General features: G+C 59.0%; 50 protein-coding genes and 2 pseudogenes (1 of these 52 only partly in view). 17 read left to right on the top strand and 35 right to left on the bottom strand.

Features of this window, described 5'->3' with window-relative positions:
• Nucleotides 1-139: 139 nt before the first annotated feature.
• From nhaB to AACY11_RS08340, 3 genes are all read right to left on the bottom strand, one after another.
• Nucleotides 140-1642 carry a sodium/proton antiporter NhaB gene (gene nhaB, locus AACY11_RS08350; protein ID WP_339465720.1) on the bottom strand — a complete coding sequence of 501 codons (1503 nt, stop codon included), beginning with the start codon at nucleotides 1640-1642 and terminating at the stop codon, nucleotides 140-142.
• 61 nt (nucleotides 1643-1703) lie between these two features.
• Nucleotides 1704-2993: a hypothetical protein gene (locus AACY11_RS08345; RefSeq protein WP_339494392.1), complete on the bottom strand. Its 1290-nt coding sequence runs from the start codon at nucleotides 2991-2993 to the stop codon at nucleotides 1704-1706.
• Between the two features lie 282 nt (nucleotides 2994-3275).
• A complete protein-coding gene (locus tag AACY11_RS08340) occupies nucleotides 3276-3542 on the bottom strand; it encodes a hypothetical protein (protein WP_221731656.1) in 267 nt (88 codons plus the stop codon).
• 345 nt (nucleotides 3543-3887) lie between these two features.
• Between AACY11_RS08340 and AACY11_RS08335 the strand changes: the two genes are divergently transcribed.
• The gene (locus tag AACY11_RS08335) at nucleotides 3888-5213 is read left to right on the top strand and encodes a sigma-54 dependent transcriptional regulator (protein WP_339465718.1); all 1326 of its coding nucleotides are present in this window, start codon (nucleotides 3888-3890) and stop codon (nucleotides 5211-5213) included.
• 65 nt (nucleotides 5214-5278) lie between these two features.
• Here AACY11_RS08335 and AACY11_RS08330 read toward each other — a convergent pair whose 3' ends face one another.
• The 10 genes and pseudogenes from AACY11_RS08330 to AACY11_RS28335 all read right to left on the bottom strand — a co-directional run.
• Entirely contained in the window at nucleotides 5279-6577 is a 1299-nt protein-coding gene (locus AACY11_RS08330) for a hypothetical protein (protein WP_339465717.1), read from the bottom strand.
• A 45-nt stretch (nucleotides 6578-6622) separates the two neighbouring features.
• Nucleotides 6623-7369, bottom strand: a complete 747-nt coding sequence (locus AACY11_RS08325) for a hypothetical protein (protein ID WP_339465716.1) — start codon at nucleotides 7367-7369, stop codon at nucleotides 6623-6625.
• 42 nt (nucleotides 7370-7411) lie between these two features.
• On the bottom strand, nucleotides 7412-8092 hold the full coding sequence (locus tag AACY11_RS08320) for a C39 family peptidase (RefSeq protein ID WP_339465715.1): 681 nt from the start codon (nucleotides 8090-8092) through the stop codon (nucleotides 7412-7414).
• Nucleotides 8093-8155: 63 nt separating this feature from the next.
• Nucleotides 8156-9145 carry a heme utilization protein gene (locus AACY11_RS08315; RefSeq protein ID WP_339465713.1) on the bottom strand — a complete coding sequence of 330 codons (990 nt, stop codon included), beginning with the start codon at nucleotides 9143-9145 and terminating at the stop codon, nucleotides 8156-8158.
• Between the two features lie 71 nt (nucleotides 9146-9216).
• Nucleotides 9217-9792, bottom strand: a complete 576-nt coding sequence (locus AACY11_RS08310; protein ID WP_221731662.1) for an adhesin — start codon at nucleotides 9790-9792, stop codon at nucleotides 9217-9219.
• A gap of 1 nt (nucleotide 9793) precedes the next feature.
• Nucleotides 9794-10243 carry a hypothetical protein gene (locus AACY11_RS08305; RefSeq protein ID WP_339465709.1) on the bottom strand — a complete coding sequence of 150 codons (450 nt, stop codon included), beginning with the start codon at nucleotides 10241-10243 and terminating at the stop codon, nucleotides 9794-9796.
• Nucleotides 10244-10586: 343 nt separating this feature from the next.
• On the bottom strand, nucleotides 10587-11123 hold the full coding sequence (locus AACY11_RS08300) for an AAA family ATPase (RefSeq protein WP_339494391.1): 537 nt from the start codon (nucleotides 11121-11123) through the stop codon (nucleotides 10587-10589).
• Nucleotides 11120-11683, bottom strand: coding sequence for a nicotinamide riboside transporter PnuC (gene pnuC / locus AACY11_RS08295; RefSeq protein ID WP_339465706.1), 564 nt, complete (start codon nucleotides 11681-11683; stop codon nucleotides 11120-11122). Before pnuC ends, AACY11_RS08300 begins: the two co-directional genes overlap by 4 nt.
• Before the next feature lie 118 nt (nucleotides 11684-11801).
• Entirely contained in the window at nucleotides 11802-12536 is a 735-nt protein-coding gene (locus AACY11_RS28340; protein ID WP_401138962.1) for a methyl-accepting chemotaxis protein, read from the bottom strand.
• 123 nt (nucleotides 12537-12659) lie between these two features.
• Nucleotides 12660-13346 (bottom strand): annotated as a pseudogene (locus tag AACY11_RS28335) (cache domain-containing protein); the annotation flags it as partial.
• Nucleotides 13347-13740: 394 nt separating this feature from the next.
• Here AACY11_RS28335 and AACY11_RS08285 point away from each other — a divergent pair.
• Both AACY11_RS08285 and AACY11_RS08280 read left to right on the top strand, forming a co-directional pair.
• A complete protein-coding gene (locus AACY11_RS08285; RefSeq protein WP_339494389.1) occupies nucleotides 13741-14571 on the top strand; it encodes an undecaprenyl-diphosphate phosphatase in 831 nt (276 codons plus the stop codon).
• Entirely contained in the window at nucleotides 14568-14996 is a 429-nt protein-coding gene (locus tag AACY11_RS08280; protein ID WP_339465703.1) for a DUF1294 domain-containing protein, read from the top strand. Before AACY11_RS08285 ends, AACY11_RS08280 begins: the two co-directional genes overlap by 4 nt.
• Before the next feature lie 75 nt (nucleotides 14997-15071).
• Here the strand turns inward: AACY11_RS08280 and AACY11_RS08275 are convergent, their stop codons facing one another.
• Nucleotides 15072-15431 (bottom strand): MmcQ/YjbR family DNA-binding protein, encoded by a 360-nt coding sequence (locus AACY11_RS08275; protein ID WP_339494388.1) that lies wholly within the window; start codon nucleotides 15429-15431, stop codon nucleotides 15072-15074.
• Nucleotides 15428-16336: a LysR substrate-binding domain-containing protein gene (locus AACY11_RS08270; RefSeq protein ID WP_339465699.1), complete on the bottom strand. Its 909-nt coding sequence runs from the start codon at nucleotides 16334-16336 to the stop codon at nucleotides 15428-15430. The genes AACY11_RS08275 and AACY11_RS08270 overlap by 4 nt, the downstream gene beginning before the upstream one ends.
• Nucleotides 16337-16464: 128 nt before the next feature.
• On the opposite strand from AACY11_RS08270, the gene AACY11_RS08265 reads away from it, so the two are divergent.
• Together AACY11_RS08265 and AACY11_RS08260 are read left to right on the top strand one after the other, a co-directional pair.
• Entirely contained in the window at nucleotides 16465-17076 is a 612-nt protein-coding gene (locus tag AACY11_RS08265; protein ID WP_339465698.1) for an FMN-dependent NADH-azoreductase, read from the top strand.
• Between the two features lie 236 nt (nucleotides 17077-17312).
• Entirely contained in the window at nucleotides 17313-18350 is a 1038-nt protein-coding gene (locus AACY11_RS08260) for an alpha/beta hydrolase family protein (protein WP_339494386.1), read from the top strand.
• Between the two features lie 30 nt (nucleotides 18351-18380).
• On the opposite strand, the gene AACY11_RS08255 is transcribed toward AACY11_RS08260, so the two are convergent.
• Together AACY11_RS08255 and AACY11_RS08250 are read right to left on the bottom strand one after the other, a co-directional pair.
• The gene (locus AACY11_RS08255; RefSeq protein ID WP_339465695.1) at nucleotides 18381-19562 is read right to left on the bottom strand and encodes an MFS transporter; all 1182 of its coding nucleotides are present in this window, start codon (nucleotides 19560-19562) and stop codon (nucleotides 18381-18383) included.
• 250 nt (nucleotides 19563-19812) lie between these two features.
• A complete protein-coding gene (locus AACY11_RS08250) occupies nucleotides 19813-21399 on the bottom strand; it encodes an ABC-F family ATPase (protein WP_339465107.1) in 1587 nt (528 codons plus the stop codon).
• Nucleotides 21400-21782: 383 nt separating this feature from the next.
• On the opposite strand from AACY11_RS08250, the gene lpxO reads away from it, so the two are divergent.
• The 5 genes from lpxO to nudC all read left to right on the top strand — a co-directional run bounded on the left by lpxO (nucleotide 21783) and on the right by nudC (nucleotide 26248).
• Nucleotides 21783-22682, top strand: a complete 900-nt coding sequence (gene lpxO / locus AACY11_RS08245; RefSeq protein WP_339465106.1) for a lipid A hydroxylase LpxO — start codon at nucleotides 21783-21785, stop codon at nucleotides 22680-22682.
• A gap of 253 nt (nucleotides 22683-22935) precedes the next feature.
• The gene (locus AACY11_RS08240) at nucleotides 22936-23256 is read left to right on the top strand and encodes a hypothetical protein (RefSeq protein WP_339465105.1); all 321 of its coding nucleotides are present in this window, start codon (nucleotides 22936-22938) and stop codon (nucleotides 23254-23256) included.
• Between the two features lie 52 nt (nucleotides 23257-23308).
• Nucleotides 23309-24451 carry a PQQ-dependent sugar dehydrogenase gene (locus tag AACY11_RS08235; protein ID WP_339494384.1) on the top strand — a complete coding sequence of 381 codons (1143 nt, stop codon included), beginning with the start codon at nucleotides 23309-23311 and terminating at the stop codon, nucleotides 24449-24451.
• A 147-nt stretch (nucleotides 24452-24598) separates the two neighbouring features.
• Nucleotides 24599-25411 carry a crotonase/enoyl-CoA hydratase family protein gene (locus AACY11_RS08230; RefSeq protein ID WP_221731677.1) on the top strand — a complete coding sequence of 271 codons (813 nt, stop codon included), beginning with the start codon at nucleotides 24599-24601 and terminating at the stop codon, nucleotides 25409-25411.
• A gap of 6 nt (nucleotides 25412-25417) precedes the next feature.
• On the top strand, nucleotides 25418-26248 hold the full coding sequence (nudC, locus tag AACY11_RS08225; RefSeq protein WP_339494383.1) for an NAD(+) diphosphatase: 831 nt from the start codon (nucleotides 25418-25420) through the stop codon (nucleotides 26246-26248).
• On the opposite strand, the gene AACY11_RS08220 is transcribed toward nudC, so the two are convergent.
• The 3 genes from AACY11_RS08220 to AACY11_RS08210 form a co-directional block, all read right to left on the bottom strand.
• The gene (locus AACY11_RS08220) at nucleotides 26216-26995 is read right to left on the bottom strand and encodes a TSUP family transporter (RefSeq protein ID WP_339465102.1); all 780 of its coding nucleotides are present in this window, start codon (nucleotides 26993-26995) and stop codon (nucleotides 26216-26218) included. The two genes, nudC and AACY11_RS08220, sit on opposite strands and share 33 nt — an antisense overlap.
• A gap of 182 nt (nucleotides 26996-27177) precedes the next feature.
• Complete coding sequence (locus tag AACY11_RS08215) at nucleotides 27178-27657, bottom strand: nuclear transport factor 2 family protein (protein ID WP_339465101.1); 480 nt, start codon at nucleotides 27655-27657, stop codon at nucleotides 27178-27180.
• 55 nt (nucleotides 27658-27712) lie between these two features.
• A complete protein-coding gene (locus tag AACY11_RS08210; RefSeq protein ID WP_339465100.1) occupies nucleotides 27713-28276 on the bottom strand; it encodes a TetR/AcrR family transcriptional regulator in 564 nt (187 codons plus the stop codon).
• A gap of 206 nt (nucleotides 28277-28482) precedes the next feature.
• Between AACY11_RS08210 and pssA the strand changes: the two genes are divergently transcribed.
• Nucleotides 28483-29826: a CDP-diacylglycerol--serine O-phosphatidyltransferase gene (pssA, locus tag AACY11_RS08205; protein WP_339465099.1), complete on the top strand. Its 1344-nt coding sequence runs from the start codon at nucleotides 28483-28485 to the stop codon at nucleotides 29824-29826.
• Between the two features lie 151 nt (nucleotides 29827-29977).
• Here the strand turns inward: pssA and efeO (AACY11_RS08200) are convergent, their stop codons facing one another.
• From efeO (AACY11_RS08200) to efeU, 4 genes are read right to left on the bottom strand one after another with little or no spacing between them, the layout of a single operon-like run.
• Nucleotides 29978-30802 (bottom strand): iron uptake system protein EfeO, encoded by an 825-nt coding sequence (efeO, locus tag AACY11_RS08200; protein ID WP_339494382.1) that lies wholly within the window; start codon nucleotides 30800-30802, stop codon nucleotides 29978-29980.
• Nucleotides 30803-30828: 26 nt separating this feature from the next.
• On the bottom strand, nucleotides 30829-32127 hold the full coding sequence (gene efeB / locus AACY11_RS08195) for an iron uptake transporter deferrochelatase/peroxidase subunit (RefSeq protein ID WP_339494380.1): 1299 nt from the start codon (nucleotides 32125-32127) through the stop codon (nucleotides 30829-30831).
• A gap of 17 nt (nucleotides 32128-32144) precedes the next feature.
• Entirely contained in the window at nucleotides 32145-33344 is a 1200-nt protein-coding gene (efeO, locus tag AACY11_RS08190; RefSeq protein ID WP_339494379.1) for an iron uptake system protein EfeO, read from the bottom strand.
• Nucleotides 33345-33352: 8 nt separating this feature from the next.
• Nucleotides 33353-34198 (bottom strand): iron uptake transporter permease EfeU, encoded by an 846-nt coding sequence (gene efeU, locus AACY11_RS08185; RefSeq protein ID WP_339465094.1) that lies wholly within the window; start codon nucleotides 34196-34198, stop codon nucleotides 33353-33355.
• 230 nt (nucleotides 34199-34428) lie between these two features.
• On the opposite strand from efeU, the gene AACY11_RS08180 reads away from it, so the two are divergent.
• The 6 genes from AACY11_RS08180 to AACY11_RS08155 all read left to right on the top strand — a co-directional run bounded on the left by AACY11_RS08180 (nucleotide 34429) and on the right by AACY11_RS08155 (nucleotide 41422).
• On the top strand, nucleotides 34429-35445 hold the full coding sequence (locus tag AACY11_RS08180; RefSeq protein ID WP_339465093.1) for an AraC family transcriptional regulator: 1017 nt from the start codon (nucleotides 34429-34431) through the stop codon (nucleotides 35443-35445).
• A gap of 267 nt (nucleotides 35446-35712) precedes the next feature.
• On the top strand, nucleotides 35713-37377 hold the full coding sequence (locus AACY11_RS08175; protein ID WP_339494378.1) for an AMP-binding protein: 1665 nt from the start codon (nucleotides 35713-35715) through the stop codon (nucleotides 37375-37377).
• A 16-nt stretch (nucleotides 37378-37393) separates the two neighbouring features.
• Nucleotides 37394-38155 carry an SDR family NAD(P)-dependent oxidoreductase gene (locus AACY11_RS08170; protein ID WP_095126290.1) on the top strand — a complete coding sequence of 254 codons (762 nt, stop codon included), beginning with the start codon at nucleotides 37394-37396 and terminating at the stop codon, nucleotides 38153-38155.
• A 12-nt stretch (nucleotides 38156-38167) separates the two neighbouring features.
• Nucleotides 38168-39361, top strand: coding sequence for an acetyl-CoA C-acyltransferase (locus AACY11_RS08165; RefSeq protein ID WP_339494374.1), 1194 nt, complete (start codon nucleotides 38168-38170; stop codon nucleotides 39359-39361).
• 143 nt (nucleotides 39362-39504) lie between these two features.
• Nucleotides 39505-40632, top strand: coding sequence for an acyl-CoA dehydrogenase (locus AACY11_RS08160; protein ID WP_339494372.1), 1128 nt, complete (start codon nucleotides 39505-39507; stop codon nucleotides 40630-40632).
• Nucleotides 40633-40648: 16 nt separating this feature from the next.
• Nucleotides 40649-41422, top strand: a complete 774-nt coding sequence (locus AACY11_RS08155) for an enoyl-CoA hydratase (RefSeq protein ID WP_339494371.1) — start codon at nucleotides 40649-40651, stop codon at nucleotides 41420-41422.
• Between the two features lie 130 nt (nucleotides 41423-41552).
• On the opposite strand, the gene AACY11_RS08150 is transcribed toward AACY11_RS08155, so the two are convergent.
• The 11 genes and pseudogenes from AACY11_RS08150 to arnA form a co-directional block, all read right to left on the bottom strand.
• A complete protein-coding gene (locus AACY11_RS08150; protein WP_339465086.1) occupies nucleotides 41553-42704 on the bottom strand; it encodes an acyl-CoA dehydrogenase family protein in 1152 nt (383 codons plus the stop codon).
• Between the two features lie 3 nt (nucleotides 42705-42707).
• The gene (locus AACY11_RS08145) at nucleotides 42708-43814 is read right to left on the bottom strand and encodes an enoyl-CoA hydratase/isomerase family protein (RefSeq protein ID WP_339465084.1); all 1107 of its coding nucleotides are present in this window, start codon (nucleotides 43812-43814) and stop codon (nucleotides 42708-42710) included.
• A 188-nt stretch (nucleotides 43815-44002) separates the two neighbouring features.
• Nucleotides 44003-44689, bottom strand: a complete 687-nt coding sequence (locus AACY11_RS08140) for an HPP family protein (RefSeq protein WP_339465083.1) — start codon at nucleotides 44687-44689, stop codon at nucleotides 44003-44005.
• Nucleotides 44690-44844: 155 nt separating this feature from the next.
• Nucleotides 44845-45427 (bottom strand): annotated as a pseudogene (locus tag AACY11_RS08135) (MFS transporter); the annotation flags it as partial.
• A gap of 105 nt (nucleotides 45428-45532) precedes the next feature.
• Nucleotides 45533-47131 carry an ArnT family glycosyltransferase gene (locus AACY11_RS08130; protein WP_339494369.1) on the bottom strand — a complete coding sequence of 533 codons (1599 nt, stop codon included), beginning with the start codon at nucleotides 47129-47131 and terminating at the stop codon, nucleotides 45533-45535.
• Entirely contained in the window at nucleotides 47128-48507 is a 1380-nt protein-coding gene (locus AACY11_RS08125; protein ID WP_339494367.1) for a UDP-glucose dehydrogenase family protein, read from the bottom strand. Before AACY11_RS08125 ends, AACY11_RS08130 begins: the two co-directional genes overlap by 4 nt.
• Entirely contained in the window at nucleotides 48504-48908 is a 405-nt protein-coding gene (arnF, locus tag AACY11_RS08120; protein WP_339494366.1) for a 4-amino-4-deoxy-L-arabinose-phosphoundecaprenol flippase subunit ArnF, read from the bottom strand. Before arnF ends, AACY11_RS08125 begins: the two co-directional genes overlap by 4 nt.
• Nucleotides 48905-49249: a 4-amino-4-deoxy-L-arabinose-phosphoundecaprenol flippase subunit ArnE gene (gene arnE / locus AACY11_RS08115; protein ID WP_221731700.1), complete on the bottom strand. Its 345-nt coding sequence runs from the start codon at nucleotides 49247-49249 to the stop codon at nucleotides 48905-48907. Before arnE ends, arnF begins: the two co-directional genes overlap by 4 nt.
• The gene (gene arnT, locus AACY11_RS08110) at nucleotides 49246-50898 is read right to left on the bottom strand and encodes a lipid IV(A) 4-amino-4-deoxy-L-arabinosyltransferase (RefSeq protein WP_339494365.1); all 1653 of its coding nucleotides are present in this window, start codon (nucleotides 50896-50898) and stop codon (nucleotides 49246-49248) included. The genes arnE and arnT overlap by 4 nt, the downstream gene beginning before the upstream one ends.
• Complete coding sequence (gene arnD / locus AACY11_RS08105) at nucleotides 50895-51779, bottom strand: 4-deoxy-4-formamido-L-arabinose-phosphoundecaprenol deformylase (RefSeq protein WP_339465077.1); 885 nt, start codon at nucleotides 51777-51779, stop codon at nucleotides 50895-50897. Before arnD ends, arnT begins: the two co-directional genes overlap by 4 nt.
• Nucleotides 51779-51938 carry the end of a bifunctional UDP-4-amino-4-deoxy-L-arabinose formyltransferase/UDP-glucuronic acid oxidase ArnA gene (gene arnA, locus AACY11_RS08100; RefSeq protein ID WP_339465076.1) on the bottom strand. Its footprint extends 1847 nt past the window's final position, so 160 of the gene's 2007 nt are visible here — the last part of the coding sequence; its start codon lies off the right edge, out of view; its stop codon occupies nucleotides 51779-51781. The genes arnD and arnA overlap by 1 nt, the downstream gene beginning before the upstream one ends.

Genomic DNA, 51938 nt, shown 5'->3' with positions numbered 1-51938 from the left:
ACTACCCAAGCACTGGTCGCACTAGCCCGCAAGCTTGCCCGGGTGGTATTTGCTCTGTTGAAAAACCAGAGCGAATACTCACCTAAAGCGGTTTAGGGGCTAGGCATGAACCATAGAATCTCCCACATCAGTTATGTGTTTACAGCCAGTAGCTGACGGCGTACCAGCCCAGGGAACCCATCACAACGGTGTAAGGCACTGCCATCCACACCATTCGGCCATAAGACAGACGCACCAGCGGTGCAATTGCCGAGGTCAGCAGGAACAGAAACGCCGCCTGACCATTCGGTGTCGCAACACTCGGCAAATTGGTGCCGGTGTTGATCGCAATCGCCAGCGTCTCGAAGTGCTCGCGGGTCATGTGCCCAGCCAGGAATGCCTGTTTCACTTCGGTGATGTAAATGGTTGCCACGAACACGTTGTCACTGATGGCCGAAAGCACGCCATTGGCAATGAACAACATGCCCGGTTGCTGGTCAGCCGGCAGCGCCAGCACCCACTCGATCAGCGGCGCAAACAAGTGTTGATCGTGAATCACCGCCACCACGGCAAAGAACACCACCAGCAAGGCAGTGAACGGCATGGCGTCCTTGAACGCGCTGCCCAGACGATGCTCGTCGGTGATCCCGGTAAACGCGGTGATCAACACGATCACCATCAGGCCGATCAGGCCGACTTCCGCGACATGGAAAGCCAGCCCGGCAATCAGGATCAGCGCGGCTGCGCCTTGCACCAGCAGGGCGGCGCGTTGACGATTCGTGCGCTTGGCGTTGTCCTCGGCGGCATAGTTGGCGAGGACGGCGCGCACGTTCTCCGGCAGCAGTGTGCCGTAACCGAACCAGCGCAGCTTCTCCAGCAAAACGCAGGTCACAAGACCTGCCACCAGCACTGGCACGGATACCGGGGCGACTTTCAAGAAGAACTCGGTGAAGTGCCAGCCCATTTCATGGCCGATCAGCAGGTTCTGTGGCTCGCCTACCAATGTGCAGACGCCACCCAGCGCCGTGCCCACCGCGCCGTGCATCAACAGACTGCGCAGGAACTCGCGGAACTGTTCCAGATCGTCATGTTGCAGGGCGGGCAGGTGTTGGTCATCACTGATTTCACTGTCCTGCCGTGGATCGTTCCCCGAGGCAACGCGGTGGTAGACCGCGTAGAAACCGACACCCGCGCTGATGATCACTGCTGTGACGGTCAATGCATCGAGAAACGCTGAAAGAAACGCCGACAGGAAGCAGAACATCAGGGACAGCAGCGCTTTTGAACGTACGCCCAATAACAGCCGCGAAAACAGAAACAGCAGCAGATCCTTCATGAAGTAAATGCCGGCCACCATGAACATCAGCAGCAGGATCACCGGAAAGTTGTGCACCAGCTCATCATAAAGTGCCTGCGGCGTGGTCATCTTCAGCAGCAGAGCTTCAATCAACAACAGACCGCCGGGCATCAACGGATAGCACTTGAGGGCCATGGCCAGGGTGAAGATAAACTCGATCACCAGCAGCCAGCCAGCCGCGACGGGGCCGGCAGTGAACAGCACGACAGCATTAAGGATCAGGAATCCAACGATGGTCGCTTTATACCAGCGTGGTGAATGCCCTAGAAAGTTATGCGCGAACGCCTGGGCCATTGAACCGGACATCGGTTGCTCCTTGTCTTGAGAAGCGCGCAAGTTGCCGGATGTGAGAACGAAGATCAAGCTCTTAGGCGTTCAGATACCGCGCGATCACGGCCCGGTAACGGCCATTCAGCGAATAACCACCGACGAGGATAGCGCCATCCGCTTGCACAGCCAGTGAGTTTGCCGTGTCGAGACTGTGTCCCAGACGGGTGCGCAGCCAGCCATTGCCATGGCCGAAGCTTGGGTCCAGGCGGCCATCGGCGTGGTAGCGGGCCACGATGAAATCTGCTTCGATCCCGCCAATGGTTGCACCTGCGGCGATGATTCGGCCATCTGCCATGCGCTGGGCGGCGCTCCATTGGCAGCCGCTGGGACCGATGTCCAGCAGTTGCGGCTGGCCGTTATTGCGATGCAGGTCGGGGCGACCATTGGGGTGAAGGCTGAAAGCCAGGCAGCGGAGCGGGTCGAAACTGCTGCCGAAACAGTGCAGGGCGTCTTCGGACTCAAGGACCCGACTGATCTGAGCGCTTCGCCCATCAGCCTTGATGGTCATGAAGCCGTCTACTGCAAAACGCTCGTCAAGACGACCATCGGGCAGATAGCGCGCCAACAGGCCTTGCTGAGGGAAATCGATTGAACCGCCCACCACGATCCGCCCGTCTTCCTGCAGCAGCAGACTACTGAGCCAGGTATTGAGCAACAGATGGCGGATCATCACGAAGCCGCGACCGTTGAAGGTTTCATCCAGGCTGGCGTCGGGTTTGAGTCGAATCAGCATGCCGGCATGGTCAGCAAGTTCGAAATGGTGGTTGGCGATCAGCAGAATATGCCCGTCGGCCTGTACCGCTAAATCGCAGGCCTCAGCACCCGGTACGCCCGGAGGCAGCCAGGGGTCACGGGAGCCCATGGACAAATCGCCCGGCAGGCATACAACTTTGCGGCCATTATCCCCAAACGTTTGATCCGGTCTGCCTTGAGCGTCGAACAGAGCGACGGCGGGCAGTGTGCGATGGGTGTTTTCATAGTGCAGGCCGGCCAGCAGGATGCGTCCATCGGGCAACGCCTGCACTTTGCCGCCCATGGCCTCGAAACCAGGTGCAAAGGTGCCGATCACGCAGCCTTGATCACCGAATGATAGATCGGTGGAACCATCGGCGAGCAACCGAGCAAGGCCGAAACGGCTGCCTTGTGCAAGGCCGACTTTGGCTGCCACAAGAATCCGCCCTTGCGCATCCAGGGCAACCTCTTGAGTCAGGCTGGACACACTGTCGGGAAAATAAACCTGGGCGACTCCGTTGGCGGCAAATGTCCTGTCGAGTTGACCGGCATTATTAAATGGCGTCGGGAGCAGATAAGTATTCAACGTTGACATGCACGCATCTCCTTGCGAGTTGACCAGAACCGGGTGCCGGTCGGGTAACTGCATGAGCGGAACATTCAATCCCTGAACAGAGGGAAGTACAACTGTAAGAACTAACAGGTAGAGGGTCACACTGTGCCAGAACAGTGTCTTTTTGAACCAATGGCAAGCCTGCCAAGCAGTTACGTTGCCGCGCGTGGCTGAAAGTTGTACAGAAGTATGGGGAGTAAAATAGAAACAGCAACTAAGAACAGGAGAGCGGATGACCTCAAAGTCATCCGCCTTACCCGGCTATCAATGTGGCATCGACCACGATTGTAACGCGTAACCTTCTTCGCTCAGTTCGGCGCGAGCCTGCTGCAGCAACTGTTCCAGCTGTGCCGGGTCGGAGTAGGCGGTGCTCGGAATCTGTTTACGGCCGATACGTGAATTGGTGCGGTCGATAACAGTCAGGCTCAATTCGCCATTGCCGTCTTGTGGGGCCCAGGCCACGCACTGGAAAGGTTGAAACGCGTGGTTGGCAATCAAAAGAGCTTCGTTGATACGGAGCGGGGCGGTCATGGGGTTTTCTCTCTTTAGTGCCCAGTCAAGTGATAGGCCGTCGGTTGGGCTCACCGATCGGCTGGTTACTTGTACTGATGCACGCAACCGGGGAGCAGGTCACACTTGAAACAAAGAAATTTCAAATTTCTTTTATGCACTCGGATTTTCTGGAGAACTTGAAAGTTTGCTGAAAGAGACCAAGTCGATAGCTAGCTAATAATTACATTTCTTATAACGTATTTGCCGGTAGATCTATAAGCAATCGATACAAGGCGCCGTCAAATTCTTGCTAGTGTTACAGCCAGGTCTGCCAAATGACTGTTTTTAAAATAAATTCCTTAAATTTGGCGCCAAGGAACAGTCATGAGTGAAGCGCCCGCATTACGACGTTTATTGGTGGTCGATCCCTGCGACGACTGTCACCGCTTACTACCCGGTTTGCGCGCGGCAGGCTGGGATGTCGACAGCTGCAGCCTGGAAAACGCCGCCGACCGTAGCTGTGATGTCGGCTTGCTGCGTTTGCAGCCTTTTCACCTGGAACGTCCCGAAGCCGTCAAGGAACTGATCAGTCGCAGCGGCACTGAATGGATCGCTGTGCTCAATCAGGAAGTCCTGCGCTTGCAGAACGTCGGTGACTTCGTCTGTGAATGGTTTTTCGATTTCCATACCTTGCCGTTTGACGTGTCGCGGGTGCAGGTCACCCTCGGCCGCGCGTTCGGCATGGCGCGCTTGCGCGGGCAGGGCACGGTCCACATCGATCAGCCGGAACACGAACTGCTCGGCGACAGCAAACCGATACGCGAACTACGCAAACTCCTCAGCAAACTGGCGCCCACCGAGTCGCCCGTATTGATCCGCGGCGAAAGCGGCACCGGTAAAGAGCTGGTTGCACGCACGCTGCATCGTCAATCCCAGCGTAACAACAAGCCGTTCGTGGCGATCAACTGCGGTGCAATTCCTGAACATTTGATCCAGTCCGAACTGTTCGGACACGAAAAAGGTGCGTTTACCGGCGCTCATCAGCGAAAGGTCGGGCGCATCGAAGCGGCCAATGGTGGCACGCTGTTTCTTGATGAAATCGGTGATCTGCCGCTGGAACTGCAAGCCAATCTGCTGCGCTTTCTTCAGGAAAAACACATTGAACGGGTTGGCGGCAGTCAACCGATCCCGGTTGATGTGCGCGTTCTGGCGGCGACTCACGTCGATCTCGAAGCCGCCATCGACAAGAAGCTCTTTCGCGAAGACCTGTATTACCGTCTCAACGTTCTGCAAGTCGCCACCGCGCCCCTGCGTGAGCGCCACGGCGATCTGTCGATGCTGGCCAACCACTTTTCCCACTTCTACAGTCACGAAACCGGACGCCGGCCGCGCAGCTTCAGTGAAGATGCGCTGATTGCCATGGGCAAACACGACTGGCCGGGCAACGTTCGCGAACTGGCCAACCGCGTGCGTCGAGGCCTGGTATTGGCTGAAGGTCGGCAGATCGAAGCGCGCGACCTGGGTTTGATCAGCCAGCACGCAATCGCCACTCCGATGGGGACGCTGGAAGACTACAAAACCCGTGCCGAACGCCAGGCGCTGTGCGATGTGTTGAACCGGCACAGCGACAACCTTAGTATCGCGGCCAAGGTGCTTGGAGTTTCGCGGCCGACTTTTTATCGCTTGTTGCACAAGCATCAGATCCGCTAGGGCGGGGGAAACGAACAAGGCCCGCTGCGACGTAATCGCAGCGGGCCTTGTTCGTGATCGAGCGGTCAGAAGTAGTACGGGAATTTCAGGCTGAAGGAAAAGTCCGGGGCATCATCGGTCAAGCCGATAGACAGGTTGGGAACGATGGTCAGGTTATCGGTGGCCGCAACGGTCATGCCGATGTTGAAGTAGCCGGCGTTGGCATCACTGGACACCACCGACTGCCAATCCCCGCCGTCTTGTTTGAGCTTGCTTTGACGTTGCACCAGATCAGATACCGAGAACGACATGCTCATCTTTTCGTTCAAGGCGAAGGCTACACCGGCGCCGATCTGGAAGCTGTCGCCGATTCGCACTTTGCCTGGGGTTTTCTGGTTGACGGTCGAGCTGATGTCGTCGAACGACTCCTCAAGGTTATGTGTGTAGGACAAGCTGCCGAACAACACCGCCGGGTCGAAGGTTTTGACCAGCGAGATGCCTGGCGTAATCGACCAGACGCCGTTGCCGGTCGGCAGGGTGTCAGGCACGAACAGGTTGGTGTTGGCGTCGGTCTGGCGCAACTTGATGCCGAACGGGTCCTTGCCGGTCGGCGCCTTCACGCGCAAGGTGACCACGGCGTCCGGGGTGTTGACGGACTCGTCCATGAATTTATAGGCGATACCGAAGTTGACGTCGCCAATGGTGGGATCTCGCGTAACGTCCTGCTCTGTTGTTACGCCGGCAGCCCCCTGATTGCCGCCACCGGACTGATAGGTCGATTCGCGGTACACCACTGGCACGTTCAGATCAAACTGCCAGCGATTGTTGAAGTTGTAGCGACCGGTGACGTCCAGCGTCCAGGTATCGGCCTTGATACGGTCAAGGTTGATGTTGCCCAGAAAAATCGAATCCAGTGCGAGAAAACCATTCAGGATCAACTGACGGGTGTCATAGCGCGAGTAGGTAATGCCGGTTTCGAGACTGAATTTACCGCCGCCAAAAAAGCCACTGGCTTCGTCATACAGGTTGGATACGCTTTGCGCCGGTTGTGAATCGTCGGCCAGCGACTGCCCGTAACCACTGCCACCTGCAGCGCCTCCGGATGCAGTGGCAGAGCCAGTGCGGTTTGCAACGGCATTGCGTTTCATGTCTGCAGGCGATTTGACCAGGCGCTTGGGAGGTGGGGCTACGGGTTGCTCCTCAACCTGGCGGACTCGTTGTTCGAGTACCGCCAGGGCCTTTTGTTGTACTTCGTATCGTTGTTTGAGTTCCAGAAGTTCTTGCTTGAGTGTCGCGACGTCCGCGTCGGGTGCTGCTTGCAGCATGGCGGCGGGAAGAAGCGTACTCAAACAAACCGCTGTACGCAGTGATACTGATCGATACATGAATAAGCCGTCCCTTTAAACCCAATGATCGAGACCAAGCGTAGTTCAATATCCGATATTGCGTAGGGCCCTGAGTTGACTCAGGTTACAGTCCAATGCGCCGGCGCTCATGCCGTTGTTGTTCAGAACTACGTTGAGTTGGGTCATGTTGTTGACCACGTTGGCACTGCCGAGCAAGCGGGTGTTTTGCAGCAAACCACCCTGGGCGACCTGTTGCAGGGATGTACCCTGATTTCCGGAGGCCTGAATAGCCATTTGAATGCCACTGCCGGTGGCCGAAACGGCCACATTCCCGGCAGCATTACCACCGGTGATGGTTTGTCCGGCCATCAACGCCTGCCCTTGAGCGGGTACCAGCGCTGGAGCCCTGGAAGCCTCTGAGACATTGATTGCGACGTTATTGTAGGCCGTGTTGCTGTCGCCAGCGGCGCGCACGCTTTGCGTCACGCCCTGGCTGCTGTTGAGGGCGGCGCCACCGGTAATCGTGCCGGTGCCGGCTGTCAGGGGGCTGCCGTTGCCGTGCTCCTTGATGGTCTGAACATAGAATTCGGGTTTAACGGTTGCTGCTTGAAGTTGCATTGAGGTCGATGCCCCGATCAGGTCACCACTGGCATTGCGCCAGGTACTGCTCATGACAATACCGAAGCTGATGATTCGCCCCGGCATGACATAACGACCGCGCAGCTCGGCGAGCTCCTGGTCCTTGACTTCGATGGGTTTGAATCCTGCATTGGCGTAGCCTGAAACGCTCGCTGCCAGGCAGGCAGCGGCCAGCCAGTATGAGGTTTTCATCTGCTGCTCCCGGGACGTCCAGTCCCATTCTTTTATCGGCGATTAAAAGAAGTCGCTCTGTATGAATCCGAAATCCATCAACTCGGCGTCTCGGACAGGGTTGAAACCATCGAGTTTGTTCTTGGCGGTCAGCGGTGTCGGAGGGCTTCGTAACGCATTGGTTTTGTCATATCCGGGACCGACGATGGCGAAGACAATGCCGTTCCAACCTTTGACAAAGTCATCGTGGCCGTAGCGTTTATGGCCTAAAACCGGGTCTGCGATGTAAACCCAATCCTTGTCCGCACGCTGCAACACCACGAAATGCTTGTAGCCGCGAATCTCCATCAGTACCACCACCGGAATGGTCACCGCTTCGAGTTTCTCGGGCGGAATCCGGTAACCCCTGGCACGCATGCCGATGCTTTCAACGTAGCGCTTCATGTCCAGCATGGAAAAACCTTGAGTGCGAACAAGGTCCGGGTCGGAATTGACCAGCATGCCTTTGATGATGTGCTCCTCATCGACGTCGAGCCAATAGGCCTGGCGTAACACCGTGGCCAGTGCGGCGGCGCCGCAACTGAAATCGGTTTTCTGTTCGACGATGTCGGAAAACTTGCGCTCACGAATGCTTTGCACGTTCTTGTAGACGAGTGTGCCGCCAGGAAGGGCAGCCACAGGCATCTGGGCAGCCTGGGACAGGCCGGACAGGCAAAGCAGAGCGATAAGGGCAGTCTTACGCATGATCGATACGCCTTTGCGGACTGAGGAATAGCCCCGTTGCCGGGGCTTTCGTTTCGATCGCGATTACATGCAGGCTTTGCAACCTGCAGCGATGGACAGCGAGTTGCTTTGTTGGTTGCCCACACCGGCCGAGACGTTGGCTCCACCGTTGCCGGAGAAGTTGTTCATCGAACCAGTCATGTTGGCAGTGTTGGTGACTGGGTTTTTCCAGCCATCTTTGGTCAACACTTGCTGAGTGGTTACGCCAGCGAGGCCAAAAGTACCCACGGCTTCGAACTTGGCTTTTTGATCGTCATTGCCACCACCATGACCACCTTTGTTGCCGTACCCACCGTGGTGGCTGTCATCGCCTTCGATGGTTGCAGTGCCTTTGGCTTTAAACACACCAGCGGCTGCAAAAGTGCCGGTAAGGGTGTCTTTTTTGTAGGTTTGCACACCTTTGTTTTCGACCACCAGGCCAGTGGAAGACTGGTTGGCCGCGGCTGCGGCCTGAGCGACACGACCGCCCGATACAGCGATAGCCAGGTTGTTTTTCTGTTGGTTGAAGTTGCCAGCCGTCACGTTGACGCCGATGTTGCCGGAGCCGTTGTTGCCTGCATTGTTAAGTGTGGCGTTGTTGACGGTCGACGAATTTTTTACGTAGTTGTTGTTGTTGACCTGAGTTGCACTCGAGGCAGCAACAGCAGTGCCGAAGATGAAGCTTTCGTCGGCGGTCGCCAGAGCGGCAGCGTTGTCTTGTTGGTTACCGTCGCCTGCTGCGGTGTTGGCACCCATGTTGCCGTTGGAACCGTTGAGCGAGTTGTCGGTGGTGGCGTTGTTTTTGGTGCCCTGGTTTTTCACCACGTTGCCGTCGCTGTTCTGTGTATCCAGTACAGCGGCGCCGGCACCGGCAGTGATTTGCAGGAGCTGCTCCAGGGTTGGGCCTTTTGGTGGAGGAGGCTGGTGACCATGACCGCCGTTGTTACCATGATCGTTACCGCCTGCCTGAGCTGCCATTGCCATTACTGCTGCAAGAGCGAAAACCAGTGGTTTAAGAGCCATTGTAGGTTTCATGGTGTTTCTCCGTGCTTATTAGTTGGTTAAGTGTTGGGACTTTTCTAATTGCACTGCTTTTTTTGTTTGGGTCAGTCTGCGACCCGGATGCTCAGGGTGTTAGCCATACGGTTCCCCACCCCGGCACTCTGGTTCACCTGGATGACCCCTCGGCTGCCGGTGAAGGCCTGATCACTTGTCGTGACCTGGCGACTGCCGGGTGAGGTACCAGTTGCTCCTGAGCTCGGTAACAACGCCACGTTCTGTTGAGAAAGGGCGCTATCGTCAACGCTCTGCGGGGCAGCACTGATGCTGACGCGCGTCACGTTGGCCATCTGGTTGTTGGCCCCGGCGCCCTGGTTTACTCCCAGGATTCCGTTGCCATTACTGAAAGAGGTGCCGCCAATGGTGGCGCTGGCATTCATCGACCGGTCGGCCGGCGTGTCGATTCGCTGCCTGACGATGGTGCTGGCGCTGGCGTCGGTGCCAATCGCGATGGCTTTGGTATTGGCTTGCTGCATCTGGTCACCGGCGGCCTGGTTGACGTTGAAGTTGCCGCGGTACTGCACACCAGAATCCTGGATGTTGGCGTTGTTTACCGAGCCAGGGTCGGCGGCCATAGCGCTGGTGCAGCCGATCAAGGCGAGCAGGAGCAGGGAGCGATTCATCTCATTGGCCTCCAGCCATGCGGGTCAAAGGAGCCAGTCCAGTGCTCATCGCACGGTTGACCGTGTTGGAGATCGAGCCGCCGGCACCGCCGCCATGGCCGGCACTCATGCCTGGCATACCGCTGGGGTTGGTCAGGGTGTTCATGCCGGGCAGATTCGAATTGGGTGCGGTGATGTTGCCGCGAATCGACGAGCCGCTGGCGACGCTGGCAAAGTCACCGTCGCTCAGTTCGGTATTGCTCAGAGTCTGGTTGATTCGCGCCGATGGGTTGGCGTTGACGGTGGTCGGGTAGGGGTCTTTGCCACCATTGCGCCCGATAGGAATCGGCTGGACATCGCGATTGAGGACGATCACGCCATTGCCTTCGGCCTGAACGTTGAAACTGAGAATGGTGCTGGCGGCTGATCCGATCAGCAGAAGGCAGGTCAAGCTTTTTTTGAAATTCCCCACGGCTGCAATTCCTTCTTCAGTGGGCTGGCCCTAGTCAGCGTTGTGAAGGAGATAGCGAATCCTGTGCCGCTTTATGATTGTTCTGGAATTTCAATGGGTTACTGGGAATGGATGCGACGCTGACACAGGAACTGTTTCAGCGTTGAAACAGGCTGGCTGGCAAGTATCCGACCAAAGTCGATACAAAGTTCTGGAAGAAGGGTTTGCGCCAATGTGTTTCAGCCGCTTAACAACTGGGATGACAACGCGGTGAAGGCCACTGAGACGGGCGCTTTGCACTCAGGCAAGTGTTTCAGAAACGGACACTTTGGCCCGCGAGACGGCGGCCATGAGGCCGGCGTCCCTATGAGTCGGCTGATTCGGCCAGCAATCGCTCGACCGCAGCAAAGGCTTGCGCCTGGCGCTCGGTCCAATGGCCTTGAATGATCTGAAACGGTTGCCGGTGCTGCTCAAGCCAGTCGTGGGTAGCCTGGTAAAACCCTAAACGCTCGCCAAGATCCGGCTGGCAGCGTTGCCCGTCATCGGTCCAGTCGATCTGCTCCGGGCACAACAGCAGGTGCAAGTCGTAATGCCGGGCCAGCAACTGCGGCTCCAGCCAGGGTGGGCAATCGCCGAACAGGGTCTGGCTCCACAGGATGTTGCTCAACAGGTGGGTGTCGAGAATCAGCAGTGGCGGTTGCTGCGCCCGCGCCTGATCCTCCCATTGCAGTTGGCCGCGGGCGATTTCGGGGATATCGGCCAGACACGTCTCCCGAGGGTTCTGTTCGATGAAAAAGCGTACGTATTCGTCGACGCGCAGGCCACCGAAATGCTGCTGAAGGCCCGCCGCCAGCCAGCTCTTGCCGGTGGACTCGGGGCCGGTCAGAACCACGACTTTCATGTGCGCAACGCCGGATCAGCCCGCCATTCACGCCAGCCTTGTACCGCCAGCAGGGTGAACAAGCCGTACAACGCGGCGGTGAGGTAAAGCCCTTTGTAGATAAACAATCCGACAAAGATCACATCAAGCACGAACCACAGAGCCCAGCATTGCAGGCGTTTTTGCGCCATCCACAGCTGTGCCACCAGGCTGAAACCGGTGAGTGCTGCGTCCAGCCACGGTTGTGCAGCGTCGGTCCAGTGGGCCATGGCCGCACCGAGCAACACACTGCCAACCGCGCCAGCGCACAGGCCAAGGAAAATCGAGCGGGTGTCGAGGCGGGTCACTTCGCGCCCGTCATGCATCGTCCCGGCACGCGTCCATTGCCACCAGCCGTAGATCTGAAGGGCGGCGTAGATCACTTGCAGCAACATGTCCGAATACAGCTTCACTTCAAAGAAGATCCAGCTATAGAGCAACACCATGACCAAACCGATGGGCCAGCACCACGGGTTCTGTTTGACCGTCAGCCAAACGGCGATCACACCGAGGGCGGCAGCAAACAGTTCAAGCCCGGACATGTAGGTTCCTTTGGGGGAGTTGAAGGGGGGCGGATTGTACCCAAAAACACGACCGAGGCATTAAGCGCTGCGCCGCCTGACCTGAGGGAGCGAGCTCACTCCCTCAGGGGCATGGTTGTCAGACGCGGAACTGGCGCAGCAGGCTGTTCAGTTGTTCGCTCAATTGCCCCAGCCGCGCACTCGCCGCACTCGACTGCTCTGCCGCCATTGCGGTGCTGTGAGACAACCCGGCTGCTTGCGTGACGTTCTGGTTGATGTCCTCAACCACATGCGCCTGTTGCAGCGTCGCACTGGCAATCGACGCGTTCAGGCCATTGAGATTGCGCAATGCCTGGCCAATGGCGTTCAGGCTGGCACCGGCCAGCCCGGCCTGTTCGATGGTCAGTTGCGAAGCCTTGCTACTGTCGCCGATCACCTTGACCGCCGCTTCGGAGTGATTTTGCAGTCGCTCGATCATCGATTGGATCTCCGCTGTCGACTTCTGCGTACGCTGCGCCAGCAAGCGCACTTCATCCGCCACCACGGCGAATCCGCGGCCCTGTTCGCCAGCGCGCGCCGCTTCGATGGCCGCGTTGAGCGCGAGCAAGTTGGTTTGCTCGGCAATCGAACGAATCACTTCCAGCACGCTGCCGATCTGGGTACTTTCGTCAGCCAGGGTACGAATCACTTCAACGGCTTGATCAATGGTGCCGGACAACTTGTCGATCTGTTGCAGGCTACCGTCGATATTGATCTGGCCCTGTTGTGCCTGCGCCTCGGCGTCGCGCATTTCGGCGGCGGCATGCTCCGCGTTCTTAGCCACGTCCTGCACACCGTAAGTCACCTCGTTGATCGCGGTGGCGACCAGTTCCATCTGTTGCGATTGTTGCTGGCTGCGTTCCTGGGCCTGCGAGGCATCGTTGCCCAGTTCGCAGGACGACTGGCCGAGGGCGCTGGCCGATACCTGCAAGTCACCGATGACCCGGCGCAATTTGGCAGTGAACGCGTTGAAATGACGAGCCAGCTCCGTGACCTCATCCTTGCCGTGGGTATCGAGGCTGCGGGTCAGGTCGCTTTCGCCGCTGGCGATGTTGGCCATGGCGCTTACGGTTTCCTGCAATGGCCGCACGATACTGCGGGCCATCAGAATCACCAGCAGGGCCATGATCAGCGAAATCGCCAGGCCGACGACCGACGCCTTGATGACTTGCCCCTGGAACTCGACCTGCACATCGTCGACATACACGCCAGAGCCAATCACCCAGCCCCAAGGCTCAAACAACTTGATGTAGGACGTTTTGGCAACAGGCTCGGTGGCACCGGGTTTTGGCCAACGGTAATCGACCATGCCGGCGCCCTTGGCTTTGGCGATGGCGACCATTTCGTTGAACACTGCAAAACCGTCCGGATCGCGGATCGCCGAGAGATTCTGGCCTTCAAGCTTGGGGTTGGTGGGGTGCATGACCATCACGGGCGTGAGGTCGTTGATCCAGAAATAGTCACTCTGGTCGTAGCGCAGGCCACGGATGGCGGTGACTGCCTGTTTTTGCGCGGCTTCTCTGGTCAGAGTGCCGGCGGTTTCCAGGTCATGGTAATAGGTCAGCAATCCGCTGGCGGTCTGTACCACATGCTGGGTTTTCTGGGCTTTGGCGTGATACAGGTCATCGTGAATCTGCTTGAGCATCAACACGCCCAAGGTTAGCAACATGACCACGGCCACAATCAAGATGAGCCACAAGCGTCGGCTGATCGACACACTGCGCAAGCTGTTCATAACGCTGTCACTCCTGATTCTTTTTCTTGTAATAAACGACCGCCAGCATCCAACCACGATTTCGTGAGCGGGCATACGCGACCCAAGTCGTATAACGCGGCAGCGCTAATAAGGCTTGTCTGTTAGGATTTCGGCCCCGCGTGTGAAAACCTGAATCCAAATTAATATTTCACGGAATTTTGACCCCTTCGTGTGGATCCTGAGCGCGCGAAATCGGTACCGCAATATCCGGCCACGCTGATCGCAGTGAACGTTAGAAAATACTATCGGAGCATGCCTGAGCGCATCGCTCTTTGGGGGATTGATGGATCTTTGGACTGCCTTGCAGGCACTGATACTAGGCGTTGTAGAAGGGCTGACGGAGTTTTTGCCCATTTCCAGTACCGGACACCAGATCATCGTTGCCGACCTGCTCAATTTTGCCGGCGAGCGGGCCATGGCGTTCAACATCATTATTCAGCTTGGCGCTATCCTCGCAGTGGTCTGGGAATTTCGTCGCAAGATCCTCGACGTGGTGGTCGGTTTGCCGACTCAGCCCCGCGCGCGGCGCTTTACCGCCAACCTGCTGATCGCTTTCATGCCCGCCGTTGTGCTGGGCGTGATCTTTGCCGATCTGATCCATCAGTATCTGTTCAACCCGATCACCGTGGCTACGGCGTTGGTGGTGGGGGGCGTCATCATGTTGTGGGCTGAACAGCGACAGCATGAAGTGCACGCGCAAACGGTCGATGAGATTCGCTGGACCGACGCGCTGAAAATCGGTTTTGCGCAATGCCTGGCAATGATCCCCGGCACTTCGCGCTCCGGCTCGACGATCATTGGCGGCCTGCTGTTCGGCCTGTCACGCAAAACCGCCACCGAGTTCTCGTTCTTCCTCGCCATGCCAACCATGGTCGGTGCTGCGGTTTACTCCGGTTTCAAGTACCGCCATCTGTTTGTGCCGGCCGACTTTCCGGTGTTCGCCATCGGTTTCGTCACTGCGTTTATCTTCGCGATGATTGCGGTACGCGGTTTGCTCAAGTTCATTGCCAGCCACAGTTATGCAGCGTTTGCCTGGTATCGAATCGTCTTTGGTCTGGTGATTCTGGCAACGTGGCAGTTTGGTTGGGTGGACTGGTCGGCGGCCAAGCCGTGAGTGATACCCGCGCACGCCGCCCCGAAGGTCGACCTTCGGGCGGCGGTATTCAGAACCTGAAACTGAAACTGGTTGTTCTGGCTGTCGTCTGTGCGTTGCCGTTGTACGGCTCGCTGTCGATGGGGGGGCGCGGGATATCGCTGGTGCCGTTGGCGGCTTATGGCGTCGTCAGCGTGCTGGCGTTCTTCATGTATTGGGCTGACAAGCGCAAGGCCCGCGCCGATGCGTGGCGCACGCCGGAGAACATTCTTCATGCGGTTGAACTGGCCGGTGGCTGGCCCGGTGCGTTGATCGCCCAGCAGGTGTTCAGGCACAAGACACGCAAGGTCTCGTATCAGATTTTGTTCTGGGTGATCGTCCTGTTGCACCAGGTGTTCTGGATCGACCAGATCTTCCTCGGCTCCAACCTCCTGGCACTGCTCTAAACAACACGTTGAAGTCGTGTGGGAGCGGCTTGCTCGCCCCCACAGTTTCGAAGGGTTGTTTTCAGCCGGATTCGGTTACAACCGCAGGCCGACTTGAGTTTTCTTCGGCAGCTTGCTCACCACCAATTGATGCGATCGTTGCAGCAAACCCCGCAACTCCTCAGCGGCCAAAGGGTAGGGCGGGTGCATGATGATCCACTGCGCCCGTGCCAGATAGGGCGCCGGATGAATCCCCGGTCGGTCGCAATGGCCCAGAAACAGATCCTTGTCTACCTTGAACGCCAGCGAATCGCCGCGAAGCCCCTGCAAGGCAAACATCTTGTTGCCAGCAATCGAAAACACCCGAACGCCACCCCATTTGTAGTCCTCGCGCGCGCCCGGCAATGCCAGACAGAACGCGGCCACGTCAGCTTCGCTCATCTTTCCTTGTTTCATAACAACCGCTCCCCACAGGCACTGAACGATTCGACCAGATGATCGATCCACGCGCGCACGGCCGGCATCACGCCGCGCCGATGCGGATACACCGCTTGCAGCCAGCCGCCGGTCAGCGACCATTCGGGCAGCAACTGCACCAGCGTGCCGTTTTGCAACTCGTTTTCGCAGTACATCATTGGCAGCAAGGTGAAGCCTTGGCCCGCCAGGACACAGGTCTTGCGCACGATAAAGTCATCAATGCCCAGGCGCGCCTCCATGTTCAACTCGAAACTTCCGCCATCCTGATCGAACAGTCGCACATGCACCAGGCGATCAGCCTCAAGCGCCCCCAGCACCGGCAGGTTTCTCAAGTCCTGCGGGTGGTTGATTGTTTGCCCCTGGATAAACGCCGGGCTGGCCACCAACACCGTTTGCGCCTGGCGCAAGCGTCGGGTCACCAACAGCGGGTCTTCATCACCCGGTTCACGCACACGCAGGGCAACGTCGAAACCCTCGGCGACCAGGTCCACACGGCGGTTGAGCAGGACTATTTCCAGTTGGACCTTAGGGAATTTGCCAAGAAACTCACTGATGACCGACGGCAGCATTTCCCGCGCCAGACCGGTTGGGCATGACACCCGCAAACGGCCGCGCGGCTCGCTGGACATGCTGGCCACGGCTTCGTCAGCCATTTCTGCTTCCAGCAGCATTGCCTGGCAGTGGCGCAGATATCGTTCGCCGACGGCCGTCAAATTGAGTTGGCGGGTGGTGCGTTGCAGCAAGCGCGCACCGAGACGCTCTTCCAGTTCAGCAATGCGCCGCGACAGCCTTGACTTGGGAATGCCCAGCAAACGCCCGGCCGCCGCGAAGCCGCCAGCCTCGACGACTTTGGCGAAGTAGTAGAGATCGTTGAGGTCTTGCATGGTTGAGATCCGACTGTTCTATCAGTGGGACGAACTATCGCATTGTTGGCGGCTAATCAGCTATTGGTTTGTTGCGTAGGATTGTCTCCATTCCGTCGCCACCGGCGATTCATTCCAGGAGATTCCACATGAAACTGCTGCATATCGATTCGAGCATTCTGGGCGACAACTCGGCTTCCCGTCAGTTGAGCAGCCAAGTCGTCAACGCCTGGCAAGCTGCAGAGCCAAGCGCCGTAGTGACCTATCGCGACCTGGCCGCTGACGCCATCAGCCACTTCTCGTCGACCACGCTGGTTGCTGCCGGTACGACCGCTGAACTGCGCGACGCCGCACAACAGCATGAAGCCGATCTGAGCGCTTCGACGCTGGCCGAGTTCATCGCCGCCGATGCTATCGTGATCGCCGCGCCGATGTACAACTTCACCGTGCCGACCCAACTCAAGGCCTGGATCGACCGCGTTGCGGTTGCCGGCCAGACTTTCCGTTACACCGAAGCCGGCCCAGAAGGCCTGTGCGGTGGCAAGAAGGTGGTCATCGTCTCCACGTCTGGCGGTATCCATGCCGGCCAGGCGAGCGGCATTGCCCACGAGGAATATCTCAAACTGGTGTTGGGTTTCCTTGGTATCACAGACATCGAGATCGTCCGTGCCGAAGGCCTGGCGTATGGTGAAGAAGTGCGCAACAACGCCATGACTGCTGCTCAAGCGAAGATCAGCGAGCAACTTTTCGCCGCCGCGTAAGGCTTGCATAAAGAACTGCTCAAGTTCAGGCAATCCCCCGAAAACTCTGTATTCTGGTTCTGCAAGGGCCGAATACGGAGTTTTTTGTTTCTGACTGTTACATAATCTGGCCCAGGTTATGCAGTCAAACGATCAGCGTCTGGATGCATTGTCGTCACAGTTCGTCGAATTCCCGGCGTACCGGCCTCACAAAGCAACGGATCTTTCGATTGAGTAACAACAGGGTGGGGCACCCCATGATGCGTCTTGGTGCAGCGTTACTGATTTGCCTGCTGGGCGGCCTGAACTCAGTGCAAGCTGCGCCTGGGGTTCACCCGGTCTGGAGCGTTGGCTACCACGAGATGACATTCCTCGATCCGCTGGATCTGCAACCGATGCGCGCCATCGCGTTCTATCCCTCCAGTGAGCGCAAGCACATGAGCCTGCTTGAGGGCTACTCGATTGAAGCCGGCGAAGACACCAAGGTCGCCATGGGCCGTTTTCCGATGCTGATGCTGTCCCACGGCAACACCGGCACCCCCTTGGCGCTGCACGATCTTGCCACCTCGCTGGCCCGCAAAGGGTTTGTGGTGGTCGCGGTGATCCACCCCGGTGACAACTCCAAGGATCACAGCCGACTGGGCACCCTGAGCAATCTCTATGGGCGGCCTATCCAGATTTCCGAAGCGATCACCGCCACCCTTGGCGACCGCATGCTGGCGCCGTTCGTCAATGCGGATCAGGTCGGAGTCATCGGATATTCGGCGGGTGGTGAGACAGCGTTGATTCTCTCTGGCGCACAACCGGATCTGGATCGCCTGCGCCGCTATTGCCAGGAGCGCCCGGATGATCGGGACGCCTGCAACACCAAGGGCGAGCTCATTGTTGATCGTGACGACTTGCAACCGGTGGCCGACCCGCGTGTTCATGCCTTGTTGCTGATGGCGCCGTTGAGTCTGAAATTCGGTCGTCAAACGTTGGCCGACGTGCATGTGCCCGTGCTGCTGTACAGCGGCGATGGCGACAAACTCGTCGCATTCGATAAAAACGCGGCGGCGCTGGCGCGTAAACTGCCGACTGCACCGGACTTCAAGCTACTGGCCGGAGCAGGGCACTTTGTGTTCATGGCGCCGTGCAGCGAAGAGCAGATTCTCGCCATGCCGGCGCTGTGTACCGATGCTGATGGCGTGGATCGTGAAGACATCCACCGCAACCTGATTTCCGAGGCCGGACGATTCTTCGCCCATACCTTGGGCAAACCGAGCCGAGCGGGGATGCAGACAGCGGATCAATAAATATCGTCGGTTCATCACGATCGAAGCACTTCAGACCTGAGATTCTGCCCGCCGCTTGAGCAGCAGCGTCAACCCCAGCCCGGTCACCGACAACAGCGCCGCACTGAAGAAAATCCACGAATACCCCAGATTCAACGCCACCGCGCCCATCAACGGCCCGGCAATCGCCAGCGCCAGATCAAAAAACACCGCATAAGCACTCAACCCGGCACCACGGCTGGAGTTGGGCACCTGTTTGATCGCCTCGACCCCCAGTGCCGGATACACCAGCGACAGGCCGAACCCGGCCATGCCTGCCCCCATCAACGCGTACGCCGTGGAGGGCGCCAGCCAAAGCATGACCAGGCCAACGGTTTCAATGGTCATGCAGGCAATGGCCGAATTGAAACCGCCGAAGCGACTGATGGCAGAGATGAACAGCAGGCGCGACAGGATGAAACACACGCCGAAAACGGTCAGGCAATACGCGGCGCCGCTCCAGCCACGATTAAGGTAATAGAGGGTGATAAAGGTGGTCAGCGTGCCGTATCCGATCGAAGCCAGACTCAAGCTGGCGCCAAACGGTGCAATGCGTCCGAACACAGCCCAAAAAGGCAGCCGTTCGCCGCGCACCACCGGCACTGAAGGTTTATTGCGGATCAACAGCAGCGCACCGATGGCCAGCACCGACAGTGCGATGCCGAGACTGGCAAAACCGTAATCGGCGACCATCACCACACCCAGCGGCGCGCCGATGGCAATCGCGCCGTAAGAGGCGATGCCATTCCAGCCGATTGATCGGGCCGTATGTTCGACCCCGACCTGGCCCATGCACCAACTGATGGTGCCCACCCCGATCAAGCCTTGGGCGATGCCCAGCAGCAAACGCCCGGCAATCAGAATCAGCAGGCTCGGCAGCGCAAAGCTTTGCAGCAGCGTCGACACCAGCGTCAGCACACCGCTGAACACAATCCCCAGCAGCCCATAAACAATCGCCCGTTTGGTGCCGATGGTGTCCGACACGCGTCCGGCCATCGGCCGACTGAGCAGCGTGGCCAGGTACTGCGAGCCGATCACCAGCCCGGCAATGATGGCGCTGAAACCCAATTGTTCGTGAACATAACCGGGCAGCACCGCAATCGGCAGTCCGATGCAGAGAAAGGCAATAAAGGTATAGAAAACGATGGATACGATCTGCAGGGTGATCGCCATAGAGCTTTGCGGAGCAGACATGAGGACTCGTTCGCGGGCGGCGGTGGGAGAGTTCGCATCATGGCGTGGGCGCAGAACAAAAGAAAGCAGGCTAACTATTTTCCTGAGCGCTGATTTCGTTGCGGCGCGCTACAGGTTCAATGCGCTCCCCTGTGGGGGCGGGCTTGCTCGCGAAGGCATCTGAACCGCCATGTTCCTCACGTCAGATTGCAAAAAGCCCCGTCACAAAGGACAGGGCTTTTCACTGGCAGCTCAAAACGAATAGCTGTTCTTAGAACACCACACCCTGACTGCGCAGGTAATCATCGTAGGTGCCGCTGAAGTCGGTCACGCCATCCGGGCTCAGCTCGATGATGCGCGTAGCCAGGGACGATACGAACTCACGGTCGTGGCTGACGAAGATCAGCGTGCCCGGGTAGTTTTCCAGCGCCAGGTTCAACGCTTCGATCGACTCCATGTCCAGGTGGTTGGTCGGTTCGTCCATGATCAGCACGTTCGGCTTTTGCAGGATCAGCTTGCCGAACAGCATGCGACCTTGCTCACCACCGGAAATCACTTTGACCGACTTGAGGATCTCGTCGTTGGAGAACAGCATGCGGCCCAAAGTACCGCGAATCATCTGCTCGCCCTGAGTCCACTGACCCATCCAGTCGAACAGCGTGACGTCGTCTTCGAAGTCGTGCGCGTGATCCTGAGCGTAGTAACCCAGTTCCGCGGCGTCAGTCCACTTGATGCTACCGGCATCCGGGGTCAGTTCGTTGACCAGGGTGCGCAGCAGGGTGGTCTTGCCGATACCGTTCGGGCCGATGATCGCGACGCGCTCGCCCGCTTCGACCTGGAAGCTGAAATCCTTGAACAACGGCTTGCCGTCGAAGCCTTTGGCCATTTTTTCGACCATGACGGCCTGGCGATGCAGCTTCTTGTTTTGATCGAAACGGATGAATGGGCTGACACGGCTCGAAGGCTTGACCTCGGCCAACTGGATCTTGTCGATCGCCTTGGCGCGGGAAGTGGCCTGCTTGGCTTTCGAGGCGTTGGCCGAGAAGCGGCTGACGAACGATTGCAGTTCGGAAATCTGCGCTTTCTTCTTGGCGTTGTCCGACAGCAGTTGCTCGCGGGACTGGGTCGCCACGGTCATGTACTCGTCGTAGTTGCCCGGGAACAGACGCAGCTCGCCGTAATCCAGGTCAGCCATGTGGGTGCACACGCTGTTGAGGAAGTGACGGTCGTGAGAGATGATGATCATCAGGCTGTTGCGCTGGGTCAGAATGTTTTCCAGCCAGCGAATGGTGTTGATGTCCAGGTGGTTGGTCGGTTCGTCGAGCAACAACACTTCCGGATCGGAGAACAGCGCCTGAGCCAGCAATACGCGCAGTTTCCAGCCTGGCGAGACTTCGCTCATCGGGCCGAAATGCTGTTCCAGTGGAATGCCCAGGCCCAGCAGCAACTCGCCGGCACGGGATTCGGCAGTGTAGCCGTCCATTTCGGCGAACTCGGTTTCCAGCTCGGCCACGGCCATGCCGTCTTCTTCAGTCATTTCCAGCAGCGAATAGATGCGATCGCGCTCGGCCTTGACCTTCCACAGCTCTTCGTGACCCATGATCACGGTGTCGATCACGGTGAATTCTTCGTAGGCGAACTGATCCTGGCGCAATTTACCCAGGCGCACGTTCGGCTCGAGCATGACCTGACCACCGGACGGGTCAAGGTCGCCGCCAAGGATTTTCATGAAGGTCGACTTGCCGCAACCGTTGGCGCCGATCAGGCCGTAACGGTTGCCCGCGCCAAATTTGACCGAAACGTTTTCGAAGAGCGGCTTGGCGCCGAACTGCATCGTGATGTTAGCTGTAGAGATCAAGAGTTTTTCCTGCGAAGCATTCTGAATTGCGAGGGTGCGGCCGGAGCGCTTGGCCCGAGTCAAAGTGCGCTGAAGCGGGGAGGTCCCGTCATCAACCAAGGGGGGCGCGTAAAGTTTGGCGGCGATTGTACTGGTCTAGCTCTTTAAACGATAGGGCGAACACGCCACGAACGCCGATTGGCACAATCGCGGGACAGTTTTTCACAGATGAAGGCTCACTATCGGTTACAAAGTGTGGCTAAAATGCCATCCATTCACCTAGCGCCCTAGAACGGCGTGGGCTCAAGGACGCGCCATGTGTACTCAGACCACTGCATAAGACGCCAGAGTTCATGCTCCCGGGTGCGCGCAGTTTGTTCACTTCTGACGTGTGACGATTTTTCGTGAAACTTATCATTGCTGCTATTTATGTCATTTCCATTGCATACGTACACCTGCGTGGCCGTGTGCGCCACAAACTGGGCCGGCAACTGAGTGATCACTCGACGTTTCTCGCGCCGATCAATTGCTTCCTCTATCTGTTCTCGAAGAAGCCGAACAAGCCTTATCTCGATCCGGCAGACTTTCCTGATCTGAGCCCATTGCAAGCCCATTGGAAGGAGATTCGCGAAGAAGGGCAGAATCTGCTGCGCGCTGGCGAGATCAAACGTTCCGATCAATACAACGATGTGGGATTCAACTCGTTTTTCAAAACCGGCTGGAAGCGGTTCTACCTGAAATGGTACGGCGACAGTCACCCGTCGGCGATGAAGTTGTGCCCAAGAACGACCGAACTGGTACAAAGCATCGGTTCGATCAAGGCGGCAATGTTTGCCGAGTTGCCTCCGGGATCGAAACTGGTGCGTCACCGCGACCCGTATGCCGGTTCTTATCGTTATCACTTGGGCCTGGAAACGCCGAACGATGAGGGTTGCTATATCAATGTCGACGGTGAGAACTATCACTGGCGCGATGGCGAAGCGGTGATGTTCGACGAAACGTTCATTCACTATGCTGAAAACAAGACCGACAAGAACCGGATCATCCTGTTCTGTGACATCGAGCGGCCGCTGAAGTATCGATGGGCCGCAGCGTTCAACGGCTGGTTTAGCCGCACTGTGATGTCGGCAGCGGGTGCGCCGAATGATGCGGGGGACCGTACTGGCGGGATCAACCGGTTGTTTACCAAAATCTACAAGATTCGTTTGCGCGGCAAAGAGCTGAAAAAGCGCAACCGCAAGCGGTACTACATGGAAAAGTGGGCGATTTTCGGTGGTTTACTGGCTGTCTTCATCTTGATCTGATGAATATAAAGCCGCCACCGACGCCTTCGCGAGCAAGCCTGCGCCTTTGCAGAGTGTAAGAGCCAGGCTGATTTACCCGGGTGATCTTCAGGTGCCCGCGGCTCAGGGCGAAACTTCCCCGTCATTTGGCGGCTTCCGAGGGTTCGGTCAAGCCGTGTTACATGTTGTTTAAAGGTCATGGGTTAACAAATCCGAACCCTGGGCGTAGCGTGGACTCGAAGGCTCTATTCCATGCCCATCGAGAGGCCGCCCCATGAACCGAATTCTGCTTGGCATCACCGTCCTGACACTCAGTGGCGGTCTGGTTCATGCGGATGTCCTGCTGGCGCAAAGCCCTGCCGGCAACAGCAACAACCCCTACAACAGCCCAATCCGCCGGGCCAACCCAAACAGCATGCAGGGCACCCATCCCAATGCCCCGCCAATGCGAGGGCCAAACACCGTACCGACGCCACGCCAGCCCACCGTTGAGAATCGTGGCATTGGCAACGGCCAGCCGATTCGCTCGTCGCCAAGTAAACCGCCCGCGTTCATTCCCAACCCTCCCTCGCGGGATTCCGGCAGTAACCGCTGAACGGCAGGACTGCTGTTCTGCCAGCCTCTGAAACGAACAAAAGGACTCGTGCATGTTGCGTAAAACCCTCCTGGCCAGCCTGTGCGTCAGCGCACTGATCAATGCTCCGGTCTTGGCCGCTACCCAAGAATTGCAAAGCGAGCAGGGCACCCTTGAAGTCACCACGATTACCCAAGGACTCGAGCATCCGTGGGCGCTGGCCTTTCTGCCGGACCGCCAGGGTATGTTGGTGACCGAACGACCGGGAAACCTGCGGGTGGTCGGTACAGAAGGTCAATTGTCTGCGCCTGTCAGCGGCGTACCGAAGGTCTGGGCCAAAGGGCAGGGCGGTTTGCTGGATGTCGTGCTCTCACCAGATTTTAAACAGGACCGGCTGATTTACCTGTCGTACGCCGAAGGCGGCGGCGTCGGGGACAAGGCCGGGACGGCCGTAGGGCGTGGGCGGCTGTCGGACGACCTGAAAACGTTGAAGGACTTTAAAGTGATCTTCCGCCAAGAGCCGAAACTCTCTGTCGGCAACCATTTCGGTTCACGACTGGTGTTTGATCGCGACGGTTATCTGTTCATCACCCTGGGCGAAAACAACGACCGGCCCACCGCGCAGGATCTCGACAAGCTGCAAGGCAAAGTCGTACGTATCTACCCCGACGGCAAAGTACCGGACGACAATCCATTCGTGGGTCAGTCTGGCGTGCGGCCCGAGATCTGGTCGTACGGCCAGCGCAATCCACAGGGCGCAGCACTCAATCCGTGGACCGGCACGCTTTGGGAGAATGAACACGGGCCGCGCGGAGGTGATGAGATCAACATCATCGAGCGGGGGAAAAACTACGGTTGGCCACTGGCGACTCACGGCATCAACTATTCCATGCAGCCGATCCCGGAAGCTCAGGGTAAAACCGCTGAAGGCACGATTGCGCCGCATCATGTGTGGGAGAAGTCGCCAGGCGTATCGGGGATGGCGTTTTACGACAGCGACCGTTTTAAACCGTGGCAGCACAACGCGTTTATCGGCGCGCTGGCGACACAGGAGCTGATTCGCCTGCAGTTTGATGGCGACAAGGTGGTGCATGAGGAGCGCTTGCTCGGCGAACTCAAGCAGCGCATCCGTGACGTACGGCAAGGGCCGGATGGCTACCTGTACGTGTTGACGGACGAGGAGAATGGTTCGCTGTACAGAATCGGTCTGAAGTAACCCGCTGTGGCGAGGGAGCCTGTTCCCTCGCCACACACCGGCGCAGAGGCCGCAGAACTCAACTCAGTCCCGCATTTGGCCGAACCGCCACCGCGATGCCTTGTTATAGTTCGGGCTTCATTTTCAGCCCGGTAAAGGATCACTGCCATGTCTCAATACACCGCCTTCAGTGTCGAACTGGCCAACAATATCGCTCATGTGCAGATCAACCGTCCGGAAAAAATCAACTCGATGAACGCCGCTTTCTGGAGCGAGATCGTCGAGATCTTCCAGTGGATCGACGACACAGACGAAGTGCGCGTGGTGGTGCTCAGCGGTAATGGCAAACACTTTTCCTCCGGCATTGACCTGATGATGCTCGCCGGCGTCGCCAATGAATTGGGCAAGGACGTCGGTCGCAATGCGCGCCTGCTGCGCCGCAAGATCCTGACCCTGCAAGCCTCGTTCAACGCCGTCGACAACTGCCGCAAACCAGTGCTGGCAGCCATTCAGGGGTACTGCCTGGGCGGCGCGATTGACCTGATCGCCGCGTGCGACATGCGCTACGCCGCCGAAGACGCGCAATTCTCGATCAAGGAAATCGATATCGGCATGGCCGCTGATGTTGGCACATTGCAACGGTTGCCGCGGATCATCGGAGACGGCATGCTGCGTGAGCTGGCTTACACCGGTCGCACATTCGGCGCTGAAGAGGCGCGTAACATCGGTCTGGTCAATCGTGTTTACAGCGATAAGGATGTGCTGCTCGAAGGCGTTTTCGATATCGCCCGCGACATCGCTTCCAAGTCGCCTATCGCGGTCACTGGCACTAAAGAAATGATCAGCTACATGCGCGACCATCGCATCGACGACGGTCTCGAATACGTTGCCACCTGGAACGCCGCCATGTTGCAATCCACCGATTTGCGCGTGGCCATGGCCGCCCATATGAGCAAACAGAAACCCGAATTTCTGGATTGAGAAACCATGACATCTCGCTGGACCACTGCAGTACTGGACACTGATCAACCCGGCGGTTGGGCGGTGGCGCGCAGCCCCGAAGGCTTTCTGTTCGATGACAACGGCGCACTATTCCCCCGGGAATGGCTAAAGCGTCAGGACCTGTCGACCCTCGCCGAACATGGCATTGGCCATCTCGATGGCGAGCCGGTGTACCTGCTGGAATTACGCAGTGCCAGCGAGGTGCCGGGTTGCAACTGGAAAGGTCTGCGGGCGTTCATGCTCGATGGCGATCACACGATCTATAAAGTCTTGGGCTACGCCGCGCAGATCGGCACCTGGGCTCGAGAACATCGCTTCTGCGGCAATTGCGGGAAAGCGATGACGCAGGTGCCACGTGAGCGTGCGATGTATTGCCAGCTGTGCGATTTGCGCAGTTACCCGCGCATTTCGCCGAGCATGATCGTACTGATCACCCGTGGCGACGAGATTTTGCTGGCACGCTCACCGCGCTTCGTTACCGGCGTCTATAGCACGCTTGCCGGGTTTGCCGAACCGGGCGAGTCGGCCGAAGATTGCCTGATTCGAGAGGTGGGTGAAGAAGTGCAGATCGAGGTGAAGAACATTCAATACATGGGCAGCCAGTGCTGGCCGTTTCCGCATTCGATGATGCTGGGTTTCCATGCTGAATACGCCGGCGGTGAGATTGTCTGTCAGGAAGACGAGATCGAAGACGCCCAATGGTTCAACGTGCATGATCTGCCGCCGTTACCGGCGTCAAAATCGATTGCCCGTTACCTGATCGACGTCTACGTGGCGCGGCGCTTAGGCCACGCTGAACCAGTGCTGCCAGGCTAGACGCACGGTCAAACCCAGTACCACGGTGATGAACACCGGGCGAATGAACTTGGCGCCGCCGCTGATCGCGGTGCGCGCGCCAAAGAACGCGCCGACCATCACCGACAGGCCCATGCTCAGGCCGATGATCCAGTCCACCTGCCCGGAAAACACGAACACCGACAGCGCCGCAATGTTGCTGACGAAGTTCATGCTGCGCGCCACGCCGCTGGCCTTGACCAGATCGATGGGGTAGAGCAGCAGGCTGCTGACGGTCCAGAACGCACCCGTGCCGGGGCCGGCCACACCGTCGTAGAAACCAAGGCTGAAGCCTTGGCTTGATTGCCATTTCTTTTTGATCGGTGCGTCGCTGTCCAGCGGCGCTTTTGGTGTGCCGCCGAACAACAGGTACAAGCCGCACGCGAAGACGATCACCGGGAGCATTTTGTTCAGCCATTCTGCGGGCAGGTAATGGGCGACGATGGCGCCCGCCAGCGCGCCAACCAAGGTACCGATAATCGCGTGTACCCATTGCCGTGGATGAAACAGCTTGCGTCGGTAAAAGGTGAAACTGGCGGTGGCCGAACCAAAGGTCGAACTGAGTTTGTTGGTACCCAGCACCAGATGCGGCGGCAGGCCGGCGGTCAGCAACGCAGGTGTGGTCAACAGGCCGCCCCCGCCCGCGATGGCGTCGATGAATCCGGCAATGAAAGCGACGAGGGCCAGAATGGCCAGGGTGGTGAGGTCAACACTGAGTTCGAAAGGCATGGAATCGGCTTATTCGGCAGGGCGCAGTTCTAGGCTGCGGGGAGGATCGCCATGTTACTCATTTCCAAGTGTTGCCGCGAGCCGTTAGCCTGCTCGCGAAAGCGGGGTGCCAGCGACAGAAATTCTGGCTGACAAGACGCCTTCGTGAGCAGGCTCGCGTCTACACCGCGGTCTTCGTGAAATTACAAACCCAGATCAGACAGCCCCGGATGATCATCCGGGCGACGCCCCAGCGGCCAGTGAAACTTGCGATCGCTTTCCTTGATCGGCATGTCGTTGATGCAGGCATAGCGCTGGAACATCAAGCCATTCTCATCGAACTCCCAGTTTTCGTTGCCGTAAGAACGGAACCAGTTACCCGAATCGTCGTGCCACTCGTAGGCGTAACGCACGGCAATGCGCGTGTCAGACCAGGCCCAGAGTTCCTTGATCAAACGGTAATCCAGTTCCTTGGCCCATTTACGGGTCAGGAAGGCCTTGGCTTCTTCGCGGTTGCTGGCGAACTCGGCGCGGTTACGCCACTTTGTATCGAGGGTGTAGGCCTGCGATACCTTTTCCGGATCGCGAGAATTCCAGCCATCCTCGGCCAAACGAACTTTCTCGATCGCCGAATCTCGGTTGAAGGGCGGCAATGGTGGACGTACCTGGGCTGCAGTAGACATGTTAAGTCTCCCGATAAATTCAACGTTTAAACAACTTGTCAGGCTCATTAAGGTGTTACAGGTCCAACAACTTTCGCGCCATGCATTGCGCATTATCGGCGGCACTGTGATCACCCATCACAAGCGCTACGGTAATGGCGCCATCAATCAGGATCAGCATCTGTTTGGCCAGCAGTTGCGGATCCTTGGCGCCATGTTCGGTACATAGCTCGCACACATAGTCGAGCAGCTTCTGTTTGTGCTCTTTGGCGACCTGGCGCACCGGGTCCTGAGGGTCGCCGGTTTCGCCGCTGGTATTGATGAACGCACAGCCGCGGAAACCTTCCGAAGCGAACCAGCCCTTGAGCACGGTAAACAGGTTGAGCAAGCGATCGGCGGGGGTTTCGGCCTGATCGACGGCGTTTCGGTACCAGTGCATCCAGCGCACGTCACGGCGTTGCAGGGCGGTGACGGTCAGCTCCTCTTTGTTGGCGAAGTAGCGGTAGATACTTTTTCTGGAGACACCGGCGGTTTTCACCAGAAGATCCATGCCAGTGGCGGCGATGCCGCTTCTGTAAATCAGCTTTTCGGTGACATCCAGAATGATGTCGCGAGTCGATGGGTCAGTAGTCAGGTTCATGTGGCAAACAGTAGAATGATCGTTCTCCTTGGTCAAGCGTTGATTTCAAAGTGGCGCTCACGAGCAAGTCCGCCCTCGCCGTGGATCGTTTTTCAAAGGCGGGAGTGAGCCTGCTCACGAAGGGGATATTGCAGCCAGTAACAAGACCCGAACGAGTCGATGGTGTAAGCTCTCGGGTTCTTCGGATTCGACCCATTGCGAGCCCTATGCCGTTGCTTTTCAAACGTTCTCTGCTGCCTAAATTGCGCAGCTTTCCGCTGACCGCCGAGGCCGTGACCATTCTGTCCGGTGCCGCCGAGTTCCGTCGTTGCCTGTTGGAGAAAATCGCCGAGGCGACCCAGCGTATCGTCATCGTCGCGCTTTATTTGCAGCAAGACGAAGCCGGTCAGGAAATCCTCGATGCCTTGCACGCCGCCAAACTCAAGCGTCCAGAGCTTGAAATTGCTGTGGTGGTCGACTGGCTGCGCGCCCAGCGCGGGTTGATCGGCGCCGGCAAGCAGCCGGGGAACTCGGCGTGGTATCAGGAGATGACCCGCACCCACCAGAGCGAAGTGCCGGTTTACGGTGTGCCGGTGCAGACCCGCGAGTTGTTTGGCGTGCTGCATTTGAAGGGCTTCGTGATCGACGATTGTGTGGTCTACAGCGGTGCGAGCCTGAACAACGTTTATCTGCACAAGTTCGACAAGTACCGTTTCGACCGCTATCACGTCCTGCGCAGCCCTGAGCTGGCGGATTCGATGCATCACCTGGTCAAGCACGGCCTGATCGAATCCAAAGCGGTGCACCGTCTTGATTTGCCGAACCTGCCGACCACCCGAAGCCTGCGCAACTATATTGGCGATCTGCGCAGTCGACTCAAATACGCGGCATACGACACCAGCGCCGGCAGTACGGCGCACACTGGCCTATCGGTCAGTCCGTTGCTTGGCGTCGGCAAGAACAACCCGCTGAACCGGGTGATTCTCGAGTTGATCGCCAGCGCGCAAACGCAACTGACCATCTGCACGCCGTACTTCAACCTGCCGCTGGGCGTGATCCGTGAGGTCAACCGTGCGCTGGCTCGCGGCGTGAAGATCGACATCGTGGTGGGCGACAAGACCGCCAACGACTTTTACATCCCGCCAAGCGAACCGTTCAAGGTCATCGCGGCATTGCCGTACCTGTACGAGATCAGCTTGCGCCGCTTTGCCAAACGGCATCAGCGCAACATCGACAGCGGCCAGTTGAACCTGCACCTGTGGCGTGACGGTGACAACACCTATCACCTCAAGGGCATGTGGATCGATCAGCGCTATACGCTGCTGACCGGCAACAACCTCAATCCACGGGCGTTCCGTCTGGATCTGGAAAACGCGCTGTTGATGGATGATCAGCAAGGCGAGTGGCTGGAACCGCGGGCGAAGGAGCTGGAGGAAATATTTCGCCATACCACGCGTATCGAGAGTTTCCAGAGTCTGGAAACCTTGCCGGAGTACCCGAGCGGGGTGGCGAAGTTTCTCAAGCGCGTGAGCCGGGTGCGGATTGAGCGGTTGCTCTACCGGATTTTGTAAGGCTTCAAGCTATTCGGTGCGGCCACAACCGCTTTCGCGAGCAAGCCCGCCCCCACAGGAAGGCTGTGTTCACCACAAATAAGGTGATCGACACAGATCCAGTGTGGGGCGGGCTTGCTCGCGAGCGGGCCGTATCAAACGCTATAAAAACTCAGTTCAGACCCAGCTTTCCACGCAAGGTCGACAGGTCTTCAGCCAAGGTATTCACCGGCCCGATCAGCGCTTTGCGGTCGTTATCCTTCACCTTGTCATACGTCTCGAAACCACCGTCCTTGGTCCTGTACTTGGCCAGAACTTTATTCACGGAGGCGAAGTTCTTGTCCACTTTGGCGACGAACGCCTTGTCCTGTTTTTCGATCTGCGGACGGAACAGATCAACGATTTTCTTCGCGCCGTCGATGTTGCCCTGGAAGTCGTACAGGTCGGTGTGACTGTAACGATCTTCTTCACCGGTGATCTTGGTCGCGGCAACTTCCTCAAGCAACGCCGCAGCCCCCCCCACCACCTTCTCAGGCGGGAAGGTCAGACCGGCCACGCGGCTCTGCAGGTCTTTGACGTCTTTGTTCAAACCATGCGCCAACGTATCCAGGCCTTGGGTGCTCTTTTCAGAGAACAGCGAATACTCGATGCGGTGGAACCCGGTGAAATCTTCCGCTTTCACGCCTTTTTCGTGGTCGTCGACACGCGAATCGATAGACGCATCAAGGTCACTGAACAGCTCGGCAATCGGTTCGATCGACTCGTAGTAAACGCGGGTCGGTGCATAGAGCTTTTGCGCAGTCGCCAGGTCGCCTTTCTTCACCGCATCGGTGAACTGCTGAGTGTGGCTGGCCAGCTCATCGAGTTGTTCGGTGACGTAGATCTTGTAGTCCGACACCGGCCCGACCAGATCCAGTGCAGAGGTCGCTGCGAAAGCCGACAGCGGGGTGTTGAGCAAGCCAAGGGTCAGTAATAGCGCGAGTGGCGTTTTTTTCATGGGGCGGCTCCAGTGTCTTGATTGTTTTAGGCAGCGGTTTTCGGTTGTGTGGCATTAAGCAGCGAGCGACCGATGAAGTCCTTGTCGCCCGTAACGCCCGCAAGCGTGAAGAAGTAACCGCCGCCGACGGGTTTGAGGTATTCCTCAAGCGGTTCGCCATTGAGGCGGGTCTGCACGGTGATAAAGCCTTTTTCCAGGTCGGCCTGGTAGCAGATGAACAGCAACCCCATGTCAAGCTGACCGTTCTTGTTTACCCCGTTGGAATAGTTGAACGGCCGACGCAGGATCAGGTTGGCCTGGCTCGCAGCGGTACGCGGGTTAGCCAGGCGGATGTGCGCGTCGAGTTTGGTCAGCTTGCCGGCCGGATCTTTGCTGTAATCCGGGACTTCGGTTTCATGTCGGGCCCCCATCGGCGCGCCAGTGGTTTTGACCCGACCGATGATGCTTTCCTGTTCCTGCAACGGCGTGCGATCCCAGCGCTCGACGAAGTTGCGGATGATCCGCACCGCTTGATAGCTGCCATGCACGGCCCAGGCAGGTTCATCGCTGTCCGGTTGCACCCAGACCACGCGGTCCATGGCTTTGCCGTCGGTGGAATCGGGGTTGGCTGAGCCATCCCGGAAACCGAGGAAGTTGCGCGCCGACTGCGCCGGCACACCGGGTTTGGCCGGGGCTTGTGGCGGCACGCTACCTTCCTGTTTCCAGCGCACCAGCAGCAGATCAGGCAGGTTCTTCACAATGTCGCGCAGGGCATGAATGTTGGTGTCGGCGGTGTTGGCACAAAACTGCAGGCTGAGGTCACCGTGGCAGCAGTCGGCGTCCAGTGCATCGTTGGGGAAACCGACCATGCGGATCAGACGCTTGGGTTTGGCGTCGGCTAGGCCGAAGCGCTCATCGAACAGCGACTCACCCACCGAAACGGTGATGGTCAGGTTATCCGGCGTGACCACCGGGCCGAGGATGCCGGAATCCGGGGGCGGCAGTTTCGGGTCAATCTGTGCCACGGGGCCGCCCTTCATCAGAAAGGCGATGCGCTCGTTGAGGGTGCGAAACAGTCGTTCAAGGTCTTCGCGATCACTGGCCAGTACATCGAACGACACCAGCATGCCCGACGCCGGGCGCGGGGTGACGATGCCGGTCTGGTGCATGCCGTGGAAGTCGTGGCGGTCTTCAGTCTTTTCGCTACTCGGGGCTTCGGTGACTTGTGCCGTTGCGGCGGCCATGGCCGGGCAGCTCAGGGCCGAACCTGCGAGGGCGACACCGGCGGCACCCATGCCCATCAGGACACGGCGACGCTGCAGGTTGAGTTGTTCTGAATCTTTCATCGGTACTCGTCTTCTGCTTACAGGCCGGAGAGGCCGAGGGCGGGATCGATGCCATCAAGCGCGCGGGCCAGAGCCTGAGCCTTGTCGGCAATCTGTTTGCGTTGTTCGCCGCTGACCGTGTCGTAGCGGGCGTAGCCGTCCTTGATCTTGTAGGTGTTGAGTTCGGTATCGAAGTCCGCCAGAGCCTTGTCGACTTTCGGTAACAGATCGGCAGCAGACTTGCTCAGCATCGGTCGCAGCAGGTCCACGACTTTGTGTGCGGTTTGCAGGTTGGCGGCAAAACCGTTGAGGTCGCTGTGGCTGTAGCGCTCTTCTTCACCGCTGGCGGCGCGGACGTCGGCGAGTGTGCTGAGGTTGCGCACGACGCTGTTGACCAGTTGTTCCGGTGGTAGCGACTGGGCGAGCAATTGCTGTATGAGCGTGGTGACGTCGGTCAGCAAGCGCTGAGAAACCGGTGCGAGATCGTCGAGTTTTCCTTGCTGGAACAGGCCGTATTCGATCCGGTGGAAACCGACAAAGGCTCGATCCTGCTCGCGTTTTTCAAAGTAATCGGCGCGGGCGTTGATGCTGTTATCCAGTTCGGCCAGACGCTGCGCAGCAGGAGCCAGGTGTTGATAGGCCGCACGAGCCGGCAGATACGCCGCTTGCGCTTGGCTCAAGTCGCCGCTGGCGATCGCCTGATCAAGCACGGTCACGGCTTTGATCAGCGCGCTGCCCTGGCTGGCCAGATACACGCGGAACTCCGACAACGGCCCGACAAAGGCGATCATCGAGGGCTTGGCTTTGGCCGCGGCGTCAGAAGCAGCTGTGGGCGTGACATGTAAAGTGCCGCGCGGATTGCTCAGCAGGCCACACGTGATCGCGTAGTCGCCGGGTTGCAGGTTGGCGTTGATTGCCTGGCTCAGGCCCGGCGCAATATTCTCGCGCTCCTCGACCACCAGCACGCCGTCGAGGATTTCCCATTCCACTGCTCGCTCGGAGCGGTTGACGATACGGAAACTGGCGCGGCCGGCCGGTACGCTCAATTCATTGGGCTCGCAGTTGCCCGGATGAATGTTGACCACCACTTCGTTGAGGTTGTGCTTTCGTTTGGCCGCCGCCAATTGCGAGGCGTAATAGAACAGGCCACCGGCGGCGACCATCACGATCACCGAGCCGGCCACCGCCCAACGCAAGGCGCGGGGAGGCGAGGCCTGGGGAGTATTAGGCTTTGACATGGGTGCCCTTATTGGCTGGAAACAGAATTCGGTTGTGCGACGGGTTGGGTCGGTGCAGCCGGGAGGAAAAACACCACCAGCGCCACCATCAGGTAGATCAGATAAGCGCCAAGGGTGCTGAGGGTTGGGGTGTCCTGATAACCGAACATGCCGGCCAGCACTGAACCCAGCGGCCCGCCCATCGGCAGCGTGGCACTGAAGTCAAAAACTACGGTTTGCAGGTGATTCCACAGCCCGGCTTCATGCAGCGCCTGCACCGAGTTGGCGAGAATCCCCGCAGCGACGACGAGAATGAACAGCCCGGTCCACTTGAAAAACGCAGAAAGGTTGAGGCGCATGCTGCCGCTGTAGATCAGGAACCCAACAACGATGGCCAGCATCAGGCCGAGCAGGGCGCCAATCGGCGCGCCGGGGCCTTCGCTCTGTTGGAACACGGCGAGCAGGAAGAACACCGTTTCCAGACCTTCGCGGGCCACGGCGAAGAACACCATGGCGATCAGCGCGATGACCTGGTGTCTGGAAGAGGTCAGCGCTTCGTCCAGCGAGGCGTGCAGCGAGTGTTTGATCGAGCGCGCGACCTTGCGCATCCAGAAGACCATGGCGCTTAGAACCCCCACGGCCACCAGCCCGACCATGCCTTCGAACAGCTCCTGCTGCTTTTGCGGGAACTCGGCACTGACCAGTTCCAGCCCGCCACCCACCAGCAGCGCTAGCGCGGCGGCGAGAAATACGCCGATCCACACGGCGGGCATCCATTGGCCACGGCCGGTCTGTTGCAGGTAGCTGGCGATGATGCCAACGATCAGCGCGGCTTCAATGCCTTCGCGCAGCATGATCAGGAAGGGGACAAGCATTCGGTATCCAATAGGTCGTTCGAAGAAGTTACAAGTTGTAACATAATGACACTCATTCGCAAATGAAACTGATTGGCATAAACCTGAACGTTAGCTGAACAATCCTGATTTTTGTGCTGCGCAGGTCTCTGGAGCAGCGGGCTTGCTCGCAACCACGGTTGATTCGTGTTGAATTCAAGTCCTGCGTTAAGATGCCGCACAGTCAAAAACAACCAGGTCTGCCTCGCTCCATGTCGGAAAAAGACACCATCGCCGTTCAATTGGTGCGTGAAGCACTGCTGCAGAGCTGTGCCCCGGGCGCGGCCACTGAAGACGTCTTGAACAAGGTCGGCATTGCTCCAGCCTTGCTGCACGCAGGCGATGGCCGAGTAGCGGCCTCGCAATACGCCAAACTCTGGCGCTTGCTGGCGCGGCGCGGCGATGACGAGTTTTTCGGCATGGACCCGCGCAAGCTCAAGTCAGGCAGCCTTGAGTTCCTCTGTCGTAGCGCGATGGCGCAACCGACACTTGCTGCCGGTTTGAGCAGCGGCCTGGGATTTCTGTCGCTGATGCTTGAACGTCTGCCTGCGCAACTGGTGCATCAGCAGAGCCTCGCGGAAATCGTTTTGCTTGAAGACGAACCTGAACCCGCCCGCGCCTTTACCTATTTCACCTACTGGATGATCGTCCACGGTGTTGCCTGCTGGCTGGCCGGGCGACGTATCCCGATCATGGCCATCGAACTGCGCTGCCCGGAACCGGACTTCACCGATGATTATCGAGTGATGTTTTCGGAAAACCTGCGGTTCGACCGACCTCGCACACGGATGATCTTCGCGGCCGACGTGCTGGATCTACCGATCAAACGCAGTGTCGAGGAGTTGCAACGTTTCCTGGCCCACGCGCCGGCCAACATCCTGGTGAAGTACCGCGACCCACAAAGCTTTGCCAGTCGGATCAAACAGGATTTGCGTCAGTTGCCCGCCGAGAGCTGGCCTGAAACCGAAGCGCTGGCGCAGCAATTGTGCATGTCGGCTTCAACGTTGCGCCGACGCCTGGCGGAGGAGGGGCAGACGTATCAAGGCCTCAAGGACAGTGTGCGCAAGGAGTTGGCGATTATGTGGCTGGCGGAGCCTTCGATCAGTTTTGTCGAGATCGCAGCGCGGCTAGGGTTTGCCGATGCCAGTTCGTTCTACAAAGCGTTTCGCAAGTGGTCGGGGTCCAATCCTGGGCACTATCGCACGTTGATCCTGAATGAGGCGGTCTGATCCAGATCATCCGTCGCCCGGCCCGACGCCTTCGGGAGCAATCCCCCTCCCACAGTTCAGATCAGCTCCCTCAGCTTGAAATGCATTCCCCTGTGGAAACAGACCCGCTCCCGAAGAGGCCGGAACGGGCAGCACACTTACCAGCGCTTGGCCAAACCAGTCAGCCACTTTGATGGCTTTGACCATTGCCCCAAGCCCACCACAGCGCGACTATCGCTGTGTTGTTTACGGTTCCCAGCCTAATAAAAACACAGAGGGATTCTGGCAATGCGCGATTACTTGTCTGCCACCGAACAGTTCAACTATCAGCACACCGTGGATGCCGCGCTCAGCGGTACGCTGGCGGCGCTCAACGCCTGCGTCGAATGTTGCGACCGTCATGCCTTGCCCGGGCGCATTGCGCTGTTCTGGGAAGGCCGCGACGGCGCCAGTGCGACGTACACCTTCAGCGACCTGCAGGACAAAGCCTCGCGTTTCGCCAACTTCCTCCTCGCCCAGGGCGTGCAGAAGGGCGACAAGGTCGCCGGCCTGCTGCCACGCAACATCGAATTGCTCATCACCGTGCTCGCCACCTGGCGCATCGGCGCGGTGTATCAGCCGCTGTTCACCGCGTTCGGCCCCAAAGCCCTCGAACATCGCCTGAACAGCTCCGGCGCCAAAATCGTGGTCACTGACGCCGTCAACCGACCGAAACTCACGGAAGTTGCAGACTGCCCGACGCTGGTCACCGTCAGTGGCGCCAAAGGGCAGGGCATCGTCCGGGGCGATTTCAGTTTCTGGGCCGAACTGGCTCATTATTCCAATGCCTGCGAACCGGTGCTGCTGACTGGCGAAGACCCGTTCCTGTTGATGTTCACCTCGGGCACCACCGGCCCGTCGAAAGCGCTGTCGGTGCCGCTCAAAGCCATCGTCGCGTTCCAGAGCTACACTCGCGATGCCGTGGATCTGCGCCCGGAAGATGCGTTCTGGAACGTCGCCGATCCGGGCTGGGCCTACGGCATCTATTACGGCGTCACCGGCCCTATGTCGATGGGCCACCCGATCACCTTCTACGACGGCCCGTTTACCCTGGAAAGTACCTGCAGGGTGATCAACAAGTACGGCATCACCAACCTCACCGGTTCGCCAACGGCGTATCGCTTGCTGATTGCCGGCGGTGACGAGTTCGCCAAGTCGATCAAGGGCAAACTGCGCATCGTCAGCAGCGCCGGCGAGCCGCTGAACCCGGAAGTGATCCGCTGGTTCGCCGACCACCTCGACGTGGTCATACACGACCATTACGGCCAGACCGAACTGGGCATGGTCCTGTGCAATCACCACGGCCTCGAACACCCTGTTCATGTTGGCGCTGCCGGGTTTACCTCGCCGGGTCATCGCATTGTGGTGCTCGACGATCAGTACAACGAACTTGGTGTCGGCCAGCCGGGCATTCTCGCCATCGACCGTCCGCAATCGCCGATGTGTTGGTTCGGCGGTTACGAAGGCGCGCCGACCAAGGCGTCCGTCGGCGACTACTACCTGAGCGGTGACACCGTGGAATGGAACCCGGACGGCAGCATCAGTTTTGTCGGCCGCAGCGATGACGTGATCACCACATCGGGCTACCGCGTAGGCCCGTTCGATGTCGAAAGTGCGCTGATTGAGCACCCGGCCGTGGTCGAAGCGGCGGTGGTCGGCAAGCCCGACCCGGAGCGTACTGAACTGGTCAAAGCGTTCGTCGTGCTGAGTGCGCAATACCGCGCCGCGCCGGAGTTGGCCGAAGAGCTGCGCCAACACGTACGCAAGCGTCTGGCCGCGCATTCCTACCCGCGTGAAATCGAATTTGTCAGCGAGTTGCCCAAAACCCCGAGTGGCAAATTGCAGCGCTTTATCTTGCGCAACCAGGAAATCGCCAAGGCTCAAGAGGCCGCGGCGCATAACGTTTCAGCTTGAATCAGGAAGTACAGTCATGCAGATCGAAAACAAGGTTTTTATCGTCACCGGCGGCGCGTCCGGCCTGGGTGCCGCCACGGCTGAATTGCTGGTCAGTGCCGGCGCCAAAGTGATGCTGGTGGACATGAATGCCGAAGCAGTCGCCGCACAGGCGCAGCGTTTGGGCGCGCAAAGCGTGGTGGCCGATATCAGCAACGAAGCCGCCGCCGAAGCTGCCGTGCAGGCGACCGTCAAAGCCTTCGGCAGCCTCAACGGTCTGGTCAACTGCGCCGGCATCGTTCGTGGCGAGAAGATCCTCGGCAAGAACGGCCCGCATGCACTGAGCAGTTTCGCCCAAGTGATCAACGTCAACCTGATCGGCAGCTTCAATATGTTGCGCCTGGCCGCTGCGGCCATCGCCGAAGCCGAGGCCAATGCCGACGGCGAACGCGGCGTGATCATCAACACCGCCTCGGTCGCAGCGTTCGACGGCCAGATCGGCCAAGCGGCGTATTCCGCTTCGAAAGGCGCGATCGCCAGCCTGACCCTGCCGGCCGCCCGTGAGCTGGCGCGCTTCGGCATCCGCGTGATGACCATCGCCCCGGGCATTTTCGAAACGCCGATGATGGCCGGCATGACCCCGGAAGTCCGCGATTCGCTGGCCGCCGGCGTACCGTTCCCGCCGCGTCTGGGCAAGCCAGCCGAGTACGCCGCGCTGGTTCGGCATATCATCGAAAACAGCATGCTCAACGGCGAGGTGATCCGTCTCGACGGTGCCTTGCGCATGGCCGCCAAGTAAGGAGGATTTGTCATGACCCTTTCCAACGATCCGATTGTCATCGTCAGCGCTGTCCGCACCCCCATGGGCGGCTTTCAAGGCGAACTGAAAAGCCTCACCGCGCCACAACTCGGCGCTGCCGCGATCAAGGCGGCGGTGGAGCGTGCAGGTGTTGCCAGCGACTCGGTCGACGAAGTGCTGTTCGGGTGCGTATTGCCGGCCGGCCTCGGTCAGGCGCCTGCGCGTCAGGCCGCACTCGGCGCCGGGCTGGATAAGTCGACCCGTTGCACCACGGTCAACAAAATGTGTGGCTCAGGCATGGAAACCACCATGCTCGCCCACGACATGTTGGTCGCTGGCAGCGCCGATGTGGTCATTGCCGGCGGCATGGAAAGCATGTCCAACTCGCCTTATCTGCTGGATCGTGCCCGCGCCGGTTACCGCATGGGCCATGGCCGCGTGCTTGATTCGATGTTCCTCGACGGGCTCGAAGATGCCTACGACAAAGGCCGGCTGATGGGCACCTTCGCCGAAGATTGCGCCCAAACCCATCACTTTAGCCGTGAAGCCCAGGACGCGTTCGCTATCGCTTCGACCACCCGCGCCCAGCAAGCGATCAAGGACGGCAGCTTCAAGGCCGAAATCGTCCCGCTGACCGTGACCGTTGGCAAAGAGCAGGTGCTGATCAGCCACGATGAACAACCGCCGAAAGCCAAACTCGACAAGATCGCCTCACTGAAGCCTGCGTTCCGCGAAGGCGGCACGGTGACGGCGGCGAACGCCAGTTCGATCTCTGATGGCGCCGCTGCACTGGTGCTGATGCGTCAGTCGCAGGCGCAGAAACTCGGTTTGAAACCGCTGGCGGTGATTCACGGCCACGCAGCGTTCGCCGACACCCCGGGCCTGTTCCCGGTGGCGCCGATTGGTGCGATCAAGAAATTGATCAAGAAAACCGGTTGGTCGCTGGGCGACGTTGATCTGTTCGAGGTCAACGAAGCGTTTGCTGTGGTCGGCATGGCGGCGATGACTCAATTGGAAATTCCTCACGACAAACTCAACGTGCACGGCGGCGCCTGTGCCTTGGGCCATCCGATCGGTGCATCCGGCGCGCGGATTCTGGTGACCTTGCTCTCGGCCTTGCGCCAGAGAAACCTCAAACGCGGTATCGCGGCAATTTGTATCGGCGGCGGCGAAGCGACGGCCATGGCCGTGGAATGCGTCTACTAAGGCCAACCATTCCCAACGCTGGGAGGAGATTTGCTCCCGAAGTGGCTGTGTCAGGCACATCACTTTTGAATGACACACCGCTTTCGGGAGCAAGCCCCCCCCACAGGGTTCTGTGTAGTCACCCCCGGATTTAAGGATTCACCATGATTGCCAACGAAGACCAAAACCAGATCCGCGACATGGCCCGGCAGTTTGCCGAGGAGCGGCTGAAACCGTTCGCCGCCGAGTGGGATCGCGAACACCGGTTTCCCAAGGAAGCCATCGGCGAAATGGCCGAACTGGGCTTCTTCGGCATGCTCGTGCCGGAGCAGTGGGGCGGTTGCGACACCGGTTACCTGGCCTATGCCATGGCCCTGGAAGAAATCGCGGCCGGCGACGGCGCCTGCTCGACCATCATGAGCGTGCACAACTCGGTGGGGTGCGTGCCCATTCTCAAGTTTGGCAACGACGATCAGCGCGAGCGCTTCCTCAAACCGCTGGCCAGCGGCGCAATGCTCGGTGCGTTCGCGCTGACCGAGCCGCAAGCCGGTTCCGATGCGAGCAGCCTGAAAACCCGTGCACGCCTGGAAGGTGATCACTACGTGCTCAATGGCTGCAAACAGTTCATCACGTCGGGGCAAAACGCCGGGATTGTCATTGTGTTTGCAGTGACCGATCCGAGTGCCGGCAAACGCGGAATCACCGCACTTATCGTGCCGACCGATTCGCCGGGCTACAAAGTGGCCCGCGTTGAAGACAAGCTCGGCCAGCATGCTTCGGACACCTGCCAGATTCTCTTCGAAGACGTCAAAGTCCCGGTCGCGAACCGCTTGGGCGAGGAGGGCGAGGGCTACAAGATCGCCTTGGCCAACCTCGAGGGCGGGCGCGTCGGCATTGCTTCGCAAGCGGTGGGCATGGCCCGCGCCGCGTTCGAAGCCGCGCGCGATTACGCCCGCGAGCGGGACACCTTCGGCAAGCCGATCATCGAGCATCAGGCCGTGGCGTTCCGCCTCGCTGACATGGCCACGCAGATCGCCGTTGCGCGGCAAATGGTGCATTACGCTGCCGCCCTGCGTGACAGTGGTCAACCGGCCTTGGTCGAGGCGTCGATGGCCAAGTTGTTCGCCTCGGAAATGGCCGAGAAGGTCTGCTCGATGGCATTGCAAACCCTGGGCGGTTACGGTTACCTCAACGACTTCCCGCTGGAGCGCATCTACCGCGACGTGCGTGTCTGCCAGATCTACGAAGGCACCAGTGATATTCAGCGCATGGTCATTTCGCGCAATCTTTGAGAAGGAGTTTTTATTCATGACTTACGAAACGATTCTGCTGGAAATCCACGGCCGCGTTGGCCTGATCACCCTGAACCGCCCGCAGGCGCTGAACGCGCTGAACGCGCAACTGGTCAGCGAAGTGAACCATGCGCTCGATGGGCTGGAAGCTGACGCGAACATTGGTTGCATCGTCCTCACCGGTTCGAAGAAAGCCTTCGCGGCCGGTGCCGACATCAAGGAAATGGCCGAGCTGACCTATCCGCAGATCTACATGGACGATCTGTTCAGCGACAGCGACCGTGTCGCCAATCGACGCAAGCCGATCATCGCAGCGGTCAACGGCTTCGCCCTTGGCGGGGGCTGTGAACTGGCGTTGATGTGCGACTTTATTCTGGCCGGCGACAACGCCAAGTTCGGCCAGCCGGAAATCAACCTCGGCGTCCTGCCGGGCATGGGCGGCACCCAGCGCCTGACCCGTGCCGTGGGCAAAGCCAAGGCCATGGAAATGTGCCTGAGCGGGCGCATGATCGATGCCGTGGAAGCCGAGCGCTGCGGCATCGTCGCGCGGATCGTGCCCAGTGATGAACTGCTGGATGAAGCGCTGAAGGTGGCCGCCGTCATTGCCAGCAAGTCGCTGCCGATTGCAATGATGACCAAAGAAAGCGTCAACCGAGCGTTCGAGGTCAACCTGACGGAAGGCGTACGTTTTGAGCGCCGGGTGTTCCATGCCGCGTTTGCCACACAGGATCAGAAGGAAGGGATGGCGGCGTTCGTGGCCAAGCGGGCGCCGGAGTTCCAGGGCAAGTAATTACTGACGCTATCGCGGGCAAACCCGCCCTCACAGGGCTGCACAGAACCTTGTGGGAGCGGGCTTGCCCGCGAAGCTTTTGGGGGTTTGACCATTGGGCCGCCTCTCCACCGGGAGGAGGCCCGCACGGTTATAGCGGGTAGTTCTTCAATTCCCGGGCAATCACCATTCGCTGAATCTCGCTCGACCCTTCATAAATCTGGGTAATCCGCGCATCGCGGTAATACTTCTCGACCGGATAATCCTCCAGATACCCATACCCGCCATGAATCTGAATCGCTGACGAACAGACCTTCTCGGCCATTTCCGAAGCAAACAACTTGGCCTGTGAAGCCTCTGACAGGCACGGCTTGCCCGCCGTGCGCAGCCGCGCCGCATGCAGGATCATCAGCCGCGCTGCGTTCAATTGCATGTGCATGTCGGCCAGCAGATTGGCGATGCTCTGATGCTCGTTGATCGGTTTGCCGAACTGCACCCGATCACGCGAGTAAGCCAGCGCCGCTTCAAACGCCGCACGGGCGATGCCGAGCGCCTGCGCAGCGATGCCGATGCGTCCGCCTTCAAGGTTGGACAGGGCAATCGCCAGACCCTTGCCGCGCTCACCGAGCAGGTTGGCCTCGGGAATGCTGCAGTTGTTCAGCGTCACCGCGCAGGTGTCGGAGGCGCGGATGCCCATTTTGTGTTCGGTGCGATCGACGATGAAACCGGGCGTATCGGTCGGTACCAGAAACGCGGAAATCCCTTTCTTGCCAAGATCCGGATCGGTCACCGCAAACACGATAGCCAGTTTCGCCCGTTTGCCGTTGCTGACGAATTGCTTGGCGCCGTTGATCACCCACTGGCCATCATGCAGTTCGGCGCGAGTGCGCAGGTTGTGCGCTTCGGAGCCGGCCTGGGGTTCGGTCAGGCAGAAGCAGCCGATGACCTGACCGCTGGCCAGATCCGCCAACCAGGTCTGCTTCTGGGCGTCACTGCCGTAATTGAGCACCGGGCCGCAACCGACGGAGTTGTGAATGCTCATGAATGCACCCGTCGCGCCGTCGCCAGCGGAGATTTCTTCGACCGCCAACGCATACGCCACATAGTCGACGTAAGTGCCGCCCCATTCTTCTGGCACGACCATGCCGAGCAAACCCAGTTCGCCCATTTGCGCCACCAAAGCGTCGTCGATCCAGCCAGCCTTTTCCCAGGCTTGCGCGTGGGGTGCGATTTCGCCGCGGGCAAAGTCCCGGGCCATGTCGCGGATCATGACTTGTTCTTCAGTCAGTTCGAGATCGTGCATGGCTCAGCTCCCGCTCTCATCAAAACCGTGGAAGAAACTCGCGACATGCGCAGCGTCCAGCGCGGCGAGGGTCGGTGGGTTCCAGCGAGGTGTCTTGTCTTTGTCGATCAGCAGGGCGCGCACGCCTTCGATCAAATCACCGCGTGCGAACCACTGGCGATCCAGATGCAGTTCCAGCGCGAAGCAATGTTCCAGGCTCAGATGCCGGCCACGACGAAGCATTTCCAGGGTCACGGCCATGGCTAATGGCGAACGGGTTTCCAGCAGATCAGCCGTAGTGGTCGCCCATTCGTGGCTGTTGGCCACGGTCACAGCGCGCAATTGCTCGACCATGCTCGGCACGTCCGGCAGGGCGAAGAAATGGTCGATGACCGGACGCAGTTTTTGCAATGGCGCATCGGACAGGGTTTGTACGCCCATTTTGGCGAGCTGGTTCTGCAGATCCTTGAGCGGCGTGTCACTCCATTGCAGATGATCGAGTTGCTGATCGAGGGTCGCCAGTTTGTCACTGTCGACGTACCAGTCGGCCAGCCCGCAATACAGTGCGTCGGCGGCGCGAATCTGCACACCGCTGACGCCCAGATAAATCCCCAGTTCACCGGGAATGCGCGACAGGAAATAGCTACCGCCGACGTCCGGGAAATAACCGATGGCCACTTCCGGCATCGCCAGACGGCTCTTCTCCGTGACGACCCGCAGATCGGCGCCTTGCACCAGCCCCATGCCGCCGCCAAGGACAAAACCATCCATCAGCGCGAGCACCGGTTTGCGGTAATGGTGGATCGTCAGGTCGAGAGCGTATTCCTCGACGAAGAAATCTTCGTGCAGCGTGTCGCCGCTTTTGAAGCTGTCGTACAGCGAGCGAATGTCGCCACCGGCGCAGAAAGCTTTTTCACCGGCACCGCGCAGTACCACGGCATGGACATTGGCGTCCGCGGCCCAGGCATCGAGCTGCTGTTGCAGCAGGCGAACCATGTCGAGGGTGATGGCATTGAGGCCGGCGGGGCGGTTGAGGGTCAGGTGACCGATGTGGTTGCGAACCTCGGCCAGCACTTCGTTTTGCGTGGCATCCATGGACAAAGTCCTCGGGGATGAAGCCTGAGCAGTCATCACTAACTCCCTGCTTTTATTGTCTTTATTCGAGAAGCTCGCGCGCGAGCGTTACCGGATCGTAACAGTGCAAATTTGCCGTGTACAACGGGGATATGTGCAGGGGGAGTTTGCGTTTTTGCCTTGGGTACAAGATTGCCGTTGTGGCGAGGGAAGTGGCCCCCTCGCGCCATTGATGCAGGTGGCTGTCAGCTGAAAACTTCACCAATACTGCGACGTTTGGCATGCAGTTCACTGGCGTGGATCAGCCGTTCAAGATCCTCAGGAGTGACGTCGATGAACGCGTCCATGTCGGCCAGCGCCCGTTTCAGGTCTTGGGCGGTGATCGCCTGGCTGTCGACCGGGGCGACCGCTGGCGCCAGTTCAGCGGGGCGTTTTGGATAACGAATACGCGTGAGGTTGTTGTAGGCCAGCGCACTGAGCAGCATGCACGCCGCGCCGAGCATCGCGGGCGCCATGGCTTTCCAGTCCATGGCAATGGTGGCGGGATCGGCCAGCACCAAGGTGAGTGCCAACGCACCGGCCGGTGGGTGCAGGCACCGCAGCCAGCACATCAGGATCAACGCCATGCCCGCCGCCAGGCATGCGCTACCCAAAGTTCGCCCGAGTACGTGGGCAACCAATATCGACACCCCACCTGCGCACAGATAACCGCCGATGATCGACCACGGCTGGGCGAGCGCCCCGGACGATACGGCAAACAGCAACACCGCCGACGCACCCAACGGCCCGATCAGGTGATAAGCCACCTCATGGCCAAACACCTGCGCACACAGCCACACACTGAACAACGTGCCCAACGCCATGCCGATAGCGGCGCGGCTCCATTCGGTGGGGCGGGTGTTGATGGCGGCGGGCAACCAGCGAGCGAGCATGTGAAACCGATCCTGTAAAAAGTCCGGGCAAAAAAAAGGACTTGTCCGGCAATCCGGAAAGCCCTCGAAGTTGTTCCAACATTGGGGGAGGAACGCGCACAGTGTGCCGATCAATCTCTATGCTGACAAATTCATATTAATGCAGTTTTAGTGCATTATTTTTGCACTGAAGCGACACGACGACCACTGATGTAACAGAGGTAACCGCCTAATGCGGCCAGAGCGCTCAAGGCATAAAACATGCTCGGCGCGGGTGTGTGCATTAGCAGAAAACCGCACATTACGGGGCTCGCACCGCCGACCAGTGCCGCCAGGTTCTGTGCACCGTAGTAACTGCCGCGCAGTTCTTCAGGGGCCAGGGTGTCGACGAAGAGGAAATCCGCCGGGTAAATGATCATCTCGCCGAGGGTGAAGATGAACATCGCCACGCACCAGCCGACGAGGCTGTCAGCCAGACTGAAGCCGATCAGGCCAACGATGAACAATGCAGTGCCCGCCGCAATCCAGAAGTGCAGGTACCAGCGTGCTGAGCAGGCAACCGAGGGTGAACAGGATCATCGTGCGGTCGTTCTTCAGGATGATCAGGGTCTTCACAAAGCTTTGTGGCTGACCGACCGTTGATATTGGCTTTGCCTCCAGTGAGACACCGAGCAGCAAAAAAATGCTGCCAATGGCGATCATGCCGGCAACGATGAAGGGGGCCTGTGGCTGGATACCGGCAATCACCACACCCATCATCTCTATGTCCTTATTTCAGCGCTCGGTTGGCGCGCGGCCATCCTCGCCGCGCACAGGCCACCGGTCAAGCTGAACCCTCCCGATGGCGGGGAGGGTGGTTAGCGGCTACAAGGGCTTGAGGTACAACAGGACGTAGTTGTTTTTATCAAACGCGCCGCTGAGTACCGGTTGTAACGAATCGAGTGACGACCCCTTCAATGTCAGAAAATCACTGCGATCCATGATCAGCCACGCCGGGCCTTTAAGCGCTTCCAGCGCCTGTGCGGTGTCGGTGAACTGCGGTTGCAGATCCTGTTCGATGTTGACCATGAACTTGATCGCCTTGGCGTCCTTGCCCATCCCGTGCAGCACCAACGGTGCAGGGTTTTGCTGAACCTGGGCAAACGCGGCACGACTGAAGGTCTGTGTGTCATACAGCCGCCGCTCAACCGGCTCAAACACTGACGCATACACCGTCCACAACGCCAGCACTGAACACAGTGCCAATATTTCAGCGCGCCAGCGGGGCCGCAACAACCGCCACAACGCCGCCAATTGGAGGGCGCCCAACACGATCATAACGAGGGTGATTTCGCCCAGTTGCTCGGGGAAACGCTTCTTTGCGACCAGCAAGGCCAATATCAACAATCCGGGCGTTACCAGCCAGAGGCCAAGTATCAAACCGCGCAGCCACGCGAACCCCCGACCTTGAGCAACCTGAAACGGATACGCCGCGATGATCGCCGCCATCGGCAACATCGGCAGCAGATACCGTGCCTTTTTCGCCTGCGGAATCGACAAGCCGACGATCACGATCAGCCCGGCCGCCGCGCAATACTGCACCAGCCGCAAGGCCGGCCCGCGCTGCTGTGGTTTGCTCAGCCAGGCAGCCGCCAACGCCAGTAAGGCCAAGGGATATGCCAGCGCATAGTTGCCCAGCGAACTGGTGAAGTAATACAGCGAACCGCTGACGCCTTCACTGCCGTCCATGCGCCCCATGAACTGCATGCGAATCACATCCTGCATAAACGCTGGCCCGCCGCTGAGTCTGGCAAACCACAGCAGCAGGCCCACACACGCCACCAGCAGCACTGAGGCCAACAGACCAAACACGAACAACCGCGACCACTGTCGGTTGAGCAGGTAATAACTGCATAACATGCCGGTCGGCACCACCAACCCGATCGGCCCGCGAATGCCGAAACCGAGCAACAGCAGCACAAAAATCAGCGGCCAACGTTGTCCGCCGCCGAAATGTTCATGGGCGTAACCGAGGTAGAACACCGCAAACGCCACGGCGGCTAGCATCAAGTCCTGAGATACAGCACGCACTTCGGTGACAAAAGTGCCGGTCAGCATCAGCAACAAAATGCTGATCAGCGCCCAGGGGTGCGAATAGGGCGCCAGTAGCCGGTACATCAACGTCACGATCACCGCGCCGGCGACAGCACTCGGTGCCCACGCCGTGAACGCATTGACCGCACCGAACGGCAACGACAAAAACCAGATAAAGAGCGTCGACAGCGCCGAGTAATCGGCATACGGCTGACCATACGTCGTGGGAAACACCGTCGGCCCGTGGCGCAGCATCTCCTGAGCGAACAGCACAAAACGCGAGTCAAAACCGATAGGGGCCTGCCCGTAGACCCCGGCGACGAACAACAAGAATGCCAACAGTCCCGCGATCAGGGACTGCTGGCGGATGGCAGGCGACAGCGTGTTCAAGCGACGTCTGAGGTGTGAGGCCACTGTTGCAGCGGGATCGGCAATGTGCGCGATTCACCACGGCCCATCGGGAAGTAGTGGAACCCGTTACGTGCCAGACGTTCCGCGTCGTACAGGTTGCGTCCGTCGAAGATCACCGGATTATTGAGGCGCTGTTTGATCAAGTCGAAATCCGGCGCCTTGAATTGCTGCCATTCGGTGCAGATGATCAGCGCATCAGCCCCCGGCAATACCGATTCCGGTGTACCCATGAGCATCAGTTTCAGTTCGTTGGGGTACAGGTTCTGGGTTTCCTGCATGGCTTCGGGGTCGAACGCACGCACGCTGGCACCTGCGGCCCACAACTCTTCAAGCAAAACCCGGCTCGGCGCATCGCGCATGTCATCGGTATTGGGCTTGAACGCCAAGCCCCAGAGCGCGAAGGTCTTGCCGCTCAGATCACCTTTGTAGAACGCGTTGATGCGCTCGAACAACTTGTGCTTCTGCCGCTGGTTGATCGCCTCGACCGCTTGCAACAAGTCGCTGGAGCAATGCGCCTCTTCGGCACTGTGGATCAGCGCACGCATATCCTTGGGGAAGCACGAACCGCCATAACCGCAGCCCGGGTAGATGAAGTGGTAGCCAATACGCGTATCGGCGCCGATGCCCTGACGCACCGACTCGATGTCGGCGCCCAGGTGCTCGGCGAGTTCGGCGATCTGGTTGATGAAGCTGATCTTCGTCGCCAGCATGCAGTTGGCGGCGTACTTGGTCAGCTCGGCGCTGCGCAGGTCCATGAACATGATGCGGTCATGGTTGCGGTTGAATGGCGAGTACAGATCGCGCATCACGTCGCGCACTTCGTCACCTTCACAGCCGATGACGATCCGGTCCGGACGGCGGCAGTCGGCAACGGCCGAGCCTTCCTTGAGAAACTCCGGATTGGAGACGATATCGAACTGCAGCAACCGGCCTGCCTTGACCAGCGCCTTTTCGAGGTGCGCACGCAGCCTGTCGCCAGTGCCCACCGGTACCGTGGATTTCTCCACCAGGATCAGGGGTTGCTCACGATGACGGGCAATCGCGTCACCGACTGACAGCACGTAGCGCAGGTCGGCCGAGCCGTCCTCACGGGACGGCGTGCCGACCGCGATGAACGCAACGCGACCGTGTTGCACGGCGAGTTGTTCATCGGTGGTGAATTGCAGGCGTTTCGAATCCAGACCTTCGCGCACCAGGCTGGCCAGCCCCGGTTCGAAGATGCTGACATGGCCTTGCTTGAGCAGATCGACCTTCTTCTGGTCGACGTCCATGCACACGACGTCATGCCCGACCTCGGCCAACACAGCCGCTTGTACCAGACCGACGTAACCGCTTCCAAACACTGTGATTTTCATGGAGCACTCCTGAATTCGGGCGCACGAGCCGGACGAGTGTTAATGGTGATGACCCCGAGCATGACCAGCGCCACGCCCAGTGATTTAGCGAAACTGAAGGATTCGTTGAACAGCGGCAGACTGGCCGCCAGCAGGTACACCAGCGCATAGCTGATGCTCAGCAGTGAATACGCGCGGCCCAATGGCAGATCGCGCAGCGCGGCGAGCCAGCACAGCATCGACAGGGCGTAGGCGAAAATGGCCGTGAACACGACCGCCAATGCGTGCAGGTCGATGCCGTCCAGCGCCAGCCATTGCTCAGGCGCTGGCAGGCGCGTCATGCTCCAGCGCATGCCCAGTTGCGCCGCGCTGACCAACAACACGCTGCCCATGGCGAAGGCGATCCCACGACGTTGGCTCATGATTGTTGCCCCAGCAGTACGACACCGCCGATCACCAGCGCTACCCCCAGCCAATGCCGGCGGTCAATGTGTTCGCGGAAAACGAAGCGGGCGATCAACGTGATCAGCACGAAGTTGAGGCTGAGCATCGGGTAGGCAATGCCGACTTCCAGACGCTGCAATACCAACAGCCAGACCAGCAAGCCACTGCCCAGCGCCAAAAGTGCAAGCCACAACCACGGCGAACGCAGTTTTTCAGCCCAGGAGGAATCGACGCCGCGCCAACTCTCCACCGCGTATTTTTGCGCCACCTGACCCAGGCAGGTCAGCAGGCACGCGACCAACAGCAGCAACAGGCTCATGACGCCTCCTTGGGAAGGATCATGATCACCAGATTGCCCTGCTCGTAACGAATGCCGTCCTTGGGCAGTTTGTCGATTTCGTCCAGTTCTTCCTGCCCCTTGACGCGCATCACCACGCCGACCGAACCGCTGCGGCGAGCCTCGTGCATCCACTGTTGCACTTGATCGGAATCGACCCGTTGTTGAATGCCGTCAGGATAGGCAAGACCATATTTCAGTTCGCCTATCGTGTTGTACAGCGCAACCTGCGGGCGTTTCAGGCGCCAGGCGAGGGCCGAGGCCGCGCCCAGATCGTTGCTCAACAAGTGCGTGGTTTGTGCCAGTTCAGTGACGTGATGACGGATGAACTGATCGGGCATCTTGTTGGCGACCACCGATTTGGGCAGCGCCGCGGGCAACACGCCAATCAGCAACAGGCTGCCGAATGCCGGCGCCGCCCAGCATTGCAGAGGCAGGAAGGCTTGCAGCAGGTTGGCGATGATCCAGCCGGTCAGGGCAATGAACACCAGCACCATGCTGTGCAATTCGTGGTCGTACAGCGGTTTTTTCAGTTGCAGGTAGACCACTGCGATCAGCGTCACCAGCCCCAACAAATGGTTCAGCAGACCATTGATGCTCAGCGCCCGGCCTTGCTCCAGACGTAAACGGTCGGCCAGCGCATGACCGAGCAGCAACGCCATTGGCAGCAGGCAGGGCAGGATGTAAGTCGGCAACTTGCCGTTGCTCAAGCTGAAAAACAGCAGCGGCATCAGCAGCCACAGCAGCAGGAACACGACTTGGGGCTGAGCGCGGGTTTGCCACGCCTGCTTGAATGCCGTCGGTAACAGACCGACCCACGGCAGACTGAACGCCACCAGCAGCGGCAGGTAAAACCACCACGGCGCATCGTGCTGGGCATCGTCACCGGCGAAGCGGCGGATGTGTTCGTGCCAGAAGAAGAACCGCCAGTAATCCGGCTCTTGCGCATGCACCGACAGCACCCACGGCAGGCTGACGATGATCGCGACGGCAATCGCCATCGGGCCGTACATCAGCAATTCACGCCAGCGTTTTTGCCAGAGCATCCACGGCAAGGCGATCAGCACCGGCAGCAGCCAGGCGAGAAAACCCTTGGTCATGAACCCCATGCCGCAGGCCAGTCCCAACAACGCCCAGGCGGCCAGGCGCTTGCCGCCGGTGTGACTGTCGACAGCAAACCACAGCGCCACCAGGCTCAGGTTGACCCAGAAAGTGAATTGCGGATCGAGGTTGGCGTATCCGGCCTGCCCGGCAACGATGGTGAAACTCATGTAGAGCAGGGCGCAGACAAAACTTTTGCGCGGGTCATTCCATAAACGTCGAGCGATCAAGAAGCACAACAACACGCTCAAACCGGTGCTCAATGCCGAGGCAAAGCGCACGCCGAACAGGTTTTGCCCGAACAACTCCTGACCCAGCGCGATCATCCAGTACCCGGCAATCGGCTTCTCGAAATAGCGCAGGCTCATGAAGTGCGGCGACACCCAGTTACCGCTCAGGAGCATGTCCTGGCTGATCTGTGCGTAGCGGGTTTCGTCTGGAATCCACAAACCGTGAGTGCCCAGCGGCAGCAAATAAGCGAGCAGGAAAAAAACCAGCAACAGCAGCGGCAATGTCCAGCGTTGAGTCATGCGCCTTGCACTCCCAACCAGCCTTCACGGCCATCGAGGACGCCGCGCTCTACGCGGCCTACGGGCAAGGTGTTGAGGAACTCGGGCAACAAGTTGCCCAAAGGGTTGAACTCGATGTTTCGCTGGCGTGCCTCGGCCAGCAATTGACGAAAATCCTGAGCCATCAGAATCCCTTCTACTTCGGCATGAATGGTATAGACGTTGAGGTTTTCCGGGCGCAAGCGATCGAGGATGTACGCATTGAAGTCCTGCGCAGCCACGCTCGGGCCGACGACTTCGTCGAAGGTCGGCAAGTCCACCGGTATCTGTGGCGTGCCCGGTGTGCCGTCAGCCAACAGCGCACGGAACATCCGCTGCCCACGGCAATCGCTGTTGTAGCGAAAACCGAAAGCTTGCTTGGCCTCGATCACGCGCTCGTCCGCACGCCAACCGGCGGCGGCCGAACATTCAATCTTCTGGCCAAGAATGTCGCTCAAGGTGTCGACACCCTGACGAATCTGCTCGATCAGTTGCTTGTCGCTCCAGCGCCCGGCATTGGCCTGCCAGCCATGGTGATCCCAGGCGTGCAGGCCGACTTCATGACCGGCGTCCCGGGCCTGACGCATCAGGTGCCCGAGATCGCGGCCAATCGGTTTGCCGGGCCAGGCCGTGCCGGCCAGCAGAATGTCCCAGCCGTACAGGCCAGCCGCGTTGGAACGCAGCATTTTCCAGAGGAACTGCGGGCGGATCAGGCGCCACAGATGCCGGCCCATGTTGTCCGGGCCGACACTGAAGAAAAACGTTGCCTTGACCTGCGCCTCGTCGAGCATCTCCAACAGTCGCGGCACACCTTCACGGGTGCCGCGGTAGGTGTCGACATCGATACGAAGACCTGCCTGCATCAGCGTGCCTCTTTATCGCAGCTCTCCGAGATTTCGAGCATGGCCTCGCGCAAGAAGAAGTCGAGCGTGTTGCCAATGGTCTCGCGCATCTCAACGGTCGGCTCCCAGTTCAACAGGCGCTTGGCGTTGGCAATGCTCGGTTTGCGGTGTTCGACGTCC

This window comes from Pseudomonas sp. RA_105y_Pfl2_P56 (assembly GCF_963970845.1).
Taxonomy (GTDB): domain Bacteria; phylum Pseudomonadota; class Gammaproteobacteria; order Pseudomonadales; family Pseudomonadaceae; genus Aquipseudomonas; species Aquipseudomonas baetica_A.
The sequence above is the reverse complement of the archived record's forward strand: the minus strand, read 5'-3'. Positions and strand labels throughout refer to the sequence as shown.

What these genes read in the sequence shown, in the direction of transcription:
- nhaB (WP_339465720.1), bottom strand. Translation starts at nt 1,642, where the DNA reads ATGTCCGGTTCAATGGCCCAGGCGTTCGCGCATAACTTTCTAGGGCAT.
- AACY11_RS08345 (WP_339494392.1), bottom strand. Translation starts at nt 2,993, where the DNA reads ATGTCAACGTTGAATACTTATCTGCTCCCGACGCCATTTAATAATGCC.
- AACY11_RS08340 (WP_221731656.1), bottom strand. Translation starts at nt 3,542, where the DNA reads ATGACCGCCCCGCTCCGTATCAACGAAGCTCTTTTGATTGCCAACCAC.
- AACY11_RS08335 (WP_339465718.1), top strand. Translation starts at nt 3,888, where the DNA reads ATGAGTGAAGCGCCCGCATTACGACGTTTATTGGTGGTCGATCCCTGC.
- AACY11_RS08330 (WP_339465717.1), bottom strand. Translation starts at nt 6,577, where the DNA reads ATGTATCGATCAGTATCACTGCGTACAGCGGTTTGTTTGAGTACGCTT.
- AACY11_RS08325 (WP_339465716.1), bottom strand. Translation starts at nt 7,369, where the DNA reads ATGAAAACCTCATACTGGCTGGCCGCTGCCTGCCTGGCAGCGAGCGTT.
- AACY11_RS08320 (WP_339465715.1), bottom strand. Translation starts at nt 8,092, where the DNA reads ATGCGTAAGACTGCCCTTATCGCTCTGCTTTGCCTGTCCGGCCTGTCC.
- AACY11_RS08315 (WP_339465713.1), bottom strand. Translation starts at nt 9,145, where the DNA reads ATGAAACCTACAATGGCTCTTAAACCACTGGTTTTCGCTCTTGCAGCA.
- AACY11_RS08310 (WP_221731662.1), bottom strand. Translation starts at nt 9,792, where the DNA reads ATGAATCGCTCCCTGCTCCTGCTCGCCTTGATCGGCTGCACCAGCGCT.
- AACY11_RS08300 (WP_339494391.1), bottom strand. Translation starts at nt 11,123, where the DNA reads ATGAAAGTCGTGGTTCTGACCGGCCCCGAGTCCACCGGCAAGAGCTGG.
- pnuC (WP_339465706.1), bottom strand. Translation starts at nt 11,683, where the DNA reads ATGTCCGGGCTTGAACTGTTTGCTGCCGCCCTCGGTGTGATCGCCGTT.
- AACY11_RS28340 (WP_401138962.1), bottom strand. Translation starts at nt 12,536, where the DNA reads ATGGAACTGGTCGCCACCGCGATCAACGAGGTGACTTACGGTGTGCAG.
- AACY11_RS08285 (WP_339494389.1), top strand. Translation starts at nt 13,741, where the DNA reads ATGGATCTTTGGACTGCCTTGCAGGCACTGATACTAGGCGTTGTAGAA.
- AACY11_RS08275 (WP_339494388.1), bottom strand. Translation starts at nt 15,431, where the DNA reads ATGAAACAAGGAAAGATGAGCGAAGCTGACGTGGCCGCGTTCTGTCTG.
- AACY11_RS08270 (WP_339465699.1), bottom strand. Translation starts at nt 16,336, where the DNA reads ATGCAAGACCTCAACGATCTCTACTACTTCGCCAAAGTCGTCGAGGCT.
- AACY11_RS08265 (WP_339465698.1), top strand. Translation starts at nt 16,465, where the DNA reads ATGAAACTGCTGCATATCGATTCGAGCATTCTGGGCGACAACTCGGCT.
- AACY11_RS08260 (WP_339494386.1), top strand. Translation starts at nt 17,313, where the DNA reads ATGATGCGTCTTGGTGCAGCGTTACTGATTTGCCTGCTGGGCGGCCTG.
- AACY11_RS08255 (WP_339465695.1), bottom strand. Translation starts at nt 19,562, where the DNA reads ATGTCTGCTCCGCAAAGCTCTATGGCGATCACCCTGCAGATCGTATCC.
- AACY11_RS08240 (WP_339465105.1), top strand. Translation starts at nt 22,936, where the DNA reads ATGAACCGAATTCTGCTTGGCATCACCGTCCTGACACTCAGTGGCGGT.
- AACY11_RS08235 (WP_339494384.1), top strand. Translation starts at nt 23,309, where the DNA reads ATGTTGCGTAAAACCCTCCTGGCCAGCCTGTGCGTCAGCGCACTGATC.
- AACY11_RS08230 (WP_221731677.1), top strand. Translation starts at nt 24,599, where the DNA reads ATGTCTCAATACACCGCCTTCAGTGTCGAACTGGCCAACAATATCGCT.
- nudC (WP_339494383.1), top strand. Translation starts at nt 25,418, where the DNA reads ATGACATCTCGCTGGACCACTGCAGTACTGGACACTGATCAACCCGGC.
- AACY11_RS08220 (WP_339465102.1), bottom strand. Translation starts at nt 26,995, where the DNA reads ATGCCTTTCGAACTCAGTGTTGACCTCACCACCCTGGCCATTCTGGCC.
- AACY11_RS08215 (WP_339465101.1), bottom strand. Translation starts at nt 27,657, where the DNA reads ATGTCTACTGCAGCCCAGGTACGTCCACCATTGCCGCCCTTCAACCGA.
- AACY11_RS08210 (WP_339465100.1), bottom strand. Translation starts at nt 28,276, where the DNA reads ATGAACCTGACTACTGACCCATCGACTCGCGACATCATTCTGGATGTC.
- pssA (WP_339465099.1), top strand. Translation starts at nt 28,483, where the DNA reads ATGCCGTTGCTTTTCAAACGTTCTCTGCTGCCTAAATTGCGCAGCTTT.
- efeO (WP_339494382.1), bottom strand. Translation starts at nt 30,802, where the DNA reads ATGAAAAAAACGCCACTCGCGCTATTACTGACCCTTGGCTTGCTCAAC.
- efeB (WP_339494380.1), bottom strand. Translation starts at nt 32,127, where the DNA reads ATGAAAGATTCAGAACAACTCAACCTGCAGCGTCGCCGTGTCCTGATG.
- efeO (WP_339494379.1), bottom strand. Translation starts at nt 33,344, where the DNA reads ATGTCAAAGCCTAATACTCCCCAGGCCTCGCCTCCCCGCGCCTTGCGT.
- efeU (WP_339465094.1), bottom strand. Translation starts at nt 34,198, where the DNA reads ATGCTTGTCCCCTTCCTGATCATGCTGCGCGAAGGCATTGAAGCCGCG.
- AACY11_RS08180 (WP_339465093.1), top strand. Translation starts at nt 34,429, where the DNA reads ATGTCGGAAAAAGACACCATCGCCGTTCAATTGGTGCGTGAAGCACTG.
- AACY11_RS08175 (WP_339494378.1), top strand. Translation starts at nt 35,713, where the DNA reads ATGCGCGATTACTTGTCTGCCACCGAACAGTTCAACTATCAGCACACC.
- AACY11_RS08170 (WP_095126290.1), top strand. Translation starts at nt 37,394, where the DNA reads ATGCAGATCGAAAACAAGGTTTTTATCGTCACCGGCGGCGCGTCCGGC.
- AACY11_RS08165 (WP_339494374.1), top strand. Translation starts at nt 38,168, where the DNA reads ATGACCCTTTCCAACGATCCGATTGTCATCGTCAGCGCTGTCCGCACC.
- AACY11_RS08160 (WP_339494372.1), top strand. Translation starts at nt 39,505, where the DNA reads ATGATTGCCAACGAAGACCAAAACCAGATCCGCGACATGGCCCGGCAG.
- AACY11_RS08155 (WP_339494371.1), top strand. Translation starts at nt 40,649, where the DNA reads ATGACTTACGAAACGATTCTGCTGGAAATCCACGGCCGCGTTGGCCTG.
- AACY11_RS08150 (WP_339465086.1), bottom strand. Translation starts at nt 42,704, where the DNA reads ATGCACGATCTCGAACTGACTGAAGAACAAGTCATGATCCGCGACATG.
- AACY11_RS08145 (WP_339465084.1), bottom strand. Translation starts at nt 43,814, where the DNA reads ATGACTGCTCAGGCTTCATCCCCGAGGACTTTGTCCATGGATGCCACG.
- AACY11_RS08140 (WP_339465083.1), bottom strand. Translation starts at nt 44,689, where the DNA reads ATGCTCGCTCGCTGGTTGCCCGCCGCCATCAACACCCGCCCCACCGAA.
- AACY11_RS08125 (WP_339494367.1), bottom strand. Translation starts at nt 48,507, where the DNA reads ATGAAAATCACAGTGTTTGGAAGCGGTTACGTCGGTCTGGTACAAGCG.
- arnF (WP_339494366.1), bottom strand. Translation starts at nt 48,908, where the DNA reads ATGAGCCAACGTCGTGGGATCGCCTTCGCCATGGGCAGCGTGTTGTTG.
- arnE (WP_221731700.1), bottom strand. Translation starts at nt 49,249, where the DNA reads ATGAGCCTGTTGCTGCTGTTGGTCGCGTGCCTGCTGACCTGCCTGGGT.
- arnT (WP_339494365.1), bottom strand. Translation starts at nt 50,898, where the DNA reads ATGACTCAACGCTGGACATTGCCGCTGCTGTTGCTGGTTTTTTTCCTG.
- arnD (WP_339465077.1), bottom strand. Translation starts at nt 51,779, where the DNA reads ATGCAGGCAGGTCTTCGTATCGATGTCGACACCTACCGCGGCACCCGT.